General features: G+C 72.9%; 32 protein-coding genes, 1 tRNA gene and 1 pseudogene (1 of these 34 cut by a window edge). 6 read left to right on the plus strand and 28 right to left on the minus strand.

Annotated features, from left to right (window positions below):
* The 5 genes from hflX to miaA all read right to left on the minus strand — a co-directional run.
* A protein-coding gene (gene hflX / locus JT723_RS13620; RefSeq protein WP_205044827.1) for a GTPase HflX crosses the window boundary here: on the minus strand, positions 1–916 show its 5' portion. It extends 581 nt beyond the left edge of the window; 916 of the gene's 1,497 nt are visible here — the first part of the coding sequence; the start codon lies at positions 914–916; its stop codon lies off the left edge, out of view.
* Between the two features lie 276 nt (positions 917–1,192).
* Positions 1,193–3,400, minus strand: coding sequence for a RelA/SpoT family protein (locus JT723_RS13625; protein WP_205044828.1), 2,208 nt, complete (start codon positions 3,398–3,400; stop codon positions 1,193–1,195).
* 195 nt (positions 3,401–3,595) lie between these two features.
* Entirely contained in the window at positions 3,596–4,504 is a 909-nt protein-coding gene (gene dapF, locus JT723_RS13630) for a diaminopimelate epimerase (protein WP_205044829.1), read from the minus strand.
* Between the two features lie 105 nt (positions 4,505–4,609).
* On the minus strand, positions 4,610–5,170 hold the full coding sequence (locus JT723_RS13635) for a hypothetical protein (RefSeq protein ID WP_205044830.1): 561 nt from the start codon (positions 5,168–5,170) through the stop codon (positions 4,610–4,612).
* Positions 5,171–5,275: 105 nt separating this feature from the next.
* Positions 5,276–6,199, minus strand: a complete 924-nt coding sequence (gene miaA, locus JT723_RS13640; RefSeq protein ID WP_251513580.1) for a tRNA (adenosine(37)-N6)-dimethylallyltransferase MiaA — start codon at positions 6,197–6,199, stop codon at positions 5,276–5,278.
* A gap of 215 nt (positions 6,200–6,414) precedes the next feature.
* Here miaA and JT723_RS13645 point away from each other — a divergent pair, with 215 nt between their 5' ends.
* Positions 6,415–6,654 carry an antitoxin gene (locus tag JT723_RS13645; RefSeq protein WP_205044832.1) on the plus strand — a complete coding sequence of 80 codons (240 nt, stop codon included), beginning with the start codon at positions 6,415–6,417 and terminating at the stop codon, positions 6,652–6,654.
* Positions 6,655–6,790: 136 nt separating this feature from the next.
* Here JT723_RS13645 and JT723_RS13650 read toward each other — a convergent pair whose 3' ends face one another.
* Together JT723_RS13650 and miaB are read right to left on the minus strand one after the other, a co-directional pair.
* On the minus strand, positions 6,791–7,513 hold the full coding sequence (locus tag JT723_RS13650) for a class III extradiol ring-cleavage dioxygenase family protein (RefSeq protein WP_205044833.1): 723 nt from the start codon (positions 7,511–7,513) through the stop codon (positions 6,791–6,793).
* Between the two features lie 102 nt (positions 7,514–7,615).
* Positions 7,616–9,106, minus strand: a complete 1,491-nt coding sequence (gene miaB, locus JT723_RS13655) for a tRNA (N6-isopentenyl adenosine(37)-C2)-methylthiotransferase MiaB (RefSeq protein ID WP_205044834.1) — start codon at positions 9,104–9,106, stop codon at positions 7,616–7,618.
* Positions 9,107–9,237: 131 nt separating this feature from the next.
* Here miaB and JT723_RS13660 point away from each other — a divergent pair, with 131 nt between their 5' ends.
* A complete protein-coding gene (locus JT723_RS13660; RefSeq protein WP_205044835.1) occupies positions 9,238–10,254 on the plus strand; it encodes a TAXI family TRAP transporter solute-binding subunit in 1,017 nt (338 codons plus the stop codon).
* Between the two features lie 23 nt (positions 10,255–10,277).
* Here the strand turns inward: JT723_RS13660 and JT723_RS13665 are convergent, their stop codons facing one another.
* Positions 10,278–11,708 carry a sensor histidine kinase gene (locus JT723_RS13665; RefSeq protein ID WP_205044836.1) on the minus strand — a complete coding sequence of 477 codons (1,431 nt, stop codon included), beginning with the start codon at positions 11,706–11,708 and terminating at the stop codon, positions 10,278–10,280.
* Between the two features lie 24 nt (positions 11,709–11,732).
* The gene (locus JT723_RS13670) at positions 11,733–12,488 is read right to left on the minus strand and encodes a response regulator transcription factor (RefSeq protein WP_205044837.1); all 756 of its coding nucleotides are present in this window, start codon (positions 12,486–12,488) and stop codon (positions 11,733–11,735) included.
* 295 nt (positions 12,489–12,783) lie between these two features.
* Here JT723_RS13670 and JT723_RS13675 point away from each other — a divergent pair, with 295 nt between their 5' ends.
* The gene (locus JT723_RS13675; RefSeq protein ID WP_205044838.1) at positions 12,784–14,508 is read left to right on the plus strand and encodes an FAD-dependent monooxygenase; all 1,725 of its coding nucleotides are present in this window, start codon (positions 12,784–12,786) and stop codon (positions 14,506–14,508) included.
* Positions 14,509–14,556: 48 nt separating this feature from the next.
* Here the strand turns inward: JT723_RS13675 and recX are convergent.
* From recX to JT723_RS13710, 7 genes and pseudogenes are all read right to left on the minus strand, one after another.
* Positions 14,557–15,243: pseudogene (gene recX, locus JT723_RS13680) on the minus strand (recombination regulator RecX); the annotation flags it as partial.
* Positions 15,152–16,264, minus strand: coding sequence for a recombinase RecA (gene recA / locus JT723_RS13685; RefSeq protein WP_205044839.1), 1,113 nt, complete (start codon positions 16,262–16,264; stop codon positions 15,152–15,154). The pseudogene recX and the gene recA, both read right to left, overlap by 92 nt.
* Positions 16,265–16,481: 217 nt before the next feature.
* A complete protein-coding gene (locus JT723_RS13690) occupies positions 16,482–17,669 on the minus strand; it encodes an AI-2E family transporter (protein WP_205044840.1) in 1,188 nt (395 codons plus the stop codon).
* Positions 17,670–17,749: 80 nt separating this feature from the next.
* Positions 17,750–17,944, minus strand: coding sequence for a DUF3046 domain-containing protein (locus JT723_RS13695; protein WP_033173851.1), 195 nt, complete (start codon positions 17,942–17,944; stop codon positions 17,750–17,752).
* Positions 17,945–17,991: 47 nt separating this feature from the next.
* Positions 17,992–18,318: an AzlD domain-containing protein gene (locus JT723_RS13700; RefSeq protein WP_205044841.1), complete on the minus strand. Its 327-nt coding sequence runs from the start codon at positions 18,316–18,318 to the stop codon at positions 17,992–17,994.
* Positions 18,315–19,091: an AzlC family ABC transporter permease gene (locus tag JT723_RS13705; protein WP_205044842.1), complete on the minus strand. Its 777-nt coding sequence runs from the start codon at positions 19,089–19,091 to the stop codon at positions 18,315–18,317. The genes JT723_RS13700 and JT723_RS13705 overlap by 4 nt, the downstream gene beginning before the upstream one ends.
* Before the next feature lie 9 nt (positions 19,092–19,100).
* A complete protein-coding gene (locus JT723_RS13710; protein ID WP_205044843.1) occupies positions 19,101–19,949 on the minus strand; it encodes an AraC family transcriptional regulator in 849 nt (282 codons plus the stop codon).
* A 91-nt stretch (positions 19,950–20,040) separates the two neighbouring features.
* Here JT723_RS13710 and JT723_RS13715 point away from each other — a divergent pair, with 91 nt between their 5' ends.
* Together JT723_RS13715 and JT723_RS13720 are read left to right on the plus strand one after the other, a co-directional pair.
* Entirely contained in the window at positions 20,041–24,696 is a 4,656-nt protein-coding gene (locus JT723_RS13715) for an ATP-dependent helicase (RefSeq protein ID WP_205044844.1), read from the plus strand.
* A gap of 45 nt (positions 24,697–24,741) precedes the next feature.
* On the plus strand, positions 24,742–25,542 hold the full coding sequence (locus JT723_RS13720; protein WP_205044845.1) for a DNA-formamidopyrimidine glycosylase family protein: 801 nt from the start codon (positions 24,742–24,744) through the stop codon (positions 25,540–25,542).
* Positions 25,543–25,561: 19 nt separating this feature from the next.
* Here JT723_RS13720 and JT723_RS13725 read toward each other — a convergent pair whose 3' ends face one another.
* The 10 genes from JT723_RS13725 to JT723_RS13770 all read right to left on the minus strand — a co-directional run bounded on the left by JT723_RS13725 (position 25,562) and on the right by JT723_RS13770 (position 40,435).
* The gene (locus JT723_RS13725; RefSeq protein WP_240165539.1) at positions 25,562–25,843 is read right to left on the minus strand and encodes a hypothetical protein; all 282 of its coding nucleotides are present in this window, start codon (positions 25,841–25,843) and stop codon (positions 25,562–25,564) included.
* A gap of 142 nt (positions 25,844–25,985) precedes the next feature.
* On the minus strand, positions 25,986–26,456 hold the full coding sequence (locus tag JT723_RS13730) for a Dps family protein (protein ID WP_205044846.1): 471 nt from the start codon (positions 26,454–26,456) through the stop codon (positions 25,986–25,988).
* A gap of 163 nt (positions 26,457–26,619) precedes the next feature.
* A complete protein-coding gene (locus tag JT723_RS13735; protein ID WP_205044847.1) occupies positions 26,620–27,012 on the minus strand; it encodes a helix-turn-helix domain-containing protein in 393 nt (130 codons plus the stop codon).
* A 165-nt stretch (positions 27,013–27,177) separates the two neighbouring features.
* Positions 27,178–27,681: a CinA family protein gene (locus JT723_RS13740; RefSeq protein WP_205044883.1), complete on the minus strand. Its 504-nt coding sequence runs from the start codon at positions 27,679–27,681 to the stop codon at positions 27,178–27,180.
* 17 nt (positions 27,682–27,698) lie between these two features.
* A complete protein-coding gene (gene pgsA / locus JT723_RS13745; protein WP_205044848.1) occupies positions 27,699–28,535 on the minus strand; it encodes a CDP-diacylglycerol--glycerol-3-phosphate 3-phosphatidyltransferase in 837 nt (278 codons plus the stop codon).
* Positions 28,532–30,127 (minus strand): 30S ribosomal protein S12 methylthiotransferase RimO, encoded by a 1,596-nt coding sequence (gene rimO, locus JT723_RS13750; RefSeq protein WP_205044849.1) that lies wholly within the window; start codon positions 30,125–30,127, stop codon positions 28,532–28,534. Before rimO ends, pgsA begins: the two co-directional genes overlap by 4 nt.
* A gap of 89 nt (positions 30,128–30,216) precedes the next feature.
* Positions 30,217–31,026, minus strand: a complete 810-nt coding sequence (locus JT723_RS13755) for a helix-turn-helix domain-containing protein (RefSeq protein WP_205044850.1) — start codon at positions 31,024–31,026, stop codon at positions 30,217–30,219.
* Positions 31,027–31,255: 229 nt separating this feature from the next.
* A complete protein-coding gene (locus JT723_RS13760; RefSeq protein ID WP_205044851.1) occupies positions 31,256–33,976 on the minus strand; it encodes an FtsK/SpoIIIE family DNA translocase in 2,721 nt (906 codons plus the stop codon).
* A 155-nt stretch (positions 33,977–34,131) separates the two neighbouring features.
* Entirely contained in the window at positions 34,132–34,818 is a 687-nt protein-coding gene (locus JT723_RS13765; RefSeq protein ID WP_205044852.1) for a response regulator, read from the minus strand.
* A gap of 235 nt (positions 34,819–35,053) precedes the next feature.
* On the minus strand, positions 35,054–40,435 hold the full coding sequence (locus JT723_RS13770) for a HAMP domain-containing protein (RefSeq protein ID WP_205044853.1): 5,382 nt from the start codon (positions 40,433–40,435) through the stop codon (positions 35,054–35,056).
* A 321-nt stretch (positions 40,436–40,756) separates the two neighbouring features.
* Here JT723_RS13770 and JT723_RS13775 point away from each other — a divergent pair, with 321 nt between their 5' ends.
* Positions 40,757–43,396 carry a SpoIIE family protein phosphatase gene (locus JT723_RS13775; protein ID WP_205044884.1) on the plus strand — a complete coding sequence of 880 codons (2,640 nt, stop codon included), beginning with the start codon at positions 40,757–40,759 and terminating at the stop codon, positions 43,394–43,396.
* Between the two features lie 87 nt (positions 43,397–43,483).
* Here JT723_RS13775 and JT723_RS13780 read toward each other — a convergent pair.
* A tRNA-Thr gene (locus tag JT723_RS13780) sits at positions 43,484–43,556 on the minus strand.
* A 104-nt stretch (positions 43,557–43,660) separates the two neighbouring features.
* Positions 43,661–44,389, minus strand: a complete 729-nt coding sequence (locus tag JT723_RS13785; RefSeq protein WP_205044854.1) for a DegT/DnrJ/EryC1/StrS family aminotransferase — start codon at positions 44,387–44,389, stop codon at positions 43,661–43,663.
* Positions 44,390–44,498: the final 109 nt, after the last annotated feature.

The following is a 44,498-nucleotide window of genomic DNA, read 5'->3' on the forward strand; positions in this document are numbered from 1 at the left end:
GCGCGTTCTCCACCAGGACTCCGGCACCGGTGAGCCGGTTGAGCAGCGAGGACTTCCCCGCGTTGGTGTAGCCGGCGATGGCCACCGACGGCACCTTGTGACGCTTGCGCTCCTGGCGCTTGAGGTCGCGGCTGGTCTTCATCTCCGCGATCTCCCGGCGCATCTTGGCCATCTTCTCGCGGATGCGGCGCCGGTCGGTCTCGATCTTGGTCTCACCGGGACCACGGGTTGCCATGCCGCCGCCGGACGAGCCGGAGCCGCCACCACCCATCTGCCGGGACAGCGACTGGCCCCAGCCGCGCAGCCTCGGCAGCATGTACTGCATCTGGGCGAGCGAGACCTGCGCCTTGCCCTCACGGGACTTGGCGTGCTGGGCGAAGATGTCCAGGATCAGCGCGGTGCGGTCGACGACCTTGACCTTCACCACGTCTTCAAGATGGATGAGCTGGCCGGGGCTCAGCTCACCGTCGCAGACCACGGTGTCGGCGCCGCTCTCCAGGACGATGTCCCGCAGCTCCTGCGCCTTGCCCGAGCCGATGTACGTGGCCGGGTCCGGCTTGTCGCGGCGCTGGATGACGCCGTCGAGGACGAGTGCGCCCGCGGTCTCGGCGAGTGCCGCCAGCTCGGCCAGCGAGTTCTCGGCGTCGTCCACGGTCCCCGAGGTCCAGACGCCGACGAGCACCACGCGCTCCAGCCGCAGCTGCCGGTACTCGACCTCGGTGACGTCCTCCAGCTCGGTGGACAGTCCCGCGACCCTGCGGAGCGAAGCGCGCTCGGAGCGGTCGAACTGGTCGCCGTCCCGGTCTTCGTCGATGTGCGCACTCCAGGCGACGTCCTCTTCCATCAGGGCGTCGGCCCGAAGGCTCTCGGGGAGGCGCTGGCGGTTGTTCGAAGAGGAAGAAGAGGAGGAGGTCATCGGATCCTTAGGTCGGTCGGAAGAGGTCCGGCACCCGTTCGTGCCGTCACTACGATGGTCGCACGCCGGGCGGTCGCGGTCACGCGGGTTTCCCGGCGGGTGCGCAGAACGTGAGGACCACCCGTACGGGTGAGGCCGGCCGGGAACGCGGTCGCACAGCCACCCGTTCACTCAGAGTAATCATCGAGACGGAACAGCCGGCTCGGTGGCGGATCTGAGGGGGTGGGCGCGGTGCGCGAGCGCAGGACGGCAGGAGAAGGAAAGGCCGCGGCGAGGTCAGCTGCGGCAGGCGGTGACCGCGGGCTTGGCGCGGTAGACGTCGTAGACACCGGGCACCGCCCGCATGGCGCGCATGAGGCCGGCGAGCGCCTGCGGGTCGGGCAGCTCCACCGTGTACGTGTGGCGAACGCGGTGCTCCTGCGGTGGTTCCACCGCGGCAGAGACGATGCCGACGCCCTCGGTGGCGATCACCTCGGTGAGGTCGGCGAGCAGCCGCGGGCGGCTCAGCGCCTCGGCGAGCACCGTGGCGCGGTAGCCGCCGGCCGGGGTGACGTCCCGCCACCCGACGGGTACGGAGGTGCGGCCGGCCGCGGTCATCCGGGCGGTGCTGGGGCACTCGACCCGGTGGACGGTCACGGCCCCACCCCTGATGACGAAGCCCGTCACCGCATCGGGCGGGACGGGCGTACAGCAGCGGGCGAGCCGCACCGCGGCACCGGGCAGGTCGGCGACGGCCACCGGCTGGGCGGACGGGACGCTGCTGGCCGCCCGGGCGGGCCGGGCGGCGGGGGCGGCGGCCGGCTGGTCGTCGTCCACCGGGGCGGGATGCTCGGCCAGCCAGCGGGTGATGGCGATCCGGGCGGCGGGCGTGGTGGCGTGCTCCAGCCACTCCGCGGCCGGGTGCGAGGCCGCCGCGTCGTCCAGCAGCAGCTGCAGGCTGTCGCCGTCGCGCAGCCGGGTCCCCAGCGGCGCGAGCCGGCCGTTGACCCGTACGCCGATACACCTGCGGCCGCCCTCACCGTGCACCGCGTAGGCGGCGTCCACGCAGCTCGCACCGGCCGGCAGCCGGATCGTCCCGGAGGCGTCGCCGCCCTCCGCGGTGAAGACGGTGATCTCCCGGTCCTGGGCGAGGTCGTCCCGCAGGGCCGACCAGAAGGTGTCGGGGTCGGGTGCGTCACGCTGCCATTCGAGCAGCCGGGCGAGCCATCCGGGCTGGGTCGGGTCCACCCTCCCCCAGGCCTCGGCGACGGCGGAGCGCGCGGCGGTCCTGCCCGCGCCGCCCGCGGCCGGCGGCGCGGTGCCGTCGGCGGCCTGCAGGTGCTCCGCGGTGGCGTGCGGGTCGCCGAGCGCGATCACCCCGGCCTCCGCCACCCGGTGCATCTGCCGGGTGCGGACCAGGACTTCGGCGATACGGCCGCGGCCGTCGGCGATGGCGGTGTGCAGCGACTGGTAGAGGTTGAACTTGGGGGCGGCGATGAAGTCCTTGAACTCGGCGATCACCGGGGTGAAGCAGGTGTGCAGCTCGCCGAGCACCGCGTAGCAGTCGGCGTCCTCGCCGACCAGGACAAGCAGCCTGCCGAAGTCGCCGCCGCCGAGCTGGGCGCCGCCGCGTTTGAGCAGCAGCCGGTGGACGGAGACCGCGTGCCGGGGCCTGATGGCCACCTCCGCCGCGATGTCCGCCTCGCGCAGCACCTTGCGCAGGTCCTCGGCGATCGTGGCCAGCAGGTCGGGCCGCTCGGCGTTGGCGGCGATCATGGCCTGGGTACGGGCGTACTCGGCGGGGTGGAGGATCGCGAAGACCCGGTCCTCCAGCTCGGTCTTGAGCGCCTGCACCCCGAGGCGCTCGGCCAGCGGGATCAGCACGTCCCGGGTGACCTTGGCGATCCTGGCCTGCTTGTCGGGCCGCATCACCCCGAGGGTGCGCACATTGTGCAGCCGGTCGGCGAGCTTGATCGACATCACGCGCACGTCGCTGCCGGTGGCGACCAGCATCTTGCGGAAGGTCTCGGGCTCCGCCGCGGCTCCGTGGTCGACCTTCTCCAGCTTGGTGACCCCGTCCACCAGGTAGGTCACCTCGGCGCCGAACTCCTCGCGCACCTGATCCAGGGTCACGTCGGTGTCCTCGACGGTGTCGTGGAGCAGGGAGGCCGTCAGCGTGGTGGTCTCGGCGCCGAGTTCGGCGAGGATCAAGGTGACGGCGAGCGGGTGGGTGATGTACGGCTCCCCGCTCTTGCGGGTCTGCCCGCGGTGCGAGGACTCGGCGAGCACATAGGCGCGGCGCAGCGTCTCGACGGCTTCCGGGCCTGCCTGCGGGTGCCGGGCGCGGTGGACCTTGATGAGGTGCTCGATGGCGCCGGGCAGCCGGTCCCTGGTGCCTGGGCCGAGCAGCGCGGCCCGGCCGAGCCGGCGCAGGTCGATGCGCCGCAGACCGCGTCGGCGGGCCTCGGCGGCGCGCTGGACGTCCATCGCGTTGTCTGCGCTCATCGGCACCTCCGGCAGCATGAACCGGCGGCGGAAGCCCTCACACGACCCGCGGGGCCGCGCCGGTGATTGATGCTATCGAGCCCACCACGTGCGGCTGTCGCGCTCTCGCCGAGAGTGATCCCCATCACCCGTTCGAGGGATGGTGTACGGGGATTCCTGGCGTATTGTGCTCCGGCGCGAACGGCCGAGCAGGGGTCAGCCGGCGGGGTGAGGTGTCCAGAGGGCGGGGTCGATGACGCCCTCGGCGACGATGACCGCCGGCCCGGTCATCTCGATCAGGCCGTCGGTGTCCTCGGTGATCACCAGCCGGCCGCCGGGGACGTCGACGGTGTAGGTCACCGGGTGGCCGGTGACCGCGGGGTCGAGGCCGTCACGGCGGGCGGTGGCGACCATCACGGCGCAGGCCCCGGTGCCGCAGGACCGGGTCTCGCCCGAGCCGCGTTCATGGACGCGCATGGCCACGTGGCGCGGCCCGCGGTCGACCACGAACTCGACGTTGGTGCCTGCGGGGTAGGCCGCTGCGGGGGCGACGGCGGGGGCGCGGAAGAGGTCCCCCGCGTCGTCCAGGTCGTCGACGAAGACCACGGCGTGCGGATTGCCCATGTTGACGTTCAGCGCGGGCCAGCTGCGGGCGCCGACGGTGACCGTGACCGCGCCCCCGGGCAGGTTCGCGCGGCCCATGCCCGCGGTGATGCCGCCGGGGGCACCGTCGTCGCCGTCCTTGGCGATGTGGACCTCGCGCACGCCGGCGCGGGTGGCGACGGCCAGGTCACCCGCTTCGGCGAGGCCGGCCCGCTGCAGGTAGCGGGCGAAGACGCGGACGCCGTTGCCGCACATCTCGGCGATGCTGCCGTCGCTGTTGCGGTAGTCCATGAACCACTCGGCCCGGTCGGCCAGCGCGGCCGCCTCGGGGTGGGCGGCGGACCGGACGACGCGCAGCAGGCCGTCGCCGCCGATCCCGGCGCGGCGGTCGCACAGCCGGGCCACCTGGGCCGCGGACAGGTCGAGCAGGCCGTCCGGGTCGGGGACGATCACGAAGTCGTTCTCGGTGCCGTGGCCCTTGAGGAAGGTCGAGGGGGCGGTGCCGTGGCTCGCATCAGTCACAGGTCGATCGTACGCGGACCGGCGGTTCCGCCGTCACGGCGGGCAGGTCGGCCGTAAGGGGAGCGGGCAGGTCGGGCGGTGCAGGGGCCGGGTCCGTGCGCGGGGTCAGCGCAGCCGGGCGACGCGCCAGACGGCCAGCGCGGCGAGCACCACCGTCGCGGCGGCGTATCCGGCGACGAAGCGCCAGTCGACCCGGGCGCCCGAGCCGCGGGCGGGCAGGCCCGGCCAGGTGTAGCCGACCCGGCGGGCCGCGGTCAGGCCCCAGCCCGCGGAGCAGCAGCACAGCAGCAAGCCGAGCATGGCGACGACCGGTCCCGCGTCGCCGGACTCGAAGGCGAGAGGGAAGGCGAACATGAGCGACCCGCCCACCGCGAGCGCGATGATCGGCGCCAGCTGCCAGATCCGCAACCGCCGTTGCGGGCGCAGCTCGCGGAAGGACTGGGCACCGTCGAGCGGCAGGACCGGGTCGATGGTGCTCAGCGGGTCCAGCGGGTCGAGCCCGTCGATCGGGTCGCCGAGCGGGTCGAGGGACTCCAAGTGGGCCAGTCCTTCGAGGTGTTCCGTGCGGTCTCCCGGGACACCGTCGATCTCCTGTGACGCATGGGACTCGTAGGAGTCCGCTGCTGAGTCGCGCCCCTGGGGGGTGTCGCGTGGGCCGGCTGCCATCGCCACGCGCCCTCCCAAGTCTCCGACACCGTAGCTAGATGCTCGATGATGGCACGGTCGGAGTGCTGCTCCTGGACGCCTGAGCGTCCCGATGCCATCACGTGATCAGGCTGTGACCGCTTCTTCGAGCAACGTCAGCGCATGGTCGGTGAGTTCCGGGTCCGCGGCAGTGAGCCAGTGCACACGTCCGTCGCGCCGGAACCACGAGTCCTGGCGCCGCGCGAAACGTTTCGTGGCCCGCACGGTGTCCTCGCGCGCCTGCTCCTCGGTGCACTCCCCCGCGAGTGCGGCCAGCACCTGCTGGTAGCCCAGGGCGCGGGAGGCGGTGCGGCCCTCGCGCAGCCCGGCCGCCTCAAGGGTGCGGACCTCCTCGACCAGACCCGCCGCCCACATGCGGTCCACCCGCAAGGCGATGCGCTCGTCGAGCAGCGGCCGCGGGACGTCAAGACCGAGCTGCACGGTGTCATAGACCGACTGCAGCTCCTCGGTCTGCGGCAGGTTGGCGGTGAAGGGCCGGCCGGTGATCTCGACCACTTCCAGGGCGCGGACGATGCGGCGGCCGTTGCTCGGCAGGATCGCCTGGGCGGCGGCCGGGTCGACGGCGGCCAGCCGGGCGTGCAGGGCGCCGGGGCCCCGCATGTCGAGTTCGGCTTCCAGCCTGGCCCGCACGGCGGCGTCCGTGCCGGGGAACTCCAGCGGGTCGATCGCTGCGCGGACGTACAGCCCGGAGCCGCCGACCAGCACCGGGACACGGCCCTCCGCGTGCAGGCGGTCGATCTGGGCGCGGGCCAGCCGCTGGTAGTCGGCGACGTTCGCGGCCTGCGTCACGTCCCAGATGTCCAGCAGATGGTGCGGGACGCCCTGCCGCTCCTCCGGCGGGAGTTTGGCGGTGCCGATGTCCATGCCGCGGTAGAGCTGCATCGAGTCGGCGTTGATCACCTCGCCGCCCAGAGTCCGGGCCAGGGCCACCCCGAGATCCGACTTGCCTGCCGCGGTGGGGCCGACGACGGCGATCACACGGTTCTTCACACCGCCAGTCTCCCAAACATCCGGTTCCGACCTCGATCGGCCGGGACGGCGGCGGTCAGCGCCGGCGGCGCGCATTCGCCGGGGCGCGAGTATGGTCGGAGGGAGTAGGGCATTTTGCGATGCTTCTACCGCTCTGCGGTCATATGCCCGCCGGGTGGTGAAGGCCCGCCGCCCTGGTTGCGTCATCTTCGAGGGAATTCGAGGGAAGGTGCCAGATGAGCTTCATGGACACCATCAAGGACAAGCTCGGCCTGGCCAAGGACAAAGCCGGTGACATGGCCCGGCAGCACCCTGACAAGGTCGACTCCGGAATCGACAAGGCGGCGCAGACCGCGGACTCGAAGACGGGCGGCAAGTACTCCGACAAGATCGACACCGGCTCGGACAAGGCGAAGGACGCCATGGGCAAGCTCGGCGACGAGGGCGGCGGCCAGGACTCCGGCGGCACGACCTGAACGACTGCGCCTGACGAGGCCGTTGCATCCCTCCGCAATACCGCGGGGATACGGCCGCTGATGCCGGACGGCCGCGGAATTCCACCTTCCGCGGCCTGTCCATGTCTGCCGCGGACGCGGCCTGCGCTTCCGGAAACTACGTCCAGCCGGCCACGAAGTAGCCGACGCCGTAGGGCGCGTCCTCGTACAGCAGCTGCCCACCGAGGCCCGCACCGCCGGCCGCGCCGGCCAGCAGCTGCCAGGGCGCCCGCCCTGCTGCTCTGAGCCGGGCCGCCAGCTCCGGGTCGAGCCCCGCCAGCGCGGAGGTGTCCGCGGCGGCCAGCGCGGCGGCGACACCGGCGTCGAAGGCCTCGGCGCGCTCGTCCAGGTAGCCGGGCGCCTTGACCGTACGGCACGCGCTGCCGTCGCCCATCACCAGCAGGGCGACCCGCCCCGCCGATGCGGCGGCCACCCGCCCGGCAGCCGCACACCGCTCGGGCGCCAGCTGCTCTCCCACTGCCAGGCCCTCCACCGGGCACGCCTTCCAGCCGCGCAGCAGCCAGGCGGCGACGGCCAGCGAGGCCGGCAGCTCCACATCGGGCGAAGGCTGCCAGTCGGCGTTCGGCTGCGCCATACCCAGCCGTATGTCGAGGGCGACGCCGAACGGGCGGAAGGAGCCGCGCGTACCCGCGGGAAAGGCACTGGTGTCCCGCACCTCGGCGGGCCCCACGGCGACCAGCAGGTCGGGCCGGGACGCGGCCAGCAAGCGCAGGGCGTCCCCGCAGGCGTCCCGCAGCGCGTCCAGTTCCGGCGCGGCCCCGGCGGCCACCTCGGGCACCAGCAGCGGCGGGCAGGGGCATACGGCGGCGGCGACCAGCATGATCGACACTTTACCGCCGGTGCCGCGGGAAGGGCCGCCGCCTTGGCGCAGCCGTTGCTCGGCCCCAGCTGGCCCCTGCCCGGCGCCCTTGCCCGGCTTTCCTCAGTCGACCGCGCAGCCGCCCGTCGCGGCCATCGGCGCCGGCACGGGCGCCCCGACGGTGGGCAGCCCGAGCATCACACCGGCCGGCTGCGGCGCGGGTGCGGCGGTCCGCCGCTCCCAGGCGTCGCCCGCCCGGGTCCTGCGCACCGCCAGCGCGGGCCGCTCGGCCAGCAGGTGGTGCGGGGCCGCGTAGGTGATCTCGACGGTCACCATGTCGCCGGGCCGTGCCTGCTCGCCCTCGGGGCGCTCGAAGTGCACCAGCCTGTTGTCGGGCGCGCGGCCCGACAGGCGCCTCGTGGCGTCGTCCTTGCGGCCCTCGCCCTCGGCGACCAGCACCTCGACGGTGCGGCCGACCTGGGTCTTGTTCTGCTCCCAGGAGATCTCCTCCTGGAGCGCCACCAGCCGCTCGTAGCGCTCCTGGACGACGGCCTTGGGGATCTGGCCGTCCATCTCCGCGGCGGGGGTGCCGGGGCGCTTGCTGTACTGGAAGGTGAAGGCCTGCGCGAAGCGCGCCTCGCGCACCACGTGCAGGGTCTGCTCGAAGTCCTCCTCGGTCTCGCCGGGGAAGCCCACGATGATGTCGGTGGTGATGGCGGCGTCCGGCATCGCGGCGCGCACCTTCTCGATGATGCCGAGGTAGCGGTCCTGCCGGTAGGACCGGCGCATCGCCTTGAGCACCCGGTCGGAGCCCGACTGCAGCGGCATGTGCAGCTGGTGCATCACCGTCGGCGTCTCCGCCATCGCCGCGATCACGTCGTCGGTGAAGTCGCGCGGGTGCGGGGAGGTGAAGCGGATCCGCTCCAGGCCCTCGACCGCGCCGGTGGCGCGCAGCAGCTTGCCGAACGCCTCGCGGTCGCCTATGTCGGAGCCGTAGGCGTTGACGTTCTGGCCGAGCAGGGTGACCTCGATGACGCCCTCGGCGACCAGCGCCTCGACCTCGGCCAGCACATCGCCGGGGCGACGGTCCTTCTCCTTGCCGCGCAGCGCGGGCACGATGCAGAAGGTACAGGTGTTGTTGCAGCCCACGGAGATGGCGACCCACGCGGCATACGCGGACTCGCGGCGCGAGGGCAGCGTCGAGGGGAAGGTCTCCAGCGACTCGACGATCTCGACCTGTGCCTCTTCGGCGATCCTGGCCCGCTCCAGCAGCACGGGCAGCTGCCCGATGTTGTGGGTGCCGAAGACCACGTCGACCCAGGGCGCGCGCTTCACGATCGTGTCGCGGTCCTTCTGCGCCAGGCAGCCGCCCACGGCGATCTGCATGCCGGGCCGTGCGGCCTTCTTCGGCACCAGCTGGCCGAGGTTGCCGTAGAGCCGGTTGTCGGCGTTCTCCCGCACCGCGCAGGTGTTGAAGACGACGACGTCCGCGCCGTCGGCGCCCTCGGGCGCCCGCACATAGCCGGCGCCCTCCAGCAGGCCGGACAGCCGCTCGGAGTCGTGGACGTTCATCTGGCACCCGTAGGTGCGGACCTCGTAAGTACGCGCGCTCATAACAATCCCCCAGAGTACGTGCTTCCCGGCCGGTGCCGCCCCGGTGTTGGCGACGTCCGCCCGCCCCAGGCCCGCGGCCGGCGTCCGCCGGCACTACCGCGTACCTGCGCGGCCTGGCAGGATCCCGGGGCATGGACCTCCCCCGTCTCCGCGCGCTGTGGCCGCAGGGCCGCCGCGCCCGGCAGCGGCGGGCGCTGCAGACCGTGCTGGCCGCCGGGTCGGCGCTGGCCCTGCTGCTGTGGTGGCTGCTCCCGTCCGGCGGCCCCGGCTACCCCAAGGCCCCGGTGTCCTTCGCCACGGGCGTCGCCAACGGCGTGTACGAGAAGTACGGCATGCTGCTGCAGAGCGACCTGCGCACCGCGCTGCCCGGGGTCGACGTCACCTTGGAGCACACCGAGGGGTCCGTCGACAACATCAAGCGGGTCGCATCCGGGCGTGACGACTTCACCATTGCCGCGGCCGACGCCGTGGCCAGCTACGACGGCCCCGGCAAGTCGCGGCTGCGGGCGGTCGCGCGGCTCTACGACGACTACATGCAGCTGGTCGTGCCGCGGGACTCCACGGTCCGCTCGATCCGGGACCTGCGCCATATGACGGTCGGGGTCGGGCAGGCCGACTCCGGCGTCAGTCTCATCACCCGGCGGCTGTTCGCCGCGGCGGGCATGGACATGAACAAGGACGTGACGGCGGAGCCGGTCGGCATCGACCAGGCGCCCGCGATGCTGCTCGACGGCCGGCTCGACGCCTTCTTCTGGTCCGGCGGGCTGCCGACCGCCGCGGTGTCCGCGATGGCGACCCCGGTGGCGCGCATCAAGCTGGTGCAGCTCGGGGACCTGGTGGCGCCGCTGCACGCGATGGGCTCCGACATGGCCTACTACCGGCAGGCGGTCATGCCGGCCGACGCCTACCCGGCGGCGCAGGACGGCAAGGCGGTGCCGACCGTCGCGGTGGCCAACCTGCTCATCACCACGGACCGCGCCGACGACGGCCTCGTCCAGCGGCTGACCCGGGCGGTGATCGACAGCCGGGACACCATCGGCACCGTCGTGCACGCGGCCCAGCTGGTGGACCTGCGGACCGCCGTCTTCACCGACCCGCTGCCGCTGCATGTCGGCGCCGAACGCTACTACCGGTCGGTCAAGCCGTAGCGCCGCCTTTCGCGGGCGGAGCGCTACGTCGCCACCGCCCGCGCCGTGCGCGGCACGCGGAGGGTGACCTCAAGCCCGGACGGGTCGTGGTGGCCGTAGGCGATGGCGCCGCCGCCCTGGCTGAGCAGCGCCTTGGCGATGGACAGGCCGAGCCCGGAGCCCTGCACGTTCTGGTGCCGGGCGCTGCGCCAGAAGCGGTCGCCGATCCTGGCCAGCTCCTCGTCCGCCAGCCCGGGACCGCTGTCGGCGACCACGACCGTGGCGCTGTCGCCCTCCGCCGCCACCACGACCGTGACGGCGGCCCCGGCGGGCGTGAACTTGATGGCGTTGTCCAGCACCGCATCCAGCGCGCTGGACAGGGCGACGGGGTCCGCCCACCCGGTCACCGCCGCGCCGTCCTGCGGTGCGCTGAAGTCCACCGCGACACCGGCTCGCTCCGCGTACGGCCGCCAGGCCGCGGTGCGGGTGCGCGCCGTCGCGGCGATGTCCGTCACCTCCAGGTGGCTGCCGGAACGCTCCGCCAGCGCCAGGCCCAGCAGGTCGTCGAGCACCTGGGCGAGCCGGTGCCCCTCCTCCTTGACCGACTCGGCCTCGGTGTTGCCCTCGGGAAGCTCCAGGCCGAGCAGTTCGATCCGCAGCAGAAGTGCCGACAGCGGATTGCGCAACTGGTGGGAGGCGTCGGCGACGAAGGCGCGCTGCTGGTCGAGCACCGCCTCGACGTTGTCGGCCATCTCGTTGAACGACTGGACCAGGCGGCGCAGTTCCGGCGGCCCGCCGGCCGCCCGCACCCGGGACTTCATCCGGCCGGTGGCGATGTCGTGGGTGACCCGGTCGAGGGTGGCGACCGGCAGCAGCACCCAGCCGGTCAGCCGTACCGCGCACAGCACGGCGATGACCATGGCCGCCAGTTCGCCCGCCGCCAGCAGCATCCATTCGTGCAGGATGCGCGAGCGCAGGGCGCCGGTCGGGGAGTCGGTGACGACGACCGCCACGACGTCGCCGTCCCGCACGATGGGCGACGCGATGGCCAGCCTGCGGTGCTGCCACGGCCACACCTGCGCGGGGTCGTGGGCGCGGCGGCCCAGCAGCGCCGACTCGTAGGCGTCGTACAGTTCGCCCTCCGCGGGCAGCCGCCAGCTCTTCGGGGCCGCCGCCATGGCGCCGCTGTCACGGTAGAAGACGCCCGCGCTGATGCCGTAGAGCTGCTGGTACCTGGCCAGTTCCGTGCGCAGCGTGTGCAGCCGCTCGTCGTCCACGCTGTCCACCACCGAGCGCTGCTCGTCGCGTGCGGTGACGAACTGCGCGAGCGCCGCGAAACGCGTCGTGTCGTCGATCCGGTCGACCACCACTCGCTGCTGCTGGGCTGCGGCAAGGCTCGCGGCCAGCGGGATGCCCAGGGCCAGCAGGACGCCCGCCATCAGCACGATCAGCAGCGGGAGGAGTCGGGAGCGCACGACGCGGGACCTGGTCCGCCCCGGTCAGCCGGCCGACGGCACGACGAGGCGGTAGCCGACCCCGCGCACCGTCTCGATCATGGCCGGGGTGCGCAGCTTGGAACGCAGCGACGCCACATGGACCTCCAGGGTGCGGCCCGTACCCTCCCACGCGGTCCGCCACACCTCGCTGATGATCTGCTCCCGGCGGAAAACCACCCCGGGCCGCCCGGCGAGCAGCGCCAGCAGGTCGAACTCCTTGCGGGTCAGCACGATCGGGTCGCCGTCCACGGTGACCCTGCGGGTCGGCAGCTCGATGGCGATCCGGCCCAGCTGCAGCCGGCTGCGCTGCGCGGCGGGCACGGGGGCCTGCGCCGCGGGAGCCGGGCCGCTGCCGGGCCGCGGCTCCTGCGGTACGGGCTCGGCCTCCCTGAGCGGCGAGCGGCGGCTGACGGCGTGGATGCGGGCGATCAGCTCCCCGGTGTCGTACGGCTTCACGATGTAGTCGTCGGCGCCCAGGTTGAGGCCGTGGATGCGGGACCTGACGTCGGCGCGCGCGGTGACCATGATCACCGGGGTGGCCGTCCTGCGCCTGATCCGGCTGCACACCTCGAAGCCGTCCTGGTCGGGCAGGCCCAGATCGAGCAGGACGCAGTCGAAGGCGGGGCCGCCGTCGGGCAGCAGGGCGTGGATGGCCTCCTCGCCGCTGCGGGCGTGCCTGACCTCGAACCCGTGCTTGCCGAGGAGTGCGGAGACGGCCGCGGCAACACGGTCGTCGTCCTCCACCAGCAGCAGCCGCATCTGCGGTCTCCTCCTTCGGCCGGTCATCCGCCCGACCTCGTCCGTTCAGCCGGGCGACTCCGCCCGGCCCGTGTGACCGAATCCACGCCGATCGGCCGGGGGTGCGTCAAGGGGGTACCGGCTCACGGCTCCGACCGTTACCGAGCCGGTACGCGTCCCTGACGCCCTGCGGTGCATACGGCATGCGCCGGTCGTGCCGTCGCCGCACCGCGCCGACGTGCGACGCTCGCTTGACGTGGGCAGGCGCAGTGGGTTGCATACGCTTTGTGACCGCACTACTTCCGGGGGCCGCACTGTGGACCCGGTGATCGTCGCGGGGGCCGGCCCTGTGGGCCTGACCCTCGCCCTCGCGCTGGCCCGCCGCGACGTCCCCGTCATCCTCCTGGACGAGGCGGAGGTGATCGCCGACGCCGAGGGCCTGCGGCGCTCCCGTACCGCCGTGCTGGGACCCGCGGCGGTGGCGCTGGTCGAGCGGCTGGGCTCCCCCGGCGTCCGTGCCGAGGGCGCCGCCTGGACCGGCTGGCGTACGGTGCGGCGGCGGGCCGAGGTGGCGCGCATCGAATTCGGCGCGGACGACGCGCCCGTGCACATCGCGCAGCACCGGCTGGAGAACGGCCTGCGGCAGGCGCTGCTCGGCTGCGGCTCCGTGCGGATCGTCGCGGGCTGCCGGGTGGACGCGCTGGAGCAGGACGGGCGAGGGGTCACGGTGCACACCAGCGGGTCGCACGAGACCTGGTGGCGGGGCAGCTACCTGGCGGGCTGCGACGGCCCCCGGTCCACGGTCCGCAAACTGCTGGGGGTGCGCTTCCCCGGGCGCACCGCGGTGGACCGGCACGCCGTGGCCGTGGTGCGGGCCGAGCTGCCCGAGCCGGGCGTGGCGCTGCTGCACCGCGACCCGCTGGGCGCACCGGCCGGGCAGGAGGTGACCGCACGGCCGCTCCCCGAGGGGCTGTGGCGCCTCGACTGGCTGCTGCCGGTGCAGGCGCGTGCGCTGACGCCCGACGCCCTGGTGGAGCGGCTGCGCGGCACCCTCACCGCCTGGTGCGGCAGCGTCGTGCCCTACGAGGTCGTGGGCTCCGCCGACTACTCCGTCCACCAGCGGCTGGCCAGGCGCTGGCGGTCGGGCCGGGTCTTCCTGGCGGGCGACGCGGCGCACCTGATGGGTGCGCTGGGGGCGCAGAGCGTCGAGGAGGGGCTGCGGGACGCCGAGAACCTGTCCTGGAAGCTGGCGCTGGCCTGGCACGACGGGGCGTCCAAGCTGCTGCTCAACAGTTACGAGGCCGAGCGGCGCGGCGCGGTCGGCGCCCGACTGCGGGCCACCGACCAGGTGCTTCCGCTGCTCCGGGCGAGCGGCACCTGGCAGACCGTACGGCAGTCGCTGCTGTCGGGGTCGGCGCGCGGGCAGGCGGAGATGCTGACCGACAGCCACCTCGGACGGGGGACGGCGGCGGCCTCCCGGGTCTACGGGCGCTCGCCGCTGACCGTGCCGGCACCGCGCTCGAACGGCGGCAAGTCGGGGGCGTCGCCGCTGGTGGCGGGGTGCGACACCCCGCCGGGCGGGCGGGTCGCCGATGTGCAGGTGACGGCGCTCGACGGCACGGTCGGGCGGCTGCGGGACCGGCTGGGGCAGGGCCTGGTGGTCGTCCTGGTCGCGCCCGGCACGGGGGTGTGGGAGAGCAGGCACTGGCTGACGGCAGGTCTGATGCCGCGGCTGGCGTCGGCGGTCGCCGCGCTGCCCACTCCCGCGGAGCTGCTGGTGGCCGAGACCTACCCGGGGGCCACGGCGCACAGCGTGCTGCTGATCCGCCCCGACGGGCATCTGGTCACGGCCATGGTCGGCTGCCGTCCCGCGGAGCTCTACTCCTACGCCGACCTGGCCCGCGGCGGTCCGCCGGCCGCGGTCGGCGACGAGGACGACGGGCAGGACAGGGCCGAGGGCGCGGGCGGTCAGCACGACGAGGCCCGCGGGGTGCCGGGAGGCGGCGCCGCGGGCACCCGGGTCAGCGGGCGTACGCGGTAGGCGCCGGCCGGTGCGGGCGGCATGACGCCGGCCGGCCCGGCCGCTCGGCTATTCCCATGGGTCCAGCTCCCCTTCGCCTGCCCACGGCTCGGCGCCGTCGGGGTCGGTCTCCTTCTCCTGGTCGAGGGCGTCGCGCACCACCTTGAGGGCCAGGCCCTCGCTGTAGCCCTTGCGGGCCAGCATCCCGGCCAGCCGCCGGATCCGCCGGTCGCGGTCCAGGCCGCGGGTGCCCGGCAGCCGGCGCTGCACGAGGGCGCGGGCGGTCTCCTCCTCCTGCTCGGAGTCGAGCAGGCCGACGGCCTCGGTCACCAGCTCGGCCTCCACCCCGCGGTGCCGCAGCTCGCGGGCGAGGGCTCGGCGGGCCAGGCCGCGGCCGCGGTGCCGCGACTCGACCCAGGCGTTGGCGAACGCCTGGTCGTCGATCAGCCCCACGTCCTGGAAGCGCTCCAGGACGTGTTCCGCGACCTCGTCGGGGATCTCCCGCTTCCGCATGGCGTCGGCGAGCTGCCTGCGGGTGCGGGGGGTCCCGGTGAGCAGGCGCAGGCACAGCGCCCGCGCCTGCTCCTCGGGATCGAGCGGCGGCTCTCGCGAGGCCCTCGACTCGGAAGAGCCGCCGCGCTCCTGGGACCTGCGCGCCACGGCGTCAGGCCTTGGCGGCGGTGGCCTTGGTCGCCTTCTTCGGCGCCGGGACCTCGGCCTTGGCCGGCACCGCGGCCACTGCCGCGTCGGCGCCCGGCTGGGCCGCCGGGGCCTCGGTCTTCGGCACGCCGACACCGAGCTTCTCCTTGATCCGCCGCTCGATCTCGTCCGCCAAGTCCGGGTTGTCCTTGAGGAAGTTGCGGACGTTCTCCTTGCCCTGGCCGAGCTGGTCGCCCTCGTACGTGTACCAGGCGCCGGACTTGCGGACGAAGCCGTGCTCGACGCCCATGTCGATCAGACCGCCCTCGCGGCTGATGCCCTGGCCGTAGAGGATGTCGAACTCGGCCTGCTTGAAGGGCGGCGCGACCTTGTTCTTGACGATCTTGACGCGGGTGCGGTTGCCGACCGCGTCGGTGCCGTCCTTGAGCGTCTCGATGCGGCGGATGTCGAGCCGGACGGACGCGTAGAACTTCAGTGCGCGGCCACCGGTGGTGGTCTCCGGCGAGCCGAACATCACACCGATCTTCTCGCGGAGCTGGTTGATGAAGATCGCGGTGGTCTTCGACTGGTTGAGCGCGCTGGTGATCTTGCGGAGCGCCTGGCTCATCAGGCGGGCCTGGAGGCCCACGTGCGAGTCGCCCATCTCGCCCTCGATCTCGGCCCGCGGCACGAGGGCTGCCACGGAGTCGATCACGATGAGGTCGATGGCGCCGGAGCGGACCAGCATGTCGACGATCTCCAGCGCCTGCTCACCGGTGTCCGGCTGGGACAGCAGGAGGTTGTCGGTGTCGACGCCGAGCGCCTTGGCGTAGTCGGGGTCGAGCGCGTGCTCGGCGTCCACGAACGCCACCGTGCCGCCGGCCTTCTGCGCGTTGGCCACCGCGTGCAGGGTCAGCGTGGTCTTGCCCGAGGACTCCGGGCCGTACACCTCCACCACGCGGCCGCGCGGCAGTCCGCCGACACCGAGGGCCACGTCCAGGGCGGTCGACCCGGTGGAGATGACCTCGATAGGCTCATTCGGCCGGTCGCCGAGACGCATGACCGCGCCCTTGCCGAACTGCCGTTCAATCTGTGCGAGCGCGGCGTCGAGCGCCTTGTCGCGGTCGTTTCCTGCCATGGGTTCCACCCGGGATGTCTGGTTCGATCGCTTCACGTCCACGACGCTAGCGCCTGCCACTGACAATGCGCTCGGACGTCGCTCCGGCCTGTGGATAACTGGGGCGGTACCGCCCGGCTTTTTCCCGCCGGAATCCGTGCCGCCGACCCGGAGAATCCGCCCGGCGCTTCCATATGAATGGATGTTCGAATTCCGTGTCAAGCGACCCGCCGGGACCTCACGCCCGCGGGTCGGTCACGTCGTAGCGCCGCACGTAGGCCGCCAGGAAGCCCTGGAGGGTGGCGGTCGCGGGGATCGCGATGAGGGCGCCGACCGCCCCGAGCAGGGCCGTGCCCGCGATGACCGAGCCGAAGGCGACCGCCGGGTGGATGTCCACGGTCCGCGCGGTGATCCGCGGCTGGAGCAGGTAGTTCTCGAACTGCTGGTAGACCACGACGAAGCACAGGACCCACAGCGCGTCCCACGGGTCCTCGGTGAAGGCGATCAGGACCGGCAGCGCGCCCGCCAGATACGTGCCGACGGTCGGGATGAACTGCGAGACCAGCCCGACCCAGACGGCCAGCGCGGGCGCGTAGGGCACGCCGAGCACCTGGAGCAGGACGTAGTGGGCGACACCGGAGATCAGCGCCATCAGCGCGCGGGAGTAGAGGTAGCCGCCGGTCTTGGCGACCGCGATCTCCCACGCCCGCAGCACCTCGGCCTGCCGGGCCGGCGGCAGCACCGAGCACAGCGCGCGCCGCAGCCGCGGGCCGTCGGCGGCGAAGTAGTAGGTGAAGAGCAGCACAGTGAAGAGCTGGAAGACGGTGCCGATGACGGTGGCGGACAGCCCCCACACGCTGCTGGCGCCGTTCGCGAGGTAGGTGCGCACCCAGTCGGAGTGCAGGACGTTGTCGCGGAGTTTTCCGGTGTCGAGGTCGGAGTGGAAGGTCTTGTTGATCCACACGACGATGTCGTCCACGTAGTGCGGCAGGTTGCGGACGATGGTGCCGATCTGGTCGACCAGCAGCGAGCCGAGCGCCAGCACGAAGCCCGCCGCGGCCACCAGCACCACGAGGATGACCAGACCGGTGGCCGCACCGCGGCGGACCCCGCGGGTGGCCATCCAGTCCACCGCGGGTTCGATGGCCACCGCGCAGAAGAACGAGATCACGACGTTGACCAGCAGCCCCAGGAGCCGGTCGAAAACCCAGTGCGCGAACTGGTAGCAGCCGAGGAGCGCGAAGGCGAGCACCAGTGCGCGGGGCAGCCAGCGCGGCATGCGGGCTCGCGGGGCGCCGGGCGTGCCATGGGAAGCGGGTCCGCCGGGCGGCGGGGCAGGAGGCGTGGCCGGATCGGGGGTGTCGTCACTTCCTGCCACGCGCCAAGTGTCACCTCGGGCGGGGGGAAAGTCCTGATATCGACTCATTCGGCGCAGCAGGTAGGCCTGCTGCGGCCTGGCCCGCGCCGCCGGGCGGACACCGCGTCGGCGTCCGCCCGGCAGTCAGGTCAGCGGCGGGCGGCGGGGACGTCCATCGCGGCGCACACGGCGCGCCAGACGTCCTTGGCCTCCCACCCGTCGTCCAGCGCCTGGTGGACCGTACGGCCGCCAAGTTCCGCCATGACATGGTCACGTGCGAAGGAGTCGGCGTAGGCGTCACCGAAGTGGGCGCGCATTCGTTCCCAGAAAATCGTCAACCGCATGGCTGCCAGTATCGCGCGCCCGCCGCGTGGATCCCGCCCGGCCGCCGTCACATGCCGGACAGAGCGCGTACTGCCGCGGTCACGAGCACCGCCGCCGCGATGACCACCAGGAAGGGCGCCCGCAGCAGCACCGCGGCCCAGGCCGCCGCCAGCCCGGCGGCGCGTGCGTCGAGGGTGAGCCGCAGCTGGTCGGTGCCGAAGGTCTGCAGTGCGGTGAGCGCGGCGAGCAGCGCGATCGGCACCAGCGCCGCGAGCCGCTTGACCAGCGGCCTTTCCAGCAGCCCCGCCGGTACCGACAGGCCCAGCAGCTTCACCGCGTAGCAGCCTGCCGCGGTCACCGCGATCGCCGTCCAGGAGTCGGCTGCCGTACTCATCGCCCCGCCTCCCCCGATGCCGTACCGGCCTGCCCTGCGCGACCGCCACGGCCGTCACGGCCGCGCCGGGTGGCCGCCAGCACCAGTGGCGCGGCGAGCGCGGCGACCAGCACCGGCACCCCGGCCGGCAGCAGCGGCAGCGCGGCCAGGGCGAGCAGTACGGCGAGCGCGGCCACGGACCGCTCCGTCCGCCCCTTGACCATCGGGGCCAGCAGGGCGAGGAATACGGCAGGACCTGCCGCGTCCAGGCCCCAGGCCGCGGGATCGCCCAGCGCGGAGGCGCCGAGCGCTCCGCCCAGGGTCGTGAGATTCCACAGGGCGTACAGGCTCGCCCCGGTCACCGTGAAGCCGAGCCTGGCGCGGGAGCGGTCCCGCTGGGCGAGCGCGACCGCGGACGTCTCGTCGATGACCCACTGCGCCGCGAGCGGCCGCAAGCCCGCCGGGAGCCGCAGCAGCTGGGACAGCCGCAGCCCGTAGAAGGCGTTGCGGGCGCCCAGGAAGAAGGCTCCGGCGGCGGCAGCGAACGGGCTGCCCCCCGAGCCGAGCGCGCTGACCAGGGCGAACTGGGAGGCGCCGGTGAAGACCAGCAGCGACAGCAGGCAGCTCTGCAGCACCGTGAGCCCGGCGCCGGCGGAGGTCACGCCGAAGGCGAATCCTGACAGGCCCACGGCCACGCCGACGCCGAGGGCGTCGCGGACCACGCGTGAGCGGGACGGGTGCGGGGGCTGCGGCCGGTCTGCGTCGGCCCTGCCGGATATCGGCGGTGCGGTCATCGGCCCAGACTAGGAAGGCGCAGGCGGCGGGTCTTGTACGTTCTTGCGTTCGCGCTGGTACGCCCCGGGCGGGACGCCGACGATCCGCGTGAAGTGTCGGTTCAGGTGCGACTGGTCGGTGAAGCCGACGGTGGTCGCGGCGGCGGCCGGCGCGACGCCCGCGTCCAGCAGTCTGCGGGCCTGCCGGACGCGCTCGCCGGTCAGCCAGGTGTGCGGGGGCAGTCCGTAGGCGGACTTGAACGCCCGCAGGAGCGCGAAGGGGCTGGTGCCGAAGTCCGCGGCGAGCTGTTCCAGGGTCGGCGGCTGCGCGAGGTCGGCCGTCAGCACGTCGCGGGCGCGGGCGGCGACGGCCTGCCCGGCCGAGCGTCCGCGCACCGCGACGGGGCCGGCCCCGTGCCGGGCGAGCACCCGGGCCAGCAGGAGGCGCAGCGCGGTGTCCGCCGCCAGCGCGTTGTCGCCCTCCGCCGCCGCGTGGACGTCGGCGATCATCCGGGCGGTGACCGGGTCGGCGAGGACGGTGGTGTCAAAGGCAGGCGTGCCGCGTGCCGCGGAGAGGTCGGCGGCCACCGAGGCGACCACCTGCCGTGCGGGGTAGAGGACGCGGTAGGCCCAGCCCTCCTCGGTGCCCGCGTACGCCGAATGCGGGGTCTCGGGGTTGATCAGCACGACACCGCCGGCACCGGCGCGCTCGGCGCCGTCCGGCAGCCCGATGCCCTCCACTCCCGCGGTGACCGCGGCGATCACGTAGCCGTCATGGGCATGCCGGGGGAAGGTGTGCCGGACGTAACGCGCCCGCAGCAGGTCCACCCCCGGCAGCGCCGGGTGCTCCCAGTGTCTCGCCTGCTCGCGGGCCGTCATGGGGCCATTGTGGCGTGACCGCGCCAGGAGTTATCCACAGGTGGCGATTCCGGCTCAGCGCGCTGTCGGTGCGGCGAGGCAGGATGGTGGCATGTCCAGTCGCAGCAGCCTCGACGCCTTCTCCCCCGCCACCCGCGCGTGGTTCACGGGGGCGTTCAGCGAGCCCACACCCGCCCAGGCCGGGGCGTGGACGGCCATCGCCGAGGACTCCGACGTGCTGGTCGTCGCACCCACCGGTTCCGGCAAGACACTCGCCGCCTTCCTGGCCGCGCTCGACCGGCTGGCCGCCACCCCGCCGCCGGCCGAAGCCCGCAAGCGCTGCCGGGTCCTGTACGTCTCGCCCCTGAAAGCCCTGGCGGTGGACGTGGAGCGCAATCTGCGCAGCCCGCTGGCGGGCCTGCGCCAGGAGTCGGTGCGCCTCGGGCTGCCGGAGCCGCAGGTGCGGGTCGGCATCCGCTCGGGCGACACCCCGCCGGCCGAGCGCCGCGCACTGGCCACCAGGCCGCCCGACATCCTCATCACCACCCCCGAGTCGCTCTTCCTCATGCTCACCTCCGCGGCACGGGACGCGCTGAGCGGGGTGGAGACGGTGATCCTGGACGAGGTGCACGCGGTGGCGGGCACCAAGCGGGGCGCCCACCTGGCCCTGTCCCTCGAACGACTGGACCACCTGCTGGACCGGCCCGCCCGCCGGATCGGGCTGTCCGCCACCGTGCGCCCGGTGGACGAGATCGCCCGCTACCTGTCGCCGCAGCGCAGGGTCACCGTCGTCCAGCCGCCGTCGCAGAAGGACTTCCAGCTGTCGGTGGTGGTGCCCGTCGAGGACCTGGCAGAGCTGGGCGGCTCGCCGGTCGCCGACCAGGCCGAGCACAGCGGCCCCGCCGCGGGTCCCGCCGAGCGGCCGTCGATCTGGCCGCACGTGGAGGAGCGGATCGCCGACCTCGTGCAGGCCCACCGCTCGACGATCGTGTTCGCCAACTCGCGGCGGCTGGCCGAGCGGCTGTGCAACCGGCTCAACGAGATCGGCCACGAGCGGGCGGAGGGCGAGGCGCTGCCCGAGGCCCACTCGCCCGCCCAGGTCATGGCCCAGTCGGGGGCGGCCCGCGGGGCTTCCCCCGTGCTGGCCAGAGCGCACCACGGCTCGGTGTCCAAGGAGCAGCGGGCGCTGGTCGAGGAGGACCTGAAGGCCGGCCGGCTGCCGGCCGTCGTCGCGACCTCCAGCCTGGAGCTGGGGATCGACATGGGCGCGGTCGACCTGGTCGTCCAGGTGGAGTCGCCGCCCTCGGTCGCCTCCGGGCTCCAGCGGGTCGGGCGCGCGGGGCACCAGGTGGGCGCGGTCTCCACCGGCGTGGTCTTCCCGAAGTACCGCGGTGACCTGGTGCAGTCCGCGGTGGTCACCGAGCGGATGCGGGCGGGGGCGATCGAGTCGCTGCGGGTCCCCGCCAATCCACTCGACGTGCTGGCCCAGCAGATCGTCGCGATGACCGCGCTGGACAGCTGGGACGTCGACGAGCTGCTGGCGGTGGTGCGGCGCGCGGCACCCTTCGCCTCGCTGCCGCACTCCGCCTACACGGCGGTGCTGGACATGCTCGCCGGGCGCTACCCCTCCGACGCCTTCGCCGAGCTGCGCCCGCGGCTGGTGTGGGACCGGGTGGCGAACACGCTGACCGGGCGGCCGGGGGCGCAGCGGCTCGCCGTCACCTCGGGCGGCACCATCCCCGACCGGGGACTTTTCGGAGTCTTCCTGGCGGGGGCCGACCCGAAGAAGGGCGGCGGGCGGGTCGGCGAGCTGGACGAGGAGATGGTCTACGAGTCCAGGGTCGGCGACGTCTTCACCCTGGGCACCACGTCCTGGCGGATCGAGGACATCACCAGGGACCGGGTGCTGGTCACACCCGCACCGGGGGCACCGGGGCGGCTGCCCTTCTGGAAGGGCGACCAGCTGGGCCGCCCGCTGGAGCTCGGCCGGGCGCTGGGCGCGTGGCTGCGTGAGGTCGGGGCGCTCACCGAGGGGCCGGCCAGAGAGCGGCTGTCGGCGGCGGGCCTGGACACCTGGGCCGCGGACAACGTGCTGGCCTATCTCGCCGAGCAGCGGCAGGCCTGCGGCCACGTCCCGGACGACCGGACGATCGTGGTCGAGCGCTTCCGCGACGAGCTGGGCGACTGGCGGGTGATCATCCACTCGCCGTTCGGCGCGCAGGTGCACGCGCCGTGGGCGCTCGCGCTCGGCGCGCGGCTGCAGGAGAAGTACGGCCTGGACGCGCAGGCGATGCACGCAGACGACGGCATCGTGCTGCGGCTGCCGGACGCCGACCTGATGGGGCTCGACCTGCTGGACGTCGACCCGTCGCGGCAGGGGGCCGAGTTCGACCCCGAGCAGTCGCCGGTCGGGGCCGCCGACGTCGCCTTCGACAAGGGCGAGGTCGAGCAGCTGGTCACCGACCAGGTGGGCGGGTCGGCGCTGTTCGCGTCCCGCTTCCGCGAGTGCGCGGCCCGGGCGCTGCTGCTGCCGCGCCGCAGCCCCGGCAAGCGCACCCCGCTGTGGCAGCAGCGCCAGCGTGCCTCGCAGCTGCTGGAAGTCGCCTCCGAGTACGGCTCCTTCCCGATCGTCCTCGAAGCGGTGCGCGAATGCCTCCAGGACGTCTTCGACGTGCCGGGGCTGGTGGAGCTGATGGGCGACATCGAGGCGCGCAGGGTGCGGCTGGTGGAGGTGACCACGACCGAGCCGTCGCCCTTCGCCAGGTCGCTGCTGTTCGGCTATGTCGCGCAGTTCCTCTACGAGGGGGACTCGCCGCTGGCGGAGCGGCGGGCGGCTGCGCTGTCGCTGGACTCGCGGCTGCTGGCCGAGCTGCTGGGTCAGGCGGAGCTGCGCGAGCTGCTCGATGCCGAGGTGCTGGCCGAACTGGACCGCGAGCTGCAGTGGCTGACCGAGGACCGCAGGGCCAGGAGCGCGGAGGGCGTGGCGGACCTGTTGCGGCTGCTCGGGCCGCTGACCGGGGCCGAGCTGTCCGCCAGGGGTGCGGACCCGGCGTGGGCGGCCGAGCTGGAATCCGCCCGGCGGGCGATCCGGGTGCGGATCGCCGGGGCCGAGCACTGGGCTGCGGTGGAGGACGCGGGGCGGCTGCGGGACGCGCTGGGCACCGCCCTGCCGGTGGGGGTGCCGGTGGCCTTCACCGAGCCGGTGAAGGACCCGCTGGGGGATCTGCTGGCCCGCTATGCCCGCACGCACGGGCCGTTCACGACCGGGGAGGCGGCGGCGCGCTTCGGGCTGGGGGCGGCGGTGGCCGACGGCGTGCTGCACCGGCTGGCCGCGGCGGGGCGGGTGGTGCAGGGCGAGTTCAGGCCCGGCGGGGCGGGCCAGGAGTGGTGCGACGCGGCAGTGCTGCGCCGACTGCGCCGCAGGTCGCTCGCGGCGCTGCGGCAGGAGCTGGAGCCGGTGCCGCCGGCGACGCTGGGCGTCTTCCTGCCGCAGTGGCAGCACATCGGCACGCACAGTCTGCGCGGAATGGACGGACTGGCGCGGGCCGTCGAGCAGTTGCAGGGCGCGTCGGTGCCGGCCTCCGCGCTGGAGAAACTGGTCCTGCCGTCCCGGGTGGCCGGCTACACCCCGGCGATGCTGGACGAGCTGACCTCCTCAGGCGAGATCCTCTGGGCGGGCGCCGGTGCGCTCCCCGGCAAGGACGGCTGGGTCTCGCTCTACCTCGCCGACACCGCACCGCTGCTGCTCCCCCACCCGCAGCCGCTGGAGCTGACCCCGCTCCACCAGGCGGTGCTGACCGCGCTGTCCGGCGGGTACGGGCTGTTCTTCCGGCAGATCGCCGACCAGGTGCGGGCCAGTGGCCTGGAGGTCGGCGAACCGCAGCTCGCAGAGGCCGTGTGGGACCTGGCGTGGTCGGGCCGGCTCACCAACGACACACTGGCACCGCTGCGCGCGCTGCTCGGCTCCGGCCGCACGGCGGGGGCGACCGCGCACCGGGCGCCTCGCTCGGTGCCACGCGGCCGGTACAGCTCGCTCGCCGCCCGGGCCGTGCCCCGCGCGACCGCGTCGCGCAACGGTCCGCCGACCGCCGCGGGGCGATGGTCGCTGGTGCCGGAGGCCGAGCAGGACCCGACGCTGCGCGCCCACGCCCTCACGCACTCGCTGCTCGACCGGCACGGCGTGGTGACCAGGGGTGCGGTGGCCGCGGAGGGCGTCGAGGGCGGCTTCTCCGCGGCCTACCGGGTGCTGGCGGCGCTGGAGGAGACCGGCCAGGCGCGGCGCGGCTATGTGATCGAGGGGCTGGGCGCGGCGCAGTTCGCGATGGACGGGGCGGTGGACCGCCTCCGTGCGCTGAGCACGGCCCGGGAGCGGGAGGAGGAGCAGGCAGGCCGCGCCAGGACCGTCGTGCTGGCCGCGGCGGACCCGGCCAACCCCTATGGCGCCGCGCTGCCGTGGCCCGAGCAGCCGCCGGGCGTCGGGCACCGCCCCGGCCGCAAAGCGGGCGCCCTGGTCGTGCTCACCGACGGCGAGGTCGCCCTGTATGTGGAGCGGGGCGGCAAGACGCTGCTGGCCTGGCCCATGGACGAGATACGGATGCAGGCCGCGGCCGACGCGCTGGCGCTGGCGGTCAGGGAGGGCGCGCTGGGCAGGCTCACCGTCGAGCGGGCGAACGGCGAGCCGGCGCTGACCTCGCCGCTCGGCCGGGCACTGGAGGCGGCGGGCTTCCACGCCACCCCCCGCGGCCTGCGGCTGCGCGACTCCCGCTGACCAGACCCCGTGCGGGGCTGCGGCGCCCGGGGGGATGATGAAGGGGTGCCTGAAGGAGACACGGTGTGGCTGACCGCCCGGCGGCTGGACGCGGCGTTGGCGGGCCGGCCGCTGGTGCGGGCGGACCTGCGGGTGCCGCAGCTGGCCACGGTGCGGCTGGAGGGCCGGCGCGTGCTGGAGGTGACCCCGCGGGGCAAGCACCTGCTCACCCGGCTGGACGGCGGCATGACGCTGCACTCGCATCTGCGGATGGACGGTGCCTGGCACCTCTACGCGCCCGGGGAGCGGTGGCGGGGCGGCGCCGAGCACCAGGTGCGGGCGGTGCTGGGGAATGCGGACCGGACGGCTGTCGGCTACCGGCTGCCGGTCCTGGAGCTGCTGCCCACGGCGGACGAAGCGCAGGTCGTCGGCCACCTCGGACCCGATCTGCTCGGACCGGGCTGGGACCCGGCGGCGGCACTGGCCCGGCTGGCGGCGGGGCCGGAGCGGCCGGTGGGTGAGGCGCTGCTCGACCAGCGCAATCTGGCCGGGATCGGCAATGTCTACGCGGCCGAGCTGTGCTTCCTGCGCGGGGTGACCCCGTGGACCCCCTTCGGCGAGGTCGGGGCGCCGGAGAAGCTGGTGGTGCTGGCCAAGCGGCTGCTGGAGGCCAACAAGGCCCGTCCCGGCCATGTGACGACCGGGGACACGCGGCGCGGGCGTACGCACTGGGTGTACGACCGGGCGCACCGGCCCTGCCTGCGCTGCGGCACCCCGGTCAGGGGCGGCGAGCACGGCCCGGCGGGGCAGCGCAGGGTGGCCTACTGGTGTCCGCGCTGCCAGCGCGGACCCGTACCGGCCGGTTAGCCGGCGGACTCGGGCGCCCTCAGGCAGCTCCGGCCCGGCGGGAGCGCCGGATGTGCGCCGGCACGGCGTGCAGGGGTATGAGGCCGAGGCTCCAGCCGCCCGCGGCCACGGCGCCCTGCCAGCCGGCCACCGCCTCGGGGCGTACCGCGAGCCGCAGCAGCGCCCCCCACCACAGCACCCCGCCGATCACACCGATGACGCAGCGCAGTATTCGCGGCCACGACGCGCGCCGGGCGGGTAGCAGGCGGAAGCGGGGCGGGACTGCCGGAGGTTCCTGCGGGAGTTCCTGGAGCGCATGCATGGCTGCCTCCTGTGACCCCGAGTTCGCGGCGGGGGCCGCACGGTGGCGGCCCCCGTACTGCCGACGGACTCCCGTACCCGAACGAGGCGGACCAGGCGCTCGGGCAGCGGGACGGTCAGTCGGGACGGGCGGATCAGGAGGGTCAGGCGTTCTCGGCCTGGAACATCCAGTGCGCCTTCTCCAGGTCGCGGGAGACGCCGATCAGGATGTCCTGGCTGACCGGGTCAGGCTTGTCCGTCAGTTCGATCCGCTCGCGCAACCGGGTGATGGTGGCGCCGAGCGCGGCGACCATGATCTCGACGACCTCGGTGTCCTTGACCCAGCCGTCGGTCACCGTGTCGATGCCGCTCGTCTTGGCGACCGTCCCGGCGCGGCCGTCCGGTGAGACGCCGATGGCGGAGGCACGCTCGGCCACGGTGTCCGCGTGGGTCCTTGCACTGTCGACGACCTCGTCGAGCTGAAGGTGGATCGACCGGAAGCGCGGCCCCACGACGTTCCAGTGCACCTGCTTGGCCAGCAGCGACAGGTCGAGAAGGTCGACCAGAGCGCCCTGCAGGGCGTCTCCCACGGCCTTGCGGTCGGCTTCGGACAGAGGGCTCTTCACGACACTCATGCGGTTCTCCCTGCGGATCGACGCGTTCGGACCCGATATGACCGGTTGCGGTCGTAATCGGACCTTCTCCGCCTACCCTGCCTCGCCGTTCCGAACACGGCAAAGGCAGATCCGCCGCGGCAGGCCGCCGCACGCACCGCCCGCCTGGGCGGGCGGCGGGAAATCAGGCGGCGACGACGTCCACGGCTTCCGCGGACTTCTTCGGTGCCTTGATGGTGATCCGTTCGTCCGGAGCGGACGTGACGGACGTGACCGATGTGACTGTGCCGAGCAGCGGCCGCATCGGTGCGGCAGTGGCCTCGGACGCCGCGGACTGTGCCAGCTCGGCGAGCGACAGATCGTCGCTGACCTCACGCATCACCTCGGACATCGGTACGTCCAGGGCGTCGCAGATCGCGGAGAGCAGTTCGGAGGAGGCCTCCTTCTGCCCCCTCTCGACCTCCGACAGATAGCCGAGCGAAACCCGGGCGGACGAGGAGACCTCGCGCAGGGTGCGGCCCTGGCGCTGGCGCTGCCGACGCAGCACGTCACCCAGCAGGCGACGGAGCAGAATCATCGGTGGCTCCCTCCTCGGATCGCGGTACCGCATCCTTCTCGCCCCACCGTACCGCCTCGGGCACCGGCCGTGCGGGGAGCAAAGACGTGTTCACTCAGGGCTGCAAACATCCCGCCCCCCCGGTGTTCTTCCCTGTACTCCGCCGCTGAACGCACACCGGGCCGGTTATTCGGAGACCTTCCGAAGTTGTCCGACCAGCAGATCGAGCACGGCCGCGACGGATGCCCCGCGGATGGCGGCGCGGTCCCCGGCCAGCCGCAGCGCTGTGACCTCGCAGGCCCCGCCGGGACCGGCCACCGCCACGAAGACGGTGCCCACCGGCTGCCCGTCCTGCGGTTCCGGGCCCGCGACGCCGGTGGTGGCGGCACCCCAGTCCGCGCCGAGCCGCCGGCGTACGCCCTCGGCCATCTCGCGCGCCACCTGTGCGTCCACCGCTCCCCGCTCGGCAAGCAGGGCGCCGTCCACGCCGAGCAGCTCCTGCTTGAGCACGGTCGCATACGCCGTGACGGACCCGCGGAAGCTGCGGGACGCACCGGGCACCCCGGTCAGCTCGGCGGCCAGCAGGCCGCCGGTCAGCGACTCGGCGACCGCCAGCGTGGCGCCCCGCCCCTCCAACAGCCCCAGCGCCTCGACGGCCGAGGCCGCCGCCGACGCGGCCGACGCCGCCATATCGTCCGCTGCGGCCGTCATACGCCCTGCTCCGGCCCGCCCGAGGGCTCGGCGGCCTCCCGGGCGGCCTCCCCCGCCGCCTTCCGCTCCGCGGCCAGACCGGCCCGGCGCAGCACGACGGCCTGCCGTACGTAGTCGAGCCCGGTCACCACCGTGAGCAGCACCGCGAGCGCCATCAGCCAGGCGCGGGTGCTGGCCAGCGGACCGGTGAGCACCAGGATGTACATGCCGACCGCGACGCCCTGGGTGAGCGTCTTGAGCTTGCCTCCCCGGCTCGCCGGGATCACCCCGTGTCTGATCACCCAGAACCGCATCAGCGTGATGCCCAGCTCACGGAAGAGGATCACCGCGGTGACCCACCACGGCAGGTCGCCCAGCGCCGACAGGCCGACGAGCGCCGCCCCCATGATCGCCTTGTCGGCGATCGGGTCGGCGATCTTGCCGAAGTCGGTGACCAGCCCGTAGCGCCTGGCCAGCTCGCCGTCGAAGAGGTCGGTGATCATCGCGATGGCGAAGGCCGCCCACGCGAAGGAGCGCCACTTCGGGTCCTGCCCGTCGCCGTGCACGAGCAGCAGCACGAAGCCGGGGACCAGCACCAGCCGCGTCATGGTCAGCAGGTTGGCGATGTTCCACAGGCCGGCCTTGCCCGCCCCGGAGTCAGCCGCCTGAGCGCTGTCCGCGACCGGGTCGACGAGCGAGGCGGGCGCGACGGTGGCACCTGCCGCGCCCGTGCCCGACGCCGTCTCCTGCGGTGTGCCGGCCCCGTTCGGGGAGGCCGAGGAGGACGAGGAGGAAGAAGACGATGAGGAGGAAGAGGGGGAAGGGGACGCGGCCGGCGCGGGGGCTCCGCTCATCTGCCCACCACCGCCGGTCCCGCCGCGGCCGCGTCGTCGCCCGGCGAGGCGGGAGCGCCGACGGAGGCGGCCCCGCCGAGCGGTTCCGCGACCAGGTCCACGCCCCGCGTCCCGGTCACCTTCGCGGTCACGTAGCTCCCGGGCCTCGGCTGCCAGGTCTCGTCGTCGCAGAACAGCATGACCTGGCCGTCCGTCTCGGGCGCCTGGTGGTCGGCGCGGCCGGTGACCTCGCCGGTCTCCTCGTCCACCGCCTCGACCAGCACCCGGACGGTGTCCCCGAGCCGCTCCTCCGCGCGCTGCGCGGTCAGCTCCTCCGCGAGCCGGGAGACCCGGGCCAGCCGTGCGGCGACCACGTCGTCGTCCAGCTTGCCGTCGTAGCCGGCCGCCTCGGTGCCGTCCTCGTCGGAGTAGCCGAACACCCCGATCGCATCGAGCCGGGCGGCGCTCAGGAAGCGTTCGAGCTCGGCCAGGTCGTCCTCGGTCTCGCCGGGGAAGCCGACGATGAAGTTGGAGCGGACGCCCGCGGAGGGCGCCTTGGCGCGGATCGAGGCGAGCAGGTCGAGGAAGCGCTCGGTGTCGCCGAAGCGCCGCATGGCCCGCAGCACCGCGGGCGCCGAGTGCTGGAAGGACAGGTCGAAGTACGGCACCACGCCGGGTGTGGAGGTCAGCACGTCGATGAGCCCGGGGCGCATCTCGGCGGGCTGCAGGTAGCTGACCCTGACCCGTTCGATGCCGTCCACGGCCGCCAGCTCCGGCAGCAGCGTCTCCAGCAGCCGGATGTCGCCGAGGTCCTTGCCGTAGGAGGTGTTGTTCTCGCTGACCAGCATCACCTCGCTGACGCCCTGGGTGGCCAGCCAGCGGGCCTCGCCGAGGACGTCGGAGGGGCGGCGGGAGATGAAGGAGCCGCGGAAGGACGGGATCGCGCAGAAGGTGCAGCGCCGGTCGCAGCCGGAGGCGAGCTTCACCGAGGCGACGGGCCCGGAGTCCAGCCGCCGCCGGAGCGGTGCGCGCGGGCCTGACGCGGGCGCGACGCCCTCGGGCAGGTCCGCGAGGTCCACGGCCGGCCCGCCGTCCGCCGCGGCACCCTGCCCTGCCGGCGACAAGCCACCGTTCGGGTGAACCTCTTGCGCGTGACCCGGCAGTGCCACGGTTGACGCCTGGCGTTCCGCGGGGGTGATCGGCAGCAGCTTGCGCCGGTCGCGCGGGGTGTGCGGGGCGTGGACGCCGCCGGCCAGGATGGTCCGCAGCCGCTCGGAGATGTCGGCGTAGTCGTCGAAGCCGAGCACGCCGTCGGCTTCCGGCAGCGCGTCGGCCAACTCCTTGCCGTACCGCTCGGCCATGCAGCCGACAGCGACGACGGCCTGGGTGCGGCCGTGGTCCTTGAGGTCGTTGGCCTCCAGGAGGGCGTCCACGGAGTCCTTCTTGGCCGCCTCGACGAAGCCGCAGGTGTTGACGACAGCCACGTCGGCGTCCGCCGCGTCCTCGACCAGTCGCCAACCGTCCGCCGCCAGCCGGCCGGCGAGCTCTTCGGAGTCCACTTCGTTACGGGCGCATCCGAGCGTGACAAGGGCGACGGTACGGGTTTCGGGCATGCACTCAGACTACCCGCTGCCTTCTCGCACCCCTCGCGCCTCGGCCGCCGATGGCCGGAACCCCTCGCGGGGCCCGGCGCCGGCATGTCCTAGCCCTGGGTCGGGTCCCCTGGGGTGTAGGTCAGGCGCACCACCTGGCCGTCGTCACCGGCCGCACCCAGGTCCTTGCCGTTGACGAAGAGCTGCACCGCGCCCGCGTTGCCGACGACCAGCTTGATCTTCTTGTCGTCGGTGAAGGTCTGCGAGTCGCCCTTCTTCAGCGAGCCCTGGAAGAGCCGCTTGCCGTTGTGGTCGGTGGCCTGCACCCAGCTGACGCCGCCCTCGGCGCTGATCTTGACCGTGACCTTGCCGGGCGGGGCGGCCGCGATGGCGCTGCCCGTCGGGTCGGGGGTCGGCGGCAGGGTGCCCTGCGTGGTCTGGGTGGTGGGCGTCGTGGCGGTGCTGCTCGGGGTCGGCGGGGCGGGGTCGGCCTTCGCGCCGTTCCCGTTGTCGTTGCCGGTGAAGGCGGTGTACCCGACGAAGCCGATGACGGCGACGATGGCCGCGACCATGGCCGCGGTCCAGTTGGGCCGGCGCGGCTCGGAGCGGATCTTCTCGGCCGAGTAGAGCGGTGCGACCGGGGCCGCCACGACCTCCGTACCGTGCTCGGCCGCGTACTGTGCGATCAGCGGCTCGGGGTCGAGGCCGACGGCGCGGGCGAGCGTGCGGATGTGGCCGCGGGCGTAGACGTCGCCGCCGCAGCGGGAGAAGTCGTCCTGCTCGATCGACTGCACGATGGGGACGCGCACCCGGGTACTGGTGCTGACCTCGTCGATGGAGAGCCCGGCGGCGATGCGGGCCTGGGCGAGGGCATGACCGACCGAAGGCCGGTCTTCGGTGGGCGTATTGCCGATGGACACGAGGGCGCCTTTCGAGCGTGCAGCCGCCTGCTGGGAGTTCAGTCTAGGGGGGGCAGGAAAACGGTGGGCAAGCGGACGGCCGGTTTCTGTCCGCCATCAGGATGTCGTCCTCCCTGCCGAAGTTGACGTACGAACAGATCAAACGGTTGCCCGGAAAATCCGACCGCTTTCGCCCACCGTCCGCGTGTCGCGATCACGCCCGTCGCGAACGGCCGTCCCGGGGTCGCTTTCACGCCCCGCCGCGGATCTCGGTGAGCACTCCGTCCAGCTCGTCCGCCTTCACCATCACGTCGCGCGCCTTGGACCCCTCGCTGGGGCCGACGATGCCGCGCGACTCCATCAGGTCCATCAGCCTGCCCGCCTTGGCGAATCCCACACGCAGTTTGCGCTGGAGCATCGAGGTCGAGCCGAACTGTGTGGAGACCACCAACTCGGCGGCCTGGCACAACAGGTCCAGGTCGTCGCCGATCTCCTCGTCGATCTCCTTCTTCGGGCCGCTGCCGACGGTGACGTCGGTGCGGTAGGAGGGGGTGAGCTGCGCTTTGCAGTGGTCGACGACCTTGGCGATCTCCTCCTCGGTGACGAAGGCGCCCTGCATGCGGATCGGCTTGTTCGCGCCCATCGGCAGGAACAGCCCGTCGCCCTTCCCGATGAGCTTCTCGGCCCCCGGCTGGTCCAGGATGACCCGGCTGTCGGCCAGCGAGGAGGTCGCGAAGGCCAGCCGGGACGGCACGTTGGCCTTGATCAGGCCGGTGACGACGTCGACGCTGGGCCGCTGGGTGGCGAGCACCAGGTGGATGCCGGCGGCCCTGGCCAGCTGGGTGATGCGCACGATCGAGTCCTCGACGTCGCGCGGCGCGACCATCATCAGGTCGGCCAGCTCGTCGACGATCACCAGCAGGTACGGGTACGGCGTCAGCTCGCGCTCGCTGCCCTCAGGGGTCCTGGCCTTGCCCGAGCGCACCGCCGCGTTGAAGTCGTCGATGTGCCGGAAGCCGTACGCGGCCAGGTCGTCGTAGCGCAGGTCCATCTCGCGCACCACCCACTGCAGGGCCTCGGCGGCCCGCTTGGGGTTGGTGATGATCGGGGTGATGAGGTGCGGGATGCCCTCGTACGCGGTCAGCTCGACGCGCTTGGGGTCGACCAGCACCATACGGACCTCGTCCGGGGTGGCGCGGGCCATCACCGAGGTGATCAGGCAGTTGATGCAGGACGACTTGCCGGAGCCGGTGGCGCCGGCCACCAGGACGTGCGGCATCTTGGCGAGGTTGGCCATCACGTAGCCGCCCTCGACGTCCTTGCCGAGGGCGACCTCCATCGGGTGGTCCTCGCCCGCGGCCTCCGCCGAGCGCAGCACGTCGCCGAGGTTGACCATCTCGCGGTCGCTGTTGGGGATCTCGATGCCGACCGCGGACTTGCCGGGGATGGGGCTGATGATCCGCACGTCGGGGCTGGCCACCGAGTAAGCGATGTTCTTGGCCAGTGCGGTGATCCGCTCGACCTTGACCGCGGCGCCCAGCTCCACCTCGTAGCGGGTGACCGTCGGGCCGCGGGTGAAGCCGGTGACGACCGCGTCGACCTTGAACTCCTTGAAGACCTGGCTCAGCGAGGCGACCACCGCGTCGTTCGCGGCACTGCGGGTACGTCCGGGGCCGCCGCGCTCCAGCAGGTCGAGCGAGGGCAGCGCGTAGGTGATGTCGCCGGACAGCTGCAGCTGCTCGGCCCGCGGCGGCAGCGGCTCGCCGGGGTCGGCGGACTGCTTGGTGAGGTCGGGGACGCCGGAGCCGGTGTCCTCCTCGGCGCGGGCGGCCGGCACCGGCTTCTTGATCCCGGTGGTCAGGTCGGCGACCAGCGGCGAGGGCTGCAGCCCGTGCAGGACCGCGCCGTCCAGTGCCGCCGCGGCCGCCGCCGCCACGTCCACCGCGTCGGGTGCCTGGGCGCCCGCGGGCAGCGCCTCGGGGCGGCGGCGGGGTCTGCGGCGCGGCTTGGGCTCGTCGCCTGCCGGCAGTCCGTCGGCGCCCAGGTCGCTGTCGACGTCGTAGGGCTCGTCGGACGTCTTGGAGAAGCGGGTGGGAAGCCGTCGGACCGGTGACTCGTCCTCGTCGTCCCGGCGGCCGGGCAGCGCGTCCGGCTCGTCGGCGTCGAAGAAGTCCTCCAGCGGCACCGCGTCCGGATCCGGCGGCGGGGCGTAGAGGCCGAGTCGTGCACCGGCGGCCCGCAGCCGGGTCGGTACGGCGGCGACCGGGGTGGCGGTGACGACCAGCAGGCCGAAGGCGGTCACGAGCAGCAGCAGCGGGGCGGCCAGGAAGCTGCCGACGGTGGAGACCAGCGGGGCGGCGGCGGCCCAGCCGATCAGGCCGCCGGCGTCGCGCAGGGCCGTGGCGCCGTCGCTGCGGGTCGGTGAGCCGCAGGCCAGGTGGATCAGCCCGAGGGCGCCGATGACCAGGGCGGACAGGCCGATCACGATCCGGCCGTTGGCCTCGGGCTGCTCGGGGTGCCGCATCAGGCGCACCGCGACCGCCCCGAGCAGCAGCGGCACCAGCAGGTCGAGCCGGCCGAAGGCGCCGGTGACGAGCATCTCGACCAGGTCGCCGACCGGTCCCTGGAGGTTGGACCAGGTGCCGGCCGCGACCACCAGGGTCAGGCCGAGCAGCAGCAGGCCGAGGCCGTCCTTGCGGTGCGCGGGGTCCAGGCCGCGGGCGCCGCGTCCTATACCCCGGAAGACCGCGCCGACGGTGTGCGCCACGCCCAGCCACAGGGCGCGGAACATCCGGTAGATGCCGCTGGTCGGCGAAGGGGCCGGTTTGGGCGCGGGTTTGGCCGCCGCTGTCGCCTTCTTGGCGGGCGGTTTGGCGGCGGCGCTCTTCGCCGCGGGCTTCTTCGCGGCGGACTTCTTGGCCGCAGGCTTCGCCGGGGCTTTCTTGGCGGTGCCGGACGTACGTGGGGCCATGGTGCCGAGGTTACCGCCCTTGTGATCGGGGAACACGCGTGCTTGCGGATACGCCCGTTCGTGTCGGGCCGCCGCCGCCACGGCGTTGACGTGGCGTCAACCGGCGTTGTCCGGCCCCCCGCGGACCGGACCCGTACTCACCGCACCCCGCGGGGTCAGTCCCCGGTGGCCTGCCGCACGATACTCCCGCCGCTGCCCGGCTCCAGCGCGTCCAGCGCCCGGCGCAGACCGGTCAGCTTGCGCTCCAGGTGGGCAGCGGTGGCCACGGCCGCCGCGTCGGCGGACTCGCCGAGCTGTTTGCTCAGCGCCTCGGCCTGCTCCTCGACCGCCGCGAGCCGCGCCGACAGCTCGGCCAGCAGGCCGGCCGGCTCCTTCGAGCCGTTGGACTCCGCCCCCGAGGGCAGGCCCTGCTCCAGCTGGAGCCGCAGCAGTCCCGCCTGCTCACGCAGCTGGCAGTTCTTCATGTACAGGTCGACGAAGACCGACACCTTGGCCCGCAGCACCCACGGGTCGAACGGCTTGGAGATGTAGTCGACCGCGCCCGCCGCGTAACCCCGGAAGGTGTGGTGCGGGCCGTGGTTGATCGCGGTCAGGAAGATGATCGGGATGTCCCGGGTCCGCTCCCGCCGCTTGATGTGCGCCGCGGTCTCGAACCCGTCCATGCCCGGCATCTGGACATCGAGCAGGATCACCGCGAAATCGTCGGTGAGCAGCGCTTTGAGCGCCTCCTCCCCGGACGATGCCCTGACCAGAGTCTGATCGAGCGCCGAGAGAATCGCCTCCAGCGCCAGCAGATTCTCCGGCCGGTCATCGACCAGGAGGATCTTGGCCTTCTGCACCATGGCCCGCCCTCCTCGCCCCGGCATCACACCGGTCGCCGCCCCCGGGGACGACTCCGTCGCGCCGCCCGTCCTTGTGCCGGTCATGGTAGCCGCACCCCGCCGTTCGCCACACCCTGTCACCGCCACGTCACTCACCACACACCGAAAACGCTGGCGGAGACGAGAAGGTTCCCTGATCCTCTCGTCCTCACACCCCGTCAGACGCATGAGTTGGTAAAACTTCAACTTTTCTTCGTCAGCGGGCGTGCATCCACTCCTCCATCAGCGTCAGCAGGTGGTCGGTGTCCACCGGTTTGGCGACATAGTCCGACGCTCCCGACTCGATGCTCTTCTCCCGGTCGCCCTTCATGGCCTTCGCGGTCAGCGCGATGATCGGCAGCCCCGCGAACTGCGGCATCTTGCGGATCGCCGTCGTCGTGGCGTAGCCGTCCATCTCCGGCATCATGATGTCCATCAGCACGATCGCGATGTCGTCGTACTGCTCGAGCACCTCGATGCCCTCCCGGCCGTTCTCGGCGTACAGCACCGTCAGGCCGTGCTGCTCCAGGACGCTGGTGAGGGCGAAGACGTTGCGGATGTCGTCGTCGACGATCAGCACCTTCTCGCCGCTGAAACCGCCGGAGAAGCCCGAGTAGGAGGGCGGCTGGCTCTCCTCGGGCCACGCCTCCTGCGCGGCGCCGTTCTGCGCCTGGGCGGCCGGCAGCTGGGCCGGCTGCTGGGCCGAGCGGCGGCGCAGCCTCGCCAGGCTGCTGCCGGGGCTGCGAGTACGGGAGGCGGCCTCCTGGTCGCCCGTGCCGGGCGGCAGCTGCGGCAGCGCCTGCGGGACCTCGCCGAGGCTCAGCGGCAGATACAGCGTGAACGTCGAGCCGCGGCCGGGCTGGCTGTCCGCGTGGATCTCGCCGCCGAGCAGCCGGGCGATCTCCCGGCTGATCGACAGGCCCAGGCCCGTACCGCCGTACTTGCGGCTGGTGGTGCCGTCGGCCTGCTTGAACGCCTCGAAGATCACCCGCATCTTGCCGGCCGCGATGCCGATGCCCGTGTCGGTCACCGAGAACGCGATCAGCGGCTGGTCGGGCTCGCGCAGCGTGCCGGCCTCCAGCAGCTGCTCGCGGATCGACTGCGGCACCTCGTTGCCCGCCGGCCTGATGACCAGCTCCACCGAGCCGCTGTCGGTGAACTTCACCGCGTTCGACAGCAGGTTGCGCAGCACCTGGAGCAGCCGCTGCTCGTCGGTGTGCAGGGTGACCGGGAGTTCCGGCGAGACCCGCACCGAGAAGTCCAGGCCCTTCTCCGCGGTCAGCGGCCGGAAGGTCGCCTCCACGTAGTCGACCAGCTGCACCAGGGCGATACGGGTCGGCGAGACGTCCATCTTGCCGGCCTCGACCTTGGACAGGTCCAGGATGTCGTTGATCAGCTGCAGCAGGTCCGAGCCGGCGCCGTGGATGGTCTCGGCGAACTCGACCTGCTTGGGCGAGAGGTTGCCGTCGGCGTTGTCGGCCAGCAGCTTCGCCAGGATCAGCAGCGAGTTGAGCGGGGTGCGCAGCTCGTGCGACATGTTGGCGAGGAACTCCGACTTGTAGCGCATCGAGACCGCGAGCTGCTCGGCGCGCTCCTCCAGGACCTGCCGGGCCTCCTCGATCTCGGTGTTCTTGACCTCGATGTCGCGGTTCTGCCGGGCCAGCAGCTCCGCCTTCTCCTCCAGCTCAGCGTTGGACAGCTGCAGCGCCCGCTGCCGGTTCTCCAGCTCGGCCGAGCGCTCCTGGAGCTGCTCGGTCAGCTCCTGGGACTGCTTGAGCAGGCCCTCGGTCTTGGTGTTGACGCTGATCGTGTTGACGCTGATCGCGATGATGTCGGTGATCTGGTTGAGGAAGTCCTTCTGGATCTGCGTGAAGGGCTGGAAGGCGGCCAGCTCGATGACGCCGAGCACCCGGCCCTCGAACAGCACCGGCAGCACGATCACATGCGACGGCGGGGCGTCGCCCAGCCCCGAGGTGATCTTCAGATAACCCGGCGGGACATGCTCGATGAGGATCGACCGCTTCTCCACCGCGGCCTGCCCGATAAGCCCCTCGCCCGGCAGGAAGACCGTCGACATGGTCTTGCGCGAGAAGCCGTAACTGCCGCGCAGCCGCAGCTCGTACTCCTCGCCGACCTCCGTGGTGTCCTCGGCGAGGAAGAAGGCGCCGTGCTGCGCGGAGACCACGGGGGTCAGTTCGCTCATGATCAGCGCGGCCACGTCGCCGAGGTCCCGGCGGCCCTGCATCAGACCGGAGATACGCGCCAGGTTGCCCTTGAGCCAGTCCTGCTCCTTGTTGGCGAGCGTGGTCTCGCGGAGCCGGACGATCATGGTGTTGATGTAGTCCTGCAGCTCCAGGATCTCGCCCGCCGCGTCCACGTCGATGCGCAGGTTGAGGTCGCCGCGGGTCACGGCGGTGGCGACCTGGGCGATGTTGCGGACCTGGCTGGTCAGGTTGTTGGCCATCAGGTTGACGGACTCGGTCAGGTCCTTCCAGATGCCGCTGACGCCCGGCACGCGCGCCTGGCCGCCGAGCCTGCCCTCCGTACCCACCTCGCGCGCGACCCTGGTGACCTCGTCACCGAAGGCGGACAGCTGGCCCACCATCGTGTTGATGGTGGTCTTCAGCTCCAGGATCTCCCCGCGCGCGTCCACGTCGATCTTCTTGGACAGGTCACCGCGGGCCACCGCCGTGGTCACCTGGGCGATCTGCCGCACCTGGCCCGTCAGGTTGGACGCCATGCCGTTGACGGACTCGGTGAGGTCCTTCCAGGTGCCGCTGACGCCCGGCACGCGCGCCTGGCCGCCCAGGATGCCCTCGGTGCCCACCTCGCGGGCCACCCGGGTCACCTCGTCACCGAACGCCGACAGCGTGTCCACCATCGTGTTGATGGTCTCCGCGAGCTGCGCGACCTCGCCGCGCGCGTCCACGGTGATCTTCTTGGTCAGGTCGCCGTTGGCGACGGCGGTGGCCACCGAGGAGATCGACCGCACCTGGCTGGTCAGGTTGCCCGCCATCAGGTTGACGTTGTCCGTGAGGTCCTTCCAGATGCCGGACGCGTCGCGGACCCGCGCCTGCCCGCCGAGCTGGCCTTCGGTGCCCACCTCGCGGGCCACCCGGGTCACCTCGTCGCCGAACGCCGACAGGGTGTCCACCATCGTGTTCACGGTGGTGACCAGCGCCAGGATCTCGCCCTTGGCGTCGACGGTGATCTTCCGCGACAGGTCGCCCTGGGCGACCGCGCTGGTCACGTCGGCGATGTTGCGCACCTGGCTGGTCAGGTTGTTGGCCATGAAGTTGACGGACTGCGTGAGGTCCTTCCAGGTGCCGCTGACACCCTTGACCTCCGCCTGGCCGCCCAGGATGCCCTCGGTGCCCACCTCGCGCGCGACCCTGGTGACCTGCTCGGCGAACGACGAGAGCTGGTCCACCATCGTGTTGAGGGTGTTCTTCAGCTCCAGGATCTCCCCGCGCGCGTCCACGTCGATCTTCTGCGACAGGTCGCCGCGCGCGACCGCCGTCGCGACCTGCGCGATGTTGCGCACCTGGCCGGTCAGGTTGCCCGCCATGAAGTTCACCGAGTCGGTCAGGTCGCGCCACACACCGGCGACGCCCGGCACCTGCGCCTGCCCGCCCAGCCGCCCGTCGGTGCCCACCTCGCGGGCCACCCGCGTCACCTGCTCGGCGAAGGAGGACAGCTGGTCCACCATCGTGTTGATGGTGTTCTTCAGCTCCAGGATCTCCCCGCGCGCGTCCACGTCGATCTTCTGCGACAGGTCGCCGCGCGCGACCGCCGTGGTCACCTGGGCGATCTGCCGCACCTGGCTGGTCAGGTTGCCCGCCATGAAGTTGACGGAGTCCGTGAGGTCCTTCCAGGTGCCGCTGACCCCGTCCACCCGCGCCTGGCCGCCCAGCCGGCCCTCGGTGCCCACGTCGGTGGCCATCCGGGTCACCTGGGCCGCGAAGGAGCCGAGCTGGTCGACCATCCGGTTCACGGTGTTCTTCAGCTCCAGCATCTCGCCGGAGACGTCGACGGTGACCTTCTGCGACAGGTCGCCGTTGGCGACCGCCGTGGTGACCTGCGCGATGTTGCGGACCTGGCCGGTCAGGTTGCGGAAGGCGGTGTTCACCGAGTCGGTGAGGTCCTTCCACGTCCCCGCCGCACCCGGCACCTGCGCCTGACCGCCCAGGATGCCCTCGACGCCGACCTCGCGGGCCACCCGCGTCACCTCGGCGCCGAAGGCCGACAGCTGGTCGACCATCGTGTTGACGGTGTTCTTCAGCTCCAGCATCTCGCCGGAGACGTCGACCGTGACCTTCTGCGACAGGTCGCCGCCCGCGACCGCGGTCGTGACCTGCGCGATGTCACGCACCTGGGCCGTCAGGTTGCGGAAGGCGGTGTTCACCGAGTCGGTGAGGTCCTTCCACGTGCCCGCCGCACCAGGCACCTGCGCCTGACCGCCGAGCTGGCCCTCGGCGCCGATCTCACCGGCGACCCGGGTCACCTCGTCGGCGAAGGTTCGCAGCGTCTCGGTCATCGCGTTGATCGTCTCGGCGAGCTGCGCGACCTCGCCGCGCGCGCCGATGGTGATCTTCTGCGTCAGGTCGCCGTTCGCGACCGCCGTGGTCACCTGCGCGATGTCCCGCACCTGGGCCGTCAGGTTGCCGGCCATCAGGTTCACCGAGTCGGTGAGGTCCTTCCACACCCCGGCCACGCCCGGCACCTGCGCCTGGCCGCCCAGTTCGCCCTCGGTGCCGACCTCCCGGGCGACCCGGGTCACCTCGGAGGAGAACGAGGAGAGCTGGTCCACCATCGTGTTGACGGTGTTCTTCAGCTCCTGCATCTCGCCCGCGACATGCACGGTGACCTTGCGTGACAGGTCGCCCTTGAGGACCGCGTTCGTCACCATCGCGATGTCGCGGACCTGCGCGGTGAGCCGGTACGCCATGGTGTTGACGGAGTCCGTCAGGTCCTTCCAGGACCCCGCCATGCCGCGGACCTTCGCCTGACCGCCGAGCTTGCCCTCGGTGCCGACCTCGCTGGCCACCCGGGTCACCTCGTCGGTGAACGCCGACAGCTGGTCGACCAGGCCGTTGACCGTACGGCCGACCTTGAGGAACTCGCCGCGCAGCGGGTGCGCGGACCCGTCGGGATTCTGCGCACGCAGGTCCATGCGCTGCTCCAGGTCGCCCTCGGCCACCGCCGACAGCACCCGGCCCACCTCGGACACCGGCCGCACCAGGTCGTCCACCAGGGCGTTCGAGGCCTCGATGGCCGCAGCCCACGCACCCTCGCAGGCACCGGTCTCCAGCCGCTCGGTGAGCTTGCCCTCGCGGCCGACGACCCGGCGCACCCGCGCCAACTCGCCCGTGAGGTGCTGGTTGCGGTCGGCGACCTCGTTGAAGACGGCGGCGACCTCCGCCATCACCCCGTCCCCGGTCACCGTCAGACGCCGGCGGAAATTGCCGTCCCGCATCGCGGCAAGCGCGGCGAGCAGCTTGGTGAGCGCGGCAGAATCGACCTCTACGGTCCCGCCGGCCCGGGAACGCCCGTTCTTCGTACGCGTGACTGCGCCCCGCGCCGATGCGCCAGACTCCACCGTGTCCCTCCTGGAGGGTCGATCGACCTGCATGTACCTGACCTAGGCGCCTCCAGTCTTCCACCTTCACCTACCGGGCCGACAACATCCTGCGTAACCCGTGCACGGCGACCTCGTTGGCGCTAGGCACCGGCGGCCCGCCGTGCACACAGCGCATCCGGCAAGGCACGTTCCGGTTTGACAGCCGCAACTGACGCCCGGGGCGCTACGCACTAGCCTTGCCTGATGGCAGTACGACGCACGGTGCACGGGCGGGAGACCGAACGTGGCGCGACCCGGCACCTGCTGCGGGACACCACCGAAACCGTCAAGAGGAGATCCGTGATCACGGCTCGGGCATCGGCCAGCTTCGAACCGGTGGGGCGGTCGGTCGCCGTGGCCAGGGCCTTCGTACGCGACACCCTGCACGGCTGGGGCTTCGCCGACGTCGTGGACGACGCCGTGGTGCTGACCAGCGAACTGGTCACCAACGCGGTGGTGCACGCCGGAACAGCCGCCGACGTGCGCTGCCTGCGCTACGAGACGGCCGTACGCGTCGAGGTCGCCGACCACTACCCGGAGCGCGAGGTGCCGCTGCAGGGCCGCGGCAGGACGCACCGCGACCCCGACCACGAAGGCGGCCGCGGACTGCTGCTGTGCGCCGCCCTCGCCAGCCGCTGGGGCGTGGAGTACACGGCGGCGGGAAAACACGTCTGGTTCCAGCTCGACCTGCCCGAGCGCCCCGCCGGAACCCGCTCCGCGGGACCGCTGCTGCCCGCCGCCGACCTGCCCGTCGCCGACGAGCGGGTGCGGGTCGCCGTCGTCCAGGTCGACAGCCGCGGCGCCATCACCCGCTGGAACGACGACGCGGCCGTCCTCTTCGGCCACCCCGCCGACGACGTCGTCGGCAAGTCGCTCGCCGACTTCACCGCCTGGCCGCAGACCCCCGGCACCGGCATCGGCCTGGCCGAGGCACTCCAACTCTCCCGCTGGGAAGGCACCTACGGGCTGCGCAACAGCGACGGCAGGGTCCTGCCCGTCTACGGCTCCCACCTGCGCGTCCGCGACAGCTCGGGCGAGCCCTCCACCGTCTGCCTGCTCGTGCGCGTCGAGGAGCGCGCCGTCCTGCAGACCCCGGCCCGCGGCAGCGCACCCTCCGACGCGGGCCTGGCCCAACGCGGCAAGAACGCCGACGCCTTCGAGGTCTTCATCGGCTCGCCCGCACCCGACGACCTCGACAGCCTGCTCCAGCGCACCGTCGAACGCGCCCGCGACATGCTCGACGGCGACGCCGCCTACCTGCTGCTCGCCACCGACGACGAGACCGAACTCGAAGTACGCGCCTCCACCGGCCTGCCCTCCGCGCGCCAGCGCTTCGCCCGCGTCCCCGTCGAGGCCGGCACCGGCCGCTACGGCAGCGCCCGCATGCCGGCCGTGCACGAGGACCTGACGGCGGTACCCGGCGCCGTACCGCTGCTGTCGGGCACCGGGATGCGCTCGGTCGTCACCGTGCCGCTCAAGGTCGAGGGCCGGCTCACCGGGTCCCTCGGGGTGGCCGCAGAGGCGCCGGGCCGCTACTCCAACCAGGAGGCGCTGCGGCTGCAGTTCGCGGCCGACCGCATCGCCCTGGCCGTCGAGAGCGCCCGGCTCACCGAGCTGGAAAGGCTCCGCCGCGGCTCCCTGTCCTTCCTCGTCGAGGCCTCCGACCTGCTGGCCGGCACTCTGGAACGCGACCAGACACTCGCGCTGATGGCCCAGATGACCGTGCCCACGCTGGCCAGTTGGTGCGCCGTCTACACCATCGCCGAGCAGTCGGAACCCGAACTGGCCTTCGTCCTGCACGAGGACGAGGACCGCATCGACGGCATCAAGGCCCTGCTCTCCCAGGTCCGCGCCCCCGAACCGGACCCCACCCCCGGCGCACGCGCCTGGACCGCCCCCTCCGACGCGGCGCACTCCAGCGCCCTGCGCGCCTCCCTGCGCAGCCTGGGCGTCGGCCCCAGCGGCTCGGGCACGATCCCCGGGCGTGCCCCCAGCACCCCCGGCGTGGCCCTTGCCACGGCAGCGGCCGTCGGCGGCGAGACGGTCGTCCTGCCGCTGGTCGCCCGCAACCGCGTCATCGGCATGCTCACCCTCGGCAAACCCTCGGACGAGCGCTTCCGCCAGGAGATCCTGGAGCTGGCCGAGGACCTCTCACGCCGCGCCGCACTCGCCCTGGACAACGCCCGCCTCTACAGCGAGCGCACCGCCATCAGCCAGGCCCTCCAGCGCAGCCTGCTCCCGCCGGAACTGCCCCAGGTCCCCGGCGTCGAGGTCGAAGTCGTCTACCGCGCCGCAGGCGAGGGCAACGAGGTCGGCGGCGACTTCTACGACCTCTTCCCGATCCGCGACGGCTGCTGGGGCTTCGCCATCGGCGACGTCTGCGGTACGGGACCCGAGGCTGCAGCGGTCACGGGCCTCGCCCGGCATGCCCTGCGCCTGCTGGCCCGCGAGGGCTTCGGCGGCCCCGCGGTCCTGGAACGCCTCAACGCCGCCATCCTCGACGAAGGCGCCCGCAGCCGCTTCCTGACCCTGCTCTACGGCGAGCTGTGGCCGCAGCACGACGGCAGTGCGGTGCTGCGCATGGTCTGCGCGGGCCACCCGCTGCCGCTGCGGCTGCGCCCGGACGGCACGGTGGAGCCCGCGGCCGAACCGCAGCCGCTGCTGGGCGTCATGGACGACCTGGAACTCGTCGAGCAGTCCGTCACGCTGGACCCGGGCGATGTCCTGCTCTGCGTCACCGACGGCGTCACCGAGCGCCGCGAGGGCACCAGGATGCTCGGCGACGACGGCCTCGCGGACGTCCTGGCGACCTGTACGGGCCTGACGGCGGGTGCGGTCGCGGCACGTATCCAGCGCGCCGTCGAACGCTTCGCCTCCGACGCGCCCTCGGACGACATGGCCATTCTCGCGATGCGGGTGCCGGCCCTCCCGGAAAGCTGACCGCGGCGGGCGGTGTCCCCTTCTCCCCGCTCTTCCCGTACATGCAGAAAGGCCTCCCGCCGACGGCGGGAGGCCTTTCCTTGTCAGAGCCCCAATACGGAATCGAACCGTAGACCTTCTCCTTACCATGGAGACGCTCTACCGACTGAGCTATTGGGGCGCGTCGACGGGAAGATCGTAGCCCATGAACGGCTGTGCGGGAAACTCGGCCGAGGTTCTGCCGAGCCCCGGCTCAGTTCCCGCCCGGGCCGGGGTCGAACGGGCTCAGATCAGCCCGCCCAGGGCGTTGCAAGTGTCCGCCATGTGCGTCAACTCCCGCTGCGTGATACCCGGGTGCACCGGCAGCGACAGGGTGTCCGCTACCACCCGCTCCGTCTGCGGCAGCACGGCCCCCGAGCGGTGCGCAGGCATCCGGTGCACCGGTACGGGCACGCTCACCGTCGCCTGCACCCCCCGGGCGGCCAGGGCGGCGGCGAAGGCGTCCCTGTCGGGCCGGCCGTTGCCCGGTATCCGCACGGTGTAGCGGTGGTAGAGGTGGTGCGCCCCCGGCTCGGTGTAGGGCACGATGACCCCCTTCAACGCCGAGTCCAGGAAGCGCGCGTGCGCCCGGCGCCGCGCGACGGCTCCGGTGTCCTCCGCACGCCCGCCCTCGGCGCCCTCTTCCACCACGGCCAGCGAGCGGCGCTCGGCCAGCTCGTTGAGCTGCGACATGGGCGCCGGGTGCCCGAACACGTGAACCGGCACTATGGCCGCGGTCCGTGAGGTGACGCCGGCCGCGACCGCGTCCGGGTCCAGGCAGAACGTCCGCGGGTCTATGTCCGCGAACACCGGTACGGCACCGGCCAGTCGTACGGCATCGGCGGGCGCGCCCGGCCCGAAGGACGGCACGATGACCTCGTCGCCCGCCCCTATCCCCAGCTTCACCAGCGCGTCGCGCAGAGCGGTGGCCGTCGTGTCCGAAGCGATCCTGTGCCGCCGTCCGGCAGTCGTCATCTGCTGCACGTCTCCACACCTCCGCCTGTCGGGGCGCCCAGAGTCTCTGCACGACGTGAACACCGGGTAACGGGCAGCAAAAAAGCCCCGGCCCCCGAGACAAAACTCG

The sequence above is a fragment of the Actinacidiphila bryophytorum genome (assembly GCF_016916835.1).
GTDB classification, from domain to species: Bacteria; Actinomycetota; Actinomycetes; order Streptomycetales; family Streptomycetaceae; genus Actinacidiphila; species Actinacidiphila bryophytorum.

Excerpts from the sequence above, each read along its gene's own strand:
- JT723_RS13625 (WP_205044828.1), bottom strand. The coding sequence starts at position 3,400 with ATGAGCGCAGACAACGCGATGGACGTCCAGCGCGCCGCCGAGGCCCGC.
- JT723_RS13635 (WP_205044830.1), bottom strand. The coding sequence starts at position 5,170 with ATGGCAGCCGGCCCACGCGACACCCCCCAGGGGCGCGACTCAGCAGCG.
- JT723_RS13645 (WP_205044832.1), top strand. The coding sequence starts at position 6,415 with ATGAGCTTCATGGACACCATCAAGGACAAGCTCGGCCTGGCCAAGGAC.
- JT723_RS13650 (WP_205044833.1), bottom strand. The coding sequence starts at position 7,513 with ATGCTGGTCGCCGCCGCCGTATGCCCCTGCCCGCCGCTGCTGGTGCCC.
- miaB (WP_205044834.1), bottom strand. The coding sequence starts at position 9,106 with ATGAGCGCGCGTACTTACGAGGTCCGCACCTACGGGTGCCAGATGAAC.
- JT723_RS13660 (WP_205044835.1), top strand. The coding sequence starts at position 9,238 with ATGGACCTCCCCCGTCTCCGCGCGCTGTGGCCGCAGGGCCGCCGCGCC.
- JT723_RS13670 (WP_205044837.1), bottom strand. The coding sequence starts at position 12,488 with ATGCGGCTGCTGCTGGTGGAGGACGACGACCGTGTTGCCGCGGCCGTC.
- recA (WP_205044839.1), bottom strand. The coding sequence starts at position 16,264 with ATGGCAGGAAACGACCGCGACAAGGCGCTCGACGCCGCGCTCGCACAG.
- JT723_RS13690 (WP_205044840.1), bottom strand. The coding sequence starts at position 17,669 with ATGAGTCGATATCAGGACTTTCCCCCCGCCCGAGGTGACACTTGGCGC.
- JT723_RS13695 (WP_033173851.1), bottom strand. The coding sequence starts at position 17,944 with ATGCGGTTGACGATTTTCTGGGAACGAATGCGCGCCCACTTCGGTGAC.
- JT723_RS13700 (WP_205044841.1), bottom strand. The coding sequence starts at position 18,318 with ATGAGTACGGCAGCCGACTCCTGGACGGCGATCGCGGTGACCGCGGCA.
- JT723_RS13705 (WP_205044842.1), bottom strand. The coding sequence starts at position 19,091 with ATGACCGCACCGCCGATATCCGGCAGGGCCGACGCAGACCGGCCGCAG.
- JT723_RS13710 (WP_205044843.1), bottom strand. The coding sequence starts at position 19,949 with ATGACGGCCCGCGAGCAGGCGAGACACTGGGAGCACCCGGCGCTGCCG.
- JT723_RS13715 (WP_205044844.1), top strand. The coding sequence starts at position 20,041 with ATGTCCAGTCGCAGCAGCCTCGACGCCTTCTCCCCCGCCACCCGCGCG.
- JT723_RS13725 (WP_240165539.1), bottom strand. The coding sequence starts at position 25,843 with ATGCATGCGCTCCAGGAACTCCCGCAGGAACCTCCGGCAGTCCCGCCC.
- JT723_RS13730 (WP_205044846.1), bottom strand. The coding sequence starts at position 26,456 with ATGAGTGTCGTGAAGAGCCCTCTGTCCGAAGCCGACCGCAAGGCCGTG.
- JT723_RS13735 (WP_205044847.1), bottom strand. The coding sequence starts at position 27,012 with ATGATTCTGCTCCGTCGCCTGCTGGGTGACGTGCTGCGTCGGCAGCGC.
- JT723_RS13740 (WP_205044883.1), bottom strand. The coding sequence starts at position 27,681 with ATGGCGGCGTCGGCCGCGTCGGCGGCGGCCTCGGCCGTCGAGGCGCTG.
- pgsA (WP_205044848.1), bottom strand. The coding sequence starts at position 28,535 with ATGAGCGGAGCCCCCGCGCCGGCCGCGTCCCCTTCCCCCTCTTCCTCC.
- rimO (WP_205044849.1), bottom strand. The coding sequence starts at position 30,127 with ATGCCCGAAACCCGTACCGTCGCCCTTGTCACGCTCGGATGCGCCCGT.
- JT723_RS13760 (WP_205044851.1), bottom strand. The coding sequence starts at position 33,976 with ATGGCCCCACGTACGTCCGGCACCGCCAAGAAAGCCCCGGCGAAGCCT.
- JT723_RS13765 (WP_205044852.1), bottom strand. The coding sequence starts at position 34,818 with ATGGTGCAGAAGGCCAAGATCCTCCTGGTCGATGACCGGCCGGAGAAT.
- JT723_RS13785 (WP_205044854.1), bottom strand. The coding sequence starts at position 44,389 with ATGACGACTGCCGGACGGCGGCACAGGATCGCTTCGGACACGACGGCC.